General features: G+C 70.7%; 55 protein-coding genes and 1 tRNA gene. 24 read left to right on the forward strand and 32 right to left on the reverse strand.

The window, feature by feature from the left end; genetic code table 11:
• Positions 1–3 precede the first annotated feature (3 nt).
• Positions 4–819: an amino acid ABC transporter substrate-binding protein gene (locus tag AB0K73_RS19395; protein WP_360518572.1), complete on the reverse strand. Its 816-nt coding sequence runs from the start codon at positions 817–819 to the stop codon at positions 4–6.
• Positions 820–1019: 200 nt separating this feature from the next.
• Between AB0K73_RS19395 and AB0K73_RS19400 the strand changes: the two genes are divergently transcribed.
• From AB0K73_RS19400 to AB0K73_RS19415, 4 genes are all read left to right on the forward strand, one after another.
• Positions 1020–1475, forward strand: coding sequence for a DUF6069 family protein (locus AB0K73_RS19400; protein ID WP_360518569.1), 456 nt, complete (start codon positions 1020–1022; stop codon positions 1473–1475).
• Positions 1476–1485: 10 nt separating this feature from the next.
• Entirely contained in the window at positions 1486–2631 is a 1146-nt protein-coding gene (locus AB0K73_RS19405) for a histidine kinase (RefSeq protein ID WP_360518566.1), read from the forward strand.
• Complete coding sequence (locus AB0K73_RS19410) at positions 2628–3266, forward strand: response regulator transcription factor (RefSeq protein WP_360518563.1); 639 nt, start codon at positions 2628–2630, stop codon at positions 3264–3266. Before AB0K73_RS19405 ends, AB0K73_RS19410 begins: the two co-directional genes overlap by 4 nt.
• Positions 3267–3417: 151 nt before the next feature.
• Positions 3418–3744, forward strand: a complete 327-nt coding sequence (locus AB0K73_RS19415; RefSeq protein ID WP_360518560.1) for a hypothetical protein — start codon at positions 3418–3420, stop codon at positions 3742–3744.
• A 68-nt stretch (positions 3745–3812) separates the two neighbouring features.
• Here AB0K73_RS19415 and AB0K73_RS19420 read toward each other — a convergent pair whose 3' ends face one another.
• The 3 genes from AB0K73_RS19420 to AB0K73_RS19430 all read right to left on the reverse strand — a co-directional run bounded on the left by AB0K73_RS19420 (position 3813) and on the right by AB0K73_RS19430 (position 6531).
• Entirely contained in the window at positions 3813–4067 is a 255-nt protein-coding gene (locus AB0K73_RS19420; RefSeq protein ID WP_360518557.1) for a hypothetical protein, read from the reverse strand.
• An 83-nt stretch (positions 4068–4150) separates the two neighbouring features.
• The gene (locus AB0K73_RS19425; protein WP_360518554.1) at positions 4151–5359 is read right to left on the reverse strand and encodes an acyl-CoA dehydrogenase family protein; all 1209 of its coding nucleotides are present in this window, start codon (positions 5357–5359) and stop codon (positions 4151–4153) included.
• 14 nt (positions 5360–5373) lie between these two features.
• Complete coding sequence (locus AB0K73_RS19430; RefSeq protein WP_360518551.1) at positions 5374–6531, reverse strand: CoA transferase; 1158 nt, start codon at positions 6529–6531, stop codon at positions 5374–5376.
• Between the two features lie 116 nt (positions 6532–6647).
• Between AB0K73_RS19430 and AB0K73_RS19435 the strand changes: the two genes are divergently transcribed.
• The 3 genes from AB0K73_RS19435 (at position 6648) to AB0K73_RS19445 (ending at position 9631) form a co-directional block, all read left to right on the forward strand.
• Positions 6648–7418, forward strand: coding sequence for a GntR family transcriptional regulator (locus tag AB0K73_RS19435; protein WP_360518548.1), 771 nt, complete (start codon positions 6648–6650; stop codon positions 7416–7418).
• The gene (locus AB0K73_RS19440; RefSeq protein ID WP_360518545.1) at positions 7399–8160 is read left to right on the forward strand and encodes a cache domain-containing protein; all 762 of its coding nucleotides are present in this window, start codon (positions 7399–7401) and stop codon (positions 8158–8160) included. The genes AB0K73_RS19435 and AB0K73_RS19440 overlap by 20 nt, the downstream gene beginning before the upstream one ends.
• Before the next feature lie 106 nt (positions 8161–8266).
• Positions 8267–9631 (forward strand): NAD-dependent succinate-semialdehyde dehydrogenase, encoded by a 1365-nt coding sequence (locus AB0K73_RS19445; RefSeq protein WP_360518542.1) that lies wholly within the window; start codon positions 8267–8269, stop codon positions 9629–9631.
• 63 nt (positions 9632–9694) lie between these two features.
• Here the strand turns inward: AB0K73_RS19445 and AB0K73_RS19450 are convergent, their stop codons facing one another.
• The 3 genes from AB0K73_RS19450 to AB0K73_RS19460 form a co-directional block, all read right to left on the reverse strand.
• Complete coding sequence (locus AB0K73_RS19450) at positions 9695–10837, reverse strand: FAD-dependent oxidoreductase (RefSeq protein ID WP_360518539.1); 1143 nt, start codon at positions 10835–10837, stop codon at positions 9695–9697.
• A 122-nt stretch (positions 10838–10959) separates the two neighbouring features.
• Complete coding sequence (locus AB0K73_RS19455; protein ID WP_360518536.1) at positions 10960–12594, reverse strand: response regulator transcription factor; 1635 nt, start codon at positions 12592–12594, stop codon at positions 10960–10962.
• 99 nt (positions 12595–12693) lie between these two features.
• Positions 12694–13752, reverse strand: coding sequence for a metallophosphoesterase family protein (locus AB0K73_RS19460; RefSeq protein WP_360518533.1), 1059 nt, complete (start codon positions 13750–13752; stop codon positions 12694–12696).
• Between the two features lie 222 nt (positions 13753–13974).
• On the opposite strand from AB0K73_RS19460, the gene AB0K73_RS19465 reads away from it, so the two are divergent.
• Positions 13975–15498 carry an amino acid permease gene (locus AB0K73_RS19465; protein WP_360518530.1) on the forward strand — a complete coding sequence of 508 codons (1524 nt, stop codon included), beginning with the start codon at positions 13975–13977 and terminating at the stop codon, positions 15496–15498.
• Here AB0K73_RS19465 and AB0K73_RS19470 read toward each other — a convergent pair.
• Together AB0K73_RS19470 and AB0K73_RS19475 are read right to left on the reverse strand one after the other, a co-directional pair.
• Positions 15495–15836, reverse strand: a complete 342-nt coding sequence (locus AB0K73_RS19470; protein WP_360518527.1) for a hypothetical protein — start codon at positions 15834–15836, stop codon at positions 15495–15497. The two genes, AB0K73_RS19465 and AB0K73_RS19470, sit on opposite strands and share 4 nt — an antisense overlap.
• A 120-nt stretch (positions 15837–15956) precedes the next feature.
• Positions 15957–17579: a response regulator transcription factor gene (locus AB0K73_RS19475; protein ID WP_360518524.1), complete on the reverse strand. Its 1623-nt coding sequence runs from the start codon at positions 17577–17579 to the stop codon at positions 15957–15959.
• Between the two features lie 242 nt (positions 17580–17821).
• Here AB0K73_RS19475 and AB0K73_RS19480 point away from each other — a divergent pair, with 242 nt between their 5' ends.
• Positions 17822–19063: an alkaline phosphatase PhoX gene (locus AB0K73_RS19480; RefSeq protein ID WP_360518521.1), complete on the forward strand. Its 1242-nt coding sequence runs from the start codon at positions 17822–17824 to the stop codon at positions 19061–19063.
• Positions 19064–19146: 83 nt separating this feature from the next.
• Here AB0K73_RS19480 and AB0K73_RS19485 read toward each other — a convergent pair whose 3' ends face one another.
• Entirely contained in the window at positions 19147–19503 is a 357-nt protein-coding gene (locus AB0K73_RS19485) for a DUF1801 domain-containing protein (RefSeq protein WP_360518518.1), read from the reverse strand.
• A gap of 38 nt (positions 19504–19541) precedes the next feature.
• On the opposite strand from AB0K73_RS19485, the gene AB0K73_RS19490 reads away from it, so the two are divergent.
• Positions 19542–19811, forward strand: a complete 270-nt coding sequence (locus tag AB0K73_RS19490; RefSeq protein WP_360518515.1) for an acylphosphatase — start codon at positions 19542–19544, stop codon at positions 19809–19811.
• 106 nt (positions 19812–19917) lie between these two features.
• Here AB0K73_RS19490 and rplA read toward each other — a convergent pair whose 3' ends face one another.
• The 5 genes from rplA to AB0K73_RS19515 all read right to left on the reverse strand — a co-directional run bounded on the left by rplA (position 19918) and on the right by AB0K73_RS19515 (position 22676).
• Positions 19918–20607 (reverse strand): 50S ribosomal protein L1, encoded by a 690-nt coding sequence (gene rplA, locus AB0K73_RS19495; RefSeq protein WP_360518512.1) that lies wholly within the window; start codon positions 20605–20607, stop codon positions 19918–19920.
• Between the two features lie 98 nt (positions 20608–20705).
• Positions 20706–21134 carry a 50S ribosomal protein L11 gene (rplK, locus tag AB0K73_RS19500; protein ID WP_360518509.1) on the reverse strand — a complete coding sequence of 143 codons (429 nt, stop codon included), beginning with the start codon at positions 21132–21134 and terminating at the stop codon, positions 20706–20708.
• A gap of 159 nt (positions 21135–21293) precedes the next feature.
• The gene (gene nusG, locus AB0K73_RS19505) at positions 21294–22220 is read right to left on the reverse strand and encodes a transcription termination/antitermination protein NusG (RefSeq protein WP_360518506.1); all 927 of its coding nucleotides are present in this window, start codon (positions 22218–22220) and stop codon (positions 21294–21296) included.
• A 67-nt stretch (positions 22221–22287) separates the two neighbouring features.
• Positions 22288–22563 carry a preprotein translocase subunit SecE gene (gene secE / locus AB0K73_RS19510; RefSeq protein ID WP_360518503.1) on the reverse strand — a complete coding sequence of 92 codons (276 nt, stop codon included), beginning with the start codon at positions 22561–22563 and terminating at the stop codon, positions 22288–22290.
• Between the two features lie 40 nt (positions 22564–22603).
• Positions 22604–22676 (reverse strand) — tRNA-Trp (locus AB0K73_RS19515).
• Between the two features lie 231 nt (positions 22677–22907).
• Here AB0K73_RS19515 and AB0K73_RS19520 point away from each other — a divergent pair.
• Complete coding sequence (locus tag AB0K73_RS19520) at positions 22908–24125, forward strand: pyridoxal phosphate-dependent aminotransferase (protein ID WP_360518500.1); 1218 nt, start codon at positions 22908–22910, stop codon at positions 24123–24125.
• A 168-nt stretch (positions 24126–24293) separates the two neighbouring features.
• Here the strand turns inward: AB0K73_RS19520 and AB0K73_RS19525 are convergent, their stop codons facing one another.
• Complete coding sequence (locus tag AB0K73_RS19525) at positions 24294–25733, reverse strand: amidohydrolase family protein (RefSeq protein ID WP_360518497.1); 1440 nt, start codon at positions 25731–25733, stop codon at positions 24294–24296.
• Between the two features lie 219 nt (positions 25734–25952).
• On the opposite strand from AB0K73_RS19525, the gene AB0K73_RS19530 reads away from it, so the two are divergent.
• On the forward strand, positions 25953–26165 hold the full coding sequence (locus AB0K73_RS19530) for a dodecin (RefSeq protein ID WP_360518494.1): 213 nt from the start codon (positions 25953–25955) through the stop codon (positions 26163–26165).
• Positions 26166–26255: 90 nt separating this feature from the next.
• Here AB0K73_RS19530 and AB0K73_RS19535 read toward each other — a convergent pair whose 3' ends face one another.
• Together AB0K73_RS19535 and AB0K73_RS19540 are read right to left on the reverse strand one after the other, a co-directional pair.
• A complete protein-coding gene (locus AB0K73_RS19535; protein WP_360518491.1) occupies positions 26256–26429 on the reverse strand; it encodes a CsbD family protein in 174 nt (57 codons plus the stop codon).
• Between the two features lie 102 nt (positions 26430–26531).
• On the reverse strand, positions 26532–27428 hold the full coding sequence (locus AB0K73_RS19540) for a LysR family transcriptional regulator ArgP (protein ID WP_360518488.1): 897 nt from the start codon (positions 27426–27428) through the stop codon (positions 26532–26534).
• A gap of 70 nt (positions 27429–27498) precedes the next feature.
• Here AB0K73_RS19540 and AB0K73_RS19545 point away from each other — a divergent pair, with 70 nt between their 5' ends.
• From AB0K73_RS19545 to AB0K73_RS19585, 9 genes are all read left to right on the forward strand, one after another.
• Positions 27499–28182 (forward strand): LysE/ArgO family amino acid transporter, encoded by a 684-nt coding sequence (locus AB0K73_RS19545; protein ID WP_360518485.1) that lies wholly within the window; start codon positions 27499–27501, stop codon positions 28180–28182.
• Positions 28183–28325: 143 nt separating this feature from the next.
• A complete protein-coding gene (locus AB0K73_RS19550) occupies positions 28326–28721 on the forward strand; it encodes a YciI family protein (RefSeq protein ID WP_360518482.1) in 396 nt (131 codons plus the stop codon).
• Positions 28718–30094: a DUF6596 domain-containing protein gene (locus tag AB0K73_RS19555; protein WP_360518479.1), complete on the forward strand. Its 1377-nt coding sequence runs from the start codon at positions 28718–28720 to the stop codon at positions 30092–30094. Before AB0K73_RS19550 ends, AB0K73_RS19555 begins: the two co-directional genes overlap by 4 nt.
• A gap of 97 nt (positions 30095–30191) precedes the next feature.
• The gene (locus AB0K73_RS19560; protein WP_360518476.1) at positions 30192–31094 is read left to right on the forward strand and encodes an ABC transporter ATP-binding protein; all 903 of its coding nucleotides are present in this window, start codon (positions 30192–30194) and stop codon (positions 31092–31094) included.
• Positions 31095–31126: 32 nt separating this feature from the next.
• Complete coding sequence (locus AB0K73_RS19565) at positions 31127–31894, forward strand: ABC transporter permease (RefSeq protein ID WP_360518734.1); 768 nt, start codon at positions 31127–31129, stop codon at positions 31892–31894.
• Positions 31895–31919: 25 nt separating this feature from the next.
• Positions 31920–33131 (forward strand): histidine kinase, encoded by a 1212-nt coding sequence (locus AB0K73_RS19570; protein ID WP_360518474.1) that lies wholly within the window; start codon positions 31920–31922, stop codon positions 33129–33131.
• Positions 33128–33754 carry a response regulator transcription factor gene (locus tag AB0K73_RS19575; RefSeq protein ID WP_360518471.1) on the forward strand — a complete coding sequence of 209 codons (627 nt, stop codon included), beginning with the start codon at positions 33128–33130 and terminating at the stop codon, positions 33752–33754. Before AB0K73_RS19570 ends, AB0K73_RS19575 begins: the two co-directional genes overlap by 4 nt.
• A gap of 53 nt (positions 33755–33807) precedes the next feature.
• Positions 33808–35433, forward strand: a complete 1626-nt coding sequence (locus AB0K73_RS19580) for a phosphatase PAP2 family protein (protein WP_360518468.1) — start codon at positions 33808–33810, stop codon at positions 35431–35433.
• A complete protein-coding gene (locus tag AB0K73_RS19585; RefSeq protein WP_360518465.1) occupies positions 35430–37148 on the forward strand; it encodes a long-chain-fatty-acid--CoA ligase in 1719 nt (572 codons plus the stop codon). The genes AB0K73_RS19580 and AB0K73_RS19585 overlap by 4 nt, the downstream gene beginning before the upstream one ends.
• An 18-nt stretch (positions 37149–37166) precedes the next feature.
• Here the strand turns inward: AB0K73_RS19585 and AB0K73_RS19590 are convergent, their stop codons facing one another.
• The 10 genes from AB0K73_RS19590 to gabT form a co-directional block, all read right to left on the reverse strand.
• Positions 37167–38387: a UDP-N-acetylmuramate dehydrogenase gene (locus AB0K73_RS19590; protein WP_360518462.1), complete on the reverse strand. Its 1221-nt coding sequence runs from the start codon at positions 38385–38387 to the stop codon at positions 37167–37169.
• 1 nt (position 38388) lies between these two features.
• A complete protein-coding gene (locus tag AB0K73_RS19595) occupies positions 38389–38829 on the reverse strand; it encodes a MaoC family dehydratase (RefSeq protein WP_360518459.1) in 441 nt (146 codons plus the stop codon).
• Complete coding sequence (locus AB0K73_RS19600; RefSeq protein WP_360518456.1) at positions 38829–39275, reverse strand: MaoC family dehydratase N-terminal domain-containing protein; 447 nt, start codon at positions 39273–39275, stop codon at positions 38829–38831. The genes AB0K73_RS19595 and AB0K73_RS19600 overlap by 1 nt, the downstream gene beginning before the upstream one ends.
• A 42-nt stretch (positions 39276–39317) precedes the next feature.
• On the reverse strand, positions 39318–40004 hold the full coding sequence (locus tag AB0K73_RS19605; RefSeq protein ID WP_360518453.1) for a DUF937 domain-containing protein: 687 nt from the start codon (positions 40002–40004) through the stop codon (positions 39318–39320).
• Between the two features lie 407 nt (positions 40005–40411).
• Entirely contained in the window at positions 40412–41983 is a 1572-nt protein-coding gene (locus tag AB0K73_RS19610; RefSeq protein ID WP_360518450.1) for an APC family permease, read from the reverse strand.
• Between the two features lie 10 nt (positions 41984–41993).
• A complete protein-coding gene (locus AB0K73_RS19615) occupies positions 41994–42863 on the reverse strand; it encodes a universal stress protein (RefSeq protein WP_360518447.1) in 870 nt (289 codons plus the stop codon).
• Positions 42860–44281: an NAD(P)/FAD-dependent oxidoreductase gene (locus AB0K73_RS19620; RefSeq protein ID WP_360518444.1), complete on the reverse strand. Its 1422-nt coding sequence runs from the start codon at positions 44279–44281 to the stop codon at positions 42860–42862. Before AB0K73_RS19620 ends, AB0K73_RS19615 begins: the two co-directional genes overlap by 4 nt.
• A 10-nt stretch (positions 44282–44291) precedes the next feature.
• On the reverse strand, positions 44292–45761 hold the full coding sequence (locus tag AB0K73_RS19625) for an NAD-dependent succinate-semialdehyde dehydrogenase (RefSeq protein WP_360518441.1): 1470 nt from the start codon (positions 45759–45761) through the stop codon (positions 44292–44294).
• Between the two features lie 55 nt (positions 45762–45816).
• Positions 45817–47148, reverse strand: coding sequence for a Glu/Leu/Phe/Val dehydrogenase (locus AB0K73_RS19630; RefSeq protein ID WP_360518437.1), 1332 nt, complete (start codon positions 47146–47148; stop codon positions 45817–45819).
• A complete protein-coding gene (gene gabT, locus AB0K73_RS19635) occupies positions 47145–48503 on the reverse strand; it encodes a 4-aminobutyrate--2-oxoglutarate transaminase (protein WP_360518434.1) in 1359 nt (452 codons plus the stop codon). The genes AB0K73_RS19630 and gabT overlap by 4 nt, the downstream gene beginning before the upstream one ends.
• A gap of 261 nt (positions 48504–48764) precedes the next feature.
• Between gabT and AB0K73_RS19640 the strand changes: the two genes are divergently transcribed.
• The 3 genes from AB0K73_RS19640 (at position 48765) to AB0K73_RS19650 (ending at position 51390) form a co-directional block, all read left to right on the forward strand.
• Positions 48765–50309 (forward strand): PucR family transcriptional regulator ligand-binding domain-containing protein, encoded by a 1545-nt coding sequence (locus tag AB0K73_RS19640; RefSeq protein ID WP_360518431.1) that lies wholly within the window; start codon positions 48765–48767, stop codon positions 50307–50309.
• A 74-nt stretch (positions 50310–50383) separates the two neighbouring features.
• Complete coding sequence (locus AB0K73_RS19645; RefSeq protein WP_360518428.1) at positions 50384–50578, forward strand: DUF1918 domain-containing protein; 195 nt, start codon at positions 50384–50386, stop codon at positions 50576–50578.
• 41 nt (positions 50579–50619) lie between these two features.
• Positions 50620–51390, forward strand: coding sequence for an SGNH/GDSL hydrolase family protein (locus tag AB0K73_RS19650; protein WP_360518425.1), 771 nt, complete (start codon positions 50620–50622; stop codon positions 51388–51390).
• A 27-nt stretch (positions 51391–51417) separates the two neighbouring features.
• On the opposite strand, the gene AB0K73_RS19655 is transcribed toward AB0K73_RS19650, so the two are convergent.
• The 4 genes from AB0K73_RS19655 to pstS form a co-directional block, all read right to left on the reverse strand.
• On the reverse strand, positions 51418–51915 hold the full coding sequence (locus tag AB0K73_RS19655) for an FBP domain-containing protein (protein ID WP_360518422.1): 498 nt from the start codon (positions 51913–51915) through the stop codon (positions 51418–51420).
• A gap of 30 nt (positions 51916–51945) precedes the next feature.
• On the reverse strand, positions 51946–52686 hold the full coding sequence (locus AB0K73_RS19660) for a hypothetical protein (protein WP_360518419.1): 741 nt from the start codon (positions 52684–52686) through the stop codon (positions 51946–51948).
• A gap of 43 nt (positions 52687–52729) precedes the next feature.
• Positions 52730–53704, reverse strand: a complete 975-nt coding sequence (locus AB0K73_RS19665; RefSeq protein ID WP_360518416.1) for a bile acid:sodium symporter family protein — start codon at positions 53702–53704, stop codon at positions 52730–52732.
• Between the two features lie 66 nt (positions 53705–53770).
• A complete protein-coding gene (pstS, locus tag AB0K73_RS19670; protein ID WP_360518413.1) occupies positions 53771–54844 on the reverse strand; it encodes a phosphate ABC transporter substrate-binding protein PstS in 1074 nt (357 codons plus the stop codon).
• Positions 54845–54892: the final 48 nt, after the last annotated feature.

Below are 54892 nucleotides of genomic sequence, written 5' to 3' on the forward strand. Positions count from 1 at the left end.
CGCCTACTCCGAGACGTCGGCCCCGAAGTACATCTCGCCCAGCTCGGCGAGCACGCCCTCGTCCCGCAGCTCGGCGAGCGCCTCGTCGATCGCGGCGACGAGCGCCTCCTTCTTCTTGGTGAGCGTGAAGGCGCTGAGCGACGGGTCATCGGTCTCGGCGGCGATCTCGAGGCCGGACGCACCGTTCGTCTTCGCGTAGTCGAGGAACGTGAGCTCGTCGTTGATGGTCGCATCGACGCGGCCCTGCTCGAGGAGCGCCACGGCCTGCGCCCATCCCTCGACGGCCTCCACGTTCGCCCCGGAGGACTGCGCGAGCTCGTACCAGTTGCTCGTGAGCGACTGCGCGGTGGTCTTGCCGGCGAGGTCGTCGAAGCTCGTGACCGACGTGTCGCCCTCCTTCACCACGATGACGCCGGGTGACACCGTGTAGGGCTCGCTGAAGAGGTACTGCTCCTCGCGCTCGGGGTTGATCGACACCTGGTTCGCGATCACGTCGAAGCGACCCGCGTCGAGGCCCGCGAAGATCGCGTCCCACTGGGTCTCCTGGAATTCGATCTCGAGCCCGAGCTTCTCGGCCACGGCCTCGGCGATCTCCACGTCGTAGCCGACCAGGTCGCCAGATCCGTCTTCGTGGTAGCTGAACGGGCGGTAGGTGCCCTCCGTCGCGACCGTGAGCGTGCCGGCGCTCACGAGGCCGTAGTCGTCGCCACCGGCCGCGGCCTCCGTGCCGTCGTCGGTGGCTCCGCTCGAGCAGGCCGCGAGCGCGAGGACGGCGGCGGATGCGGCGGCGAGGCCGAGCAGGGTGCGGGCGCGTGACATGGGTGATGCTCCGTTCGTGACGTGGGCGGGGTACCGGTTGGTTCGTTCGGATCGGCCGGCGCGACGAGTCCATCACGTGGCCGATCGTCGAATGAAACCTCGTGACGTCGCGTTGCATTTCCCGACTGTGACATTCGTCCTGCCGATGACGGGACATCGCCCACTGGGTCGGCGGCGACCCGCTCCGTAGCGTCGAGGACATGGACATCACGGCAGACACCCGCATGAATACACCGGATGCCGCGGCATCCCCCGCGGCGGCGCGCCGCAGCCTGCTCATCCGCTCGCTCACGCTCGTGGTCGCCGCTGCGGCCGGGCTCGCGGTCTGGACCGTCAGCGTGCCGCTGCTCGGACTGGACCTCACCGTCGGCCCTGCGACGTCCGCGCAGACGGTCACGCCGGCCTCGGTCGTCGTTGCGGCGATCGTTCCCGGCGTCGTCGCGTGGGCTCTGCTCGCACTGCTCGAACGATTCCGGCACGGGCGACGCGTGTGGCTCGTCGTAGGCTGGGTCGTGCTCGTCCTGTCGCTCGCCGGGCCGCTCTCGATGGGCGCGGAGGCCGGCACGCTGGCGAGCCTGACCGTGATGCACGTCGTGGTCGGTGCGATCCTGATCGCCGGCCTCACGCGGGCGAGGATTGACCGCTCCCTGAAGTGAACGGGGTTCGATGATGGTCGCCGACCGCGCGAGCGAGCGCCTCGATCGCATCCCCGTGCTGTCGGCGCTCGCCCGACGGCCGAGTCCGTGGTTCGCGCTCGCCTGGGCGCCCCTGCTCCTCCTCGGACCGGTGATCGACGCCGTCGCGACGACGGATCTCCCGCGCGTGATCGCGCTCGCCGTGCTCGGTTCGTGGTTCGCGGTGACGGTATGGCTGCCGTACCTGGGGGCGGGCCGACCGCGCTGGCGATCGGAGCTCGCATTCGCCGGGTTCCTCGCGCTCGCGGCGGCCTACGTCGGGATCTGGCACACCGACGAGGAGTTCGTCTTCCCGCTCATCGCGATCGCGGCTGCCGTGGCGATTCGCCGGCACTGGGCGCTCGGCATGGTGGGCGCGGCAGCCATCTCGGGAGCGACCTCCACGGGCTTCGAGCGAAACTCCCTCGATGCCGCGTTGTTCCTCGGCTTCTCGACCTACTTCGCCGGAGTCGGCACGTTCCTCGTGCGGTACCTGGTGGATGTGGTCGGCGAGCTGCGCCGCACGCGCGAGCAGCTCGCCGACGCCGCCGTGGCCGCGGAGCGGTTGCGGTTCTCCCGTGACCTGCACGACCTGCTCGGGCACACGCTCTCGGTCATCGTGGTCAAGGCCGAGGCGATCCGCCGTCTCGTCGGCTCGGATCCCGACGCCGCCGCCACCCATGCACACGACGTCGAGACGATCGGCCGGCGGGCCCTCGCCGACATGCGGGACGCGGTCACCGGCTATCGGTCGATGCGGCTCGCCGACGCGCTCTCGGCGGCCCGTACCGCGCTGGGCGCCGCCGACATCGAGCTGGAGGTCGCGGTGCCGCCGGATGCGCTCGACACGCAGGCGGATGCGCTGCTCGGCTGGGTCGTACGGGAGGGGACGACCAACGTGCTGCGCCACTCCGGTGCGCGACGGTGCCGGATCGTGGTCACGGCCGGACGTGGCCTCGCCCGCATCGAGATCACCGACGACGGCCGCGGAGCGGCAACACCCGAGGGCGATGGGCTCGCGGGCCTCAGGGAACGACTGCAGTCCCTCGGCGGCGAGGTCTCGGCGACGTCGACCGACGAGGGCTTCCGGCTGGCCGCCGCCGTCCCGGATCGCCCGAGTGAGCGGGGAGGCCGATGACCGAGTCGACGACCCCACCGCCGACCGCACCGACGACGATCCTCATCGCGGAGGACCAGGGCATGATGCGTTCGGCCCTCGCGAGCCTGCTCGAGCTGGAGGACGATCTCACCGTCGTCGCCGAGGTCGCCCGCGGCGACGAGATCATCCCCGCCGCCCGCCGCGCCCGTCCCGACGTCGCGCTCCTCGACATCGAACTGCCGGGGCGGAGCGGACTCGACGTCATTCCCGACCTTCGGGCGGCCGTGCCGTCCTGCTCCGTGGTCGTCGTCACGACCTTCGGCCGGCCCGGCTACCTGCAGCGCGCGCTCCGGGCGGGCGCGCGCGGCTTCCTCGTCAAGGACGACCCGGTGGAGCAGCTTGCCGCAGCGATCCGCCGGGTGCGGGCGGGTGAGGTCGTGATCGATCCCGGTATGGCGGGCCAGGCGCTCGGGCTCCCGCCCGATCCGCTCACGGATCGCGAGCGCGAGGTGCTCGCGGCATCCGTGGACGGATCGCCCATCGCCGACATCGCCGCACGCCTGCATCTCTCGCCCAGCACGGTGCGCAACCACCTCTCCTCGGCGATCGGCAAGACGGCTGCACGCAACCGACAGGAGGCGCTCGCCATCGCCCGCGACAACGGCTGGCTGTGATCGAGGCCGGCACATGCCCCGCGCGGAATACCGACCCGAATCTCCTCGCGCAACCCCTCGCCTCCACCCGCTCCGCACCGCTACTCTGGCGGCGACGTGGGAGTTCCCTCCCGCGTCGCGGTGGCCCAAACGCCAAACCCGAAGGAAACCCATGATCGCATTGTCCTGGCTCCTCATCATCGCCCTCGCCGGCGGAGCGCTCGCGCTCGTCGACGGTGTACTCCGCCTCCGCGGACGCGGCAGGTCGATCATCGGCATTATCGAGATCATCGTCGCCGCACTGTTCCTGCTGTCGCTGTTCCTGCCCGGCATCCCGTTCGGCTCGATCGTGCTCGGCATCGTGCTGATGATCGTGCTCGTGGTCGCGCTCGTCGTGGGCGGGCGCAGGGGTCGCGGCCTCGCGATCGGCGCACTCGTGGTGCTCGCCATCTGGTTCATCCTCGTGAACCGCTGGCTCGTCATCCCCGGCGTCAACTGATTTGAAGCAGACCGCGGGCCGGCTGTCCTGTTCGGACAGCCGGCCCGCGTCATGCGCGGCGCGTCAGGTCAACGCCCGTATTCCGAACTCCAGGCGAGCGCGTCGACGGCGTCGCCTCCGATCTCGGGATGCTTCGCGCGGAACTCGGCCGAGCCGGCGCTGAAGTCGGCCTCGAGCCGACGGGCGGCCTTGGCGAGTGCGGGCCCGGCTTCGCTTCCGAATCGTGCGATCACGCGTGCATCGTCACGCACCGGACTGGGAGTCGAGCCCCATCCGGTCCATTCGACGACGGCGCGGGTGAGACGAGGCTCCATTGCCTTCATCACTTCTCCTTCTGTTGGAACGGTGCCACAGTACTCCGCCGGAGCGAGGTTGTGTCCGGGCCTTCGGGGATTTCACGGCGGCGTCAGAACGCGTTCAACCCCGTGAGCTCCCGTCCGAGCACGAGCTGGTGGATCTCGTCGGTGCCCTCGTACGTGCGTACCGACTCGAGGTTCGCGGCGTGCCGCATGACGGGGAAGGCGTTCGTGATGCCGTCGCCGCCGAGGATCGCCCGCGCCTGGTGCGCGATCTCCAGGGCCTCCCGCACGCTGTTCAGCTTGCCGACCGAGACCTGTGCGGGGGTGAGGGCGCCGCGCTCCTTGAGCCGGCCGAGGTGCAGTGCGAGCAGGATGCCCTTCTCGACCTCCAGGAACATGTCGGCGAGCTTGGCCTGGATGAGCTGGTTCGCGCCGATCGGCTTGCCGAACACCTCGCGCTCGGTCGAACGCGCGAGCGCCGCCTCGAGGCACGATCGGGCCGCGCCCATGGCGCCCCACACGATGCCGTACCGGGCCTCGTTGAGGCATCCGAACGGCCCCGAGAGTCCGGATGCCCCGGGCAGCATCGCGTCGCCGGGCACGCGCACCCCGTCGAGCTCGATGTCGCACTGCACCGAGGCGCGCATCGAGAGCTTGCCGTCGATGGCCGTGGCCGTGAACCCGGGCGTGGACGTCGGCACGAGGAACCCGCGCACGGCCTTGGCGCCAGCTCCGAAGGAACCGCCCTGGTCCAGAACGCGCGCCCAGACGACCGCCACGTCGGCGAGGGTCGCAAGGCCGATCCAGCGCTTGGCGCCGTCGAGCACCCACTCGTCGCCCTCACGGCGGGCGGTGGTCGTCATCGCGGCGGGGTCGCTGCCGCCCTGCGGCTCGGTGAGGGCGAAGCATCCGATGAGCTCGCCCGTCGCCATGCCGGGGAGCCACTGCTGCTTCTGCTCCTCGGAGCCGTACTTGTGGATCGCACTCATCGCGAGCGACCCCTGCACCGAGACGAACGTGCGCCAGCCGCTGTCGGCGGCCTCGAGTTCGAGGCAGACGAGCCCGTACGAGACGGCGCCGGCCCCCGCGCATCCGTAGCCCGTGAGGTGCATGCCGAGGAGTCCGAGCTCGCCGAGCTCGCGCACCAGCTCGCGGCGGAAGTGCTTCTGCTCGAAGTCCTCCTCGATCACCGGCATGATGCGCTGCTGCGCGAAGCGCCGGGCGCGCTGCTGCCACTCGCGCTCCTCGTCAGCGAGCAGTGCATCGAAGTCGAACACGGCGTCGATGCGGGGCGCGGTGACGGTGACGTCGGTCATCGGGGTCCTTTCGGTCATGCTCGTGGGAGCCAGTCGGCGCCGTCGTGCTCGCCGAGGGCGGGCGGCGCAGTGCGGTAGTCGGGCGGCGAGGCGGTGAGCCCGATCGGGTTCGCCATCGAGCGGTGCGGGGCGGCCGAACCGTGCGCCTCTGGGGCGAGGGCGACCGGATCGAGGCCGAGCGCCTCGGCGAACGCGATGGCCTCGGCCACGTCGTTCACGATCCCAGAGGGCACGCCTTCGCGTGTCAGGGCGTCGACCCAGTGGGCAGCGGATGCCCCGGCGAGCGCCTGCTCGATGACCTCGTGCAGCTCGACACGATGCGCGACGCGCTCGGCGTTGCCGCGGAACCGCTCGTCGGCGGCAAGGCCCGGGACGCCCAGTACCTCGGCGAGGGCGCGGAACTGCTTCTCGTTGCCGACCGCGATGACGAGCTCTCGATCGGCGGCCTGGAACACGGCATATGGCGCGATGCTGGGATGCTTGTTGCCCATGCGCCGGGGCGGCGTATCGGTGGCGAGCGTCGAGGAGGCCTGGTTGGTGAGCGCCGAGAGCAGGCTCTGCAGGAGATTGACCTCGACGAGCTGCCCCTCCCCGGTGCGGTCGCGCTCCCGCAGCGCGAGCAGGATGCCGGCCACCGCGTTCTGGCCGGTGAGCACGTCGACGAGCGCCACGCCCGCCTTCGACGCCTCGCCGTCAGGATGGCCAGTGATGCTCATGAGTCCGCCGACCGCCTGCACGAGCAGATCGTATCCGGCGAGCGCCGCGCCCTGTCCAGCGCCGAATCCCGTGATCGAGCAGTACACGACGCCGGGGTTCGCGGCGCGAACCGTCTCGTGGTCGAGCCCGAACCTCGCCATCACGCCCGGGCGGAAGTTCTCGACGACGACGTCGGCGGATGTCGCGAGCCGACGTGCCTCGACGAGGCCCGCGGCATCCGTGAGATCGAGGCGCACCGAACGCTTGTTGCGGTTGACGGCGCCGAAGTAGGTGGCGCGACCCGTGGCATCGACGGGCGGAACCCAGTGTCGTGTGTCGTCGCCCGACGGCGGCTCGATCTTGACGACGTCGGCGCCGAAGTCGGCGAGCAGCATGGTGGCGTAGGGTCCGGCGAGCACGCGCGAGAAGTCCGCGACGCGCACGCCCGAGAGCGGTGGTGTGGGTCGCTCGTGCATCGGATCCGCCTTCGCCGGACGGCGACCGCCGGTGGTCGCCGTGAATTCCTCCTATCCTGAATGATTTTTTCGCGCGGCGCCACTCGGGGCCCGATTCGCCGGGGTAGCCTGAACCCATGGAGCCGAGGGTGGGACCGGGTGCGCGCGAGGCCGTGTTCGCCCAGCTCGCCGACGCCGGGCGCGCTGAGCAGGTCGCGCAGCGCCTGACCGACGGCATCGTGCTCGGCGTGCTGCACCCCGGAGAGCGGCTGCCCAGCGAGCCCGAGCTCGCCCGCCGGTTCGGCGTGGCGCTCATCACCGTGCGCGAGGGACTCGGGATCCTCCGCGAGGCCGGACTCGTCGAGACCCGCCGCGGGCGCGACGGCGGCAGCTTCGTCGTCGAGGGCGACGCCCCGCACCGCCCCCTCATCACGTCCCGTCTGCGGGCGCTCGCCCAGGTCGAGCTCAGCGACATGGCGGTGTACTTCGGCGCGATCTTCGGAGCCGCCGCCGAACGAGCGGCCGAACGCGCCGCCGAAGGCGACGGCGAGCGCCTGACCGCGTGGCTCGCCGCCGCGGACTTCGGTACCGCGGCATCCGCTCGAACCAATCAGGGCGGGTTCTTCCTCGAGGTGGCCGTGCTCAGCCAGTCGGCGCGACTCGTGCGGGAGCAGATCCGGCTGCAGGCCGAGTTCGGCCCGCTGCTGCTGCTCGGCCTCGACGACGAGGCGGTGCGCACCGAGGCGACGGCGCGAAATCGCGCGATCACCCGCGCCGTCACCACGCATCGACCCGCGAAGGCCCGCGAGGCCGCCGGCACGCTCGTGCGCGTGCTCTCCGAGCACCTCCTGGCCGCGAAGGCCCGGATCGAACGGGGAGGCGCGCTCGATGAGCCGATCAGCGCGTGACGTCGCGGTGGCCGTCGGGGGCGTCTTCGCGGGCGTGTTCGACCAGCTGTCCGCGTGGCGGGCGCCGATCGAGCATCTCATCGCGAACTCCCCCGAGGTGCGGCCCGCCGAGCTCGACGGCGCCGTCGCCGACCTCGTGCTCCCCCGCCTCACCGAGCCCGACCCGCTCCTCGTCGGCGCCGGCTTCATCGCCGACGGCGAGATCGTGCGCGGCCGCGACGTGCACTTCGCGTGGTGGCTCGGACCGCTCGACGCGAACCCCGTGCTCGGCTCGACGACCGAGCCGACACGCCTCGATCTCACGACGCGGGGCTACACGGAGTACCTCCGCGACTTCCGCGCGCTCGAGTGGTACGCGATCCCGGCGAGCACCCGGCACGCGCACGTCACGGGCCCCTACGTCGATCACCTCTGCACGTGCGACTACATCCTCACACTCACCATGCCCGTGCACGCCGGTGGCGCGTCGGACGATGCGTCGGGCATCGCCCGCATGGTCGGTGTCGTCGGCGCAGATGTCTCGGTGCGCGGCCTCGAGCGGGAGCTCCTCGGGGCGCTCCTCGACGTGCCCGAACCGCTCGCGCTCGTGAACGAGGCGGGCCGCGTCGTCGTCTCCACGGAGCCCACGCTCCAGGTCGGGCAACTCGCGGGCGCGTGGGAGCACGCGGAGGCGTGCCCGGGCACCCCGTTCCGCGTGCTCGTCGCGCCGGCGGCCGGGCTCGTGGCATCCGGGTCGAATTGAATCATTTGCTGTTATATCTTTGACGGAACGAGCGTATGCACCGCGGCAGACGCCCTTCGACAGGCTCAGGCAACGATGGCGCGGTGCACCCGAGAAGGAGAACCCCATGAGCTATGCCGTGACCAATCCTGCGACCGGTGAGGTCCTCAAGACCTACCCGACGATCACCGATGCGGAGCTCGAGGCGGCCATCGCCGCGGCCGACGAGGCGTTCCGCACGTGGTCGAAGTCGACGACCGTCGAGGAGCGCGCCGCCCTCATCCGCCGGGTGGGCGAACTGCACGTCGACCGCCGCCAGGAGCTCGCCGAGATCATCGTGCGCGAGATGGGCAAGCCCATCGAGCAGGCGCTCGCCGAGGCCGACTTCGCCGGCGATATCTACTCGTACTACGCCGACAACGCCGCCGAGTTCCTGAAGGACGAGCCGGTGAAGCTGCTCGCCGGCGACGGCTCGGCCGTGGTGCGGCGCAGCCCGCTCGGCGTGCTGCTCGGCATCATGCCGTGGAACTTCCCGTACTACCAGGTCGCGCGCTTCGCCGGGCCGAACCTCATCATCGGCAACACGATCCTGCTCAAGCACGCCGAGCAGTGCCCCGAGTCGGCCGAGGCGATGCAGCGGATCTTCCGCGACGCGGGCTTCCCCGAGGGCGCGTACGTCAACATCTACGCGTCGCACGACCAGATCGAGACCGTCATCGCCGACCCGCGTGTGCAGGGCGTCTCGCTCACGGGCTCCGAGCGCGCCGGCGCCGCCGTCGCCGAGGTCGCCGGCCGTCACCTCAAGAAGGTCGTGCTCGAGCTCGGCGGATCCGACCCGTTCATCCTGCTCTCGACCGACGACCTCGACACCGCCGTGCAGAACGCCGTCGATGCTCGTCTCGACAACAGCGGCCAGTCGTGCAACGCCGCCAAGCGCTTCATCGTGGTGGACGACCTCTACGAGCCGTTCCTCGAGAAGTTCACCGCCAAGATCGCCGAGGTCGAGGCATCCGACCCCACCTCGAGCGATTCGGCGCTCGGGCCGTTGTCGTCGCTGAAGGCCGCCGAAGGTCTCGAGCAGCAGGTGCAGCGCGCGGTCGAGCACGGCGCCAAGCTCGTGCACGGCGGCACGCGCGAGGGTGCGTTCTTCCAGACCACGGTGCTGACGGATGTCTCGAGCGACAATCCCGCGTCGAAGGAGGAGTTCTTCGGCCCCGTCGCGCAGGTGTACCGCGCTGCCGACGAGCGCGACGCCGTGCGGATCGCGAACGACATCCCGTTCGGCCTCGGGTCGTACCTCTACACGACCGATCCCGAGCAGGCCGACCGCGTCGCGAACGAGATCGAGGCCGGCATGGTCTTCGTGAACGTCGTGCTGGCGGACGGCGCGGAGCTGCCCTTCGGCGGCATCAAGCGCTCGGGATCGGGTCGCGAGCTCGGCCGCTTCGGCGCCGACGAGTTCGTGAACAAGAAGCTGATCCGCGTCGGCTGACGCTCATTGTAGGAACCAGGAGCGGGCGACCCGGAACAGGTCGCCCGCTCCTGTTTCTCGCGTTCACGCGGTCATCCGCTGCGGTTCCCGTCGTCGCGGGGCCGTTGCCGCCTGCGGGCCGCTGCGCGCCGCGATGTACCTCGCAAGGTAGGCCGCGTCACGGCTCACACCGGGCAGGCTCGCCGACATGATGGCGTACATCAGCTCCTGCCCGAGCACGTAGAGACCGGGAACGGGGGTGACGACGCCGCGATGCTGGATGAGCCGCCCATCGTCGTCGAACGCCGGAACGTCCATCCAATCGAGCTCCTCACGGTACCCCGTGCACCAGATCACGTTCGTCACGTCGAGCACGTCGCCGTCGCCGACGACCGGCCGACCGTCGTGGGTCCCCGTCATGCGGGTGACGCGCGTCACGCCGGCGGCCTCCAGGTCCGCCGTCTTGGTGCGCATCAGCGGCGTACCCTTCGCGCCCGCCTTGGGCAGCACCTTGCGTCCGAGCGGCGTACCGAGCGTGAGGACGTGCAAGCCCGCGAACCGCACGACGGGGAGCACGAATCGGGCGGCCGCCCGACCGTGACGCACCGGCAACTCACCTGACGGGGTCCCGGCGAGGATCGTCGGGCGCGTACCGCTCAGCTCCAGGGCGATCTCCGCGCCCGAATTCCCGACCCCGACGACGAGCACGCCCCCCGGCTGCAATTGCCCGGGGTTCCGGTACTCGCTCGAGTGGAGTTGGAGGACGGATGTCCCGAGCCCGCGCGCAAGGTCCGGCACGTTCGGTGCGCCGCATCCGCCCGTGGCCACGACCACGTTCTCCGAGATCCAGCGGCGTTCGCCCGCCGAGACGACGAAGTGATCGTCGTCGCGCCACAGTCGATCCACGCGGACACCGGTGATCACCGGCAATCCGAACCTGGCGGCGTACGCCTCGAGATACTCGGCCAGTTCGTCCTTCGTCGGGAAGCCGAGTCGATCGCCGGGGAACGGCATCCCCGGGAGGCCGTCGTACTTGGCCGGAGTGAACAGTCGGAGCGAGTCCCAACGCACCCGCCACGCGTCGCCGACGCGGTCGTGGGCGTCGAGGATCGCGATGTCTCGACCTTGTCTCGTCAGGTGGTACCCGATCGCGAGCCCGGCCTGTCCACCACCGATCACGACGGTGTCCAGCACTCGACCCGACCCGTGCTCTGCGCTGTCGTTCATGATCCGACCTCCTCGACCGCGATGTTCATCGTGCCGAGGCTACGAATCAGGCCACTGATGCCGCGTCGGATGAACCACCCATCCTTTCGGGCGTGGCGTGGGGCGTTCTGTGCAGGCGGCGGTCAGCCGGCCAGGTCGTGCTGGTACGCGAATGCGGTCGCCGCCGACCGGGACGAGACGCCGAGCTTGGCGTAGATGTTGCTGAGGTGCCGGGCGACCGTCTTCTCGCTGAGGTAGAGGTCCAACGCGATACGCCGGTTGGTCTTGCCCGCCGCCACCAGCCGCAGCACTTCGATTTCGCGCGGCGTGAGGCCGCCGACCGGACCGGGCGCGTGCGACGCCATCAGCGCCTCGGTGGCAGCGAGCGCGATCCGGGCGCCGAGATCCGCGAACGAGGTGAGGGCTGCGTCGAGCTCCATGGCCGCAGACACCTCATCTCCCGACGCGCGGCAGGCTCTCGCCGCGATGACCCGGCATCGTGCTGCCTCGTAGGGCACGTCGAGCTCGCGCCATCGGGCCCATGCACGCCGCGCGGTCAACAGGGCGGCCGGGGCGTCACCCTCCTCCAGTAGGACCGCCGCCTCCCACTGATCGACGATGGCCCGGATCATCGGCATCGTGCACACCTCCTGCACGGCCTTCAGCTCCTCGACGATCGCCCTCGCCGCGCGAACATCGCCGGCGGCGAGTTCGATCTCGACGGCGGCCGCGAGCATCCATCGCCGTTCCGACGGATCAGCTCGGTCGACGGCACCGCGGACCAGTGACTGGGCGAGCTTCGTCCGGCCCTGCGCGAGGCGAAGCAGCGCAAGTCCGGGCTGTGGTTCCCAGCCGGTCTGCGCGGCACGTTCGTACGACGCTTCCGCGAGCTCGAGCTGCCCGCGCAGCCGATGCACCTCTCCGCCCTGGTACCAGGCACTGAACAGCCCGTCGCGGTCACCGCGTCCCGACCGTTCCTGCGCCGACCCCGCTGCGACGAGCGCATCGCCCCAGGCCCCGTGCAGGATGAAGAGTGCCGCGCGCTGGGCCTGGCACTGTCCGCTGAAGGCGACCATGTCGGGTTGCGCCTCGCACCAGTGGTCGAGCGCGCGCGTCCATTCGTGGGCGCGACGCAGGTCGAAGGCGAGCCTGCAGCACTGCAGCATCGCGCAATAGACGATGCCGGACGGTATCGGCGAGACCTCCCCGGCCGTGACGGCGACCATCACCTCGTCGAGCAGCATCAGCCCGGACTCGGGGTCTCCCACCATGATCATCGCCTGGCCCTGACCGAGGTGCGACAGCGCGATCAGGTCGGGGTCGCCGAACCGACGCGCGAACTCGGCCGCCTGCTCGAACGCCGCCGCGGCCTTCGTTCCATCGCCGGCGTACAACGCACCGAGCCCCTCGGGAATCAGGAGGAAGCCCTGGCTCACGCCCGCTGCCGGATCCGTCTCCACGAGGCGCTGCGCGCGGGCGAACCAGCCCGTGCTGCGCGCCCGATCGCCGAGGTCCATGAGCTGCATTCCGAGCCACGCCGCGCATCGCGTCGCCCCCGCCGTGTCGCCAGCGCCGAGGAAGGCTTCATGTGCACGGGTCAGCGCGTCGACGCCGTCCTGGGCGTTCCCGACGAGGAACGCGGATGTGGCGAGGCGCTCGAGGTCTTCCGGCGTGGTCGTGGACTCATGTTCGGCGCGGCCGAGTTCCGCGATGGCCTCGCTCCATCGATGTTCCTGATATGCAACTCGGCCCCGATCGAGGGCGGTCGGCGCGTTCATGACGCCTCCAAGAACCGGCGGGCCGGGCGACGCCGGTGTCGCACTCGGCCCTGGGCTCAGGCTAGCCCCGTTGGACCGGTGCGACAACGGCGAAGCCGCTCAGGAGGCGGTGTACGGCACGCGCTCCCAGCTCAGCACGCCCTCGCCGCCGGCGGAGTTCGACCGCACCGAGACCCGCAGCCACTCGTTCGAGGTCGCGGCGCCTTCGACGGTCACCCGGCGGACGTTGTCGAGCTCGTCCTGCCCGTAGATCGCGAGCCAGGGCGAGCCGGCGGCCAGGGGCGCGTCGTCGTTGAAGACGTGGCTGTCACCGTTGAACAGGTAGACCTCGCCGTCGAACGCGCGGGAGCCCTTCGCGATCGCCTCGACGATCGGGCGGAAGCCGCTCACCAACTCGGGATGCTCGGCAGCGCCGGCTCCGAGGAGGAACGGGTCGAACATGTCCGCCTGGGTCATGATGACGACCGCGCGGGCATTGGTCACCGTCGCGTCGGCGAAGGTGCGTTCCAGCTGTTCGATGTCGGCCGCGGTGCGGGCTGCGACCTCCTCCAGCTGGGCTGCCGCGGGTTCGGTGAGGCCGAGGCCGGTCCAGGGCTGCAGCGAGTTGTTGGACCCCTGCACGTTCAGCACCGAGAAGGCCACCCGCTGCACGCCGAACGTGACGTTCTCGGGCAGGGCCGCGTCGGGCACGGTGACCGGCATGTTCGCGCCGAGTGTCTTGCCGGGATGCGCGAAGAACACCGAACGCAGGGCGTCGAGACGCTCCAGCGGATCATAGGAGCCGTTGTTCGTGCGGTGGCAGTCCACCCACTCGTTGTCGCCGGGCGTGTAGACCAGCGGCGCCTCGAAGCGATCGAACTGCGCCTTGATCGCGGCGAAGTACTCGTCGGTGCACTGGGCGGAGCCCGCCTTGATGTCGCCGACGTGCGACACGAACCGGAGGTCCTCCTGCTCGTTCAGTTCCGAGACCATCGCCGGGAACCGCGAGTACTGGGCCGAGCCGTAGGGCACGTCGCCGATCACGGCGAAGCTGAAGGCCTCATCCTGCGGGGCATCCGACCGCTCCGAAGCGGCCTGGGCGGGGGCTGTGGTCGACATGGCGAGGGCCAGCGCGACGGCGGCGGCTCCCGCGAGAGACAGGGTTCTGGACGATGACATTGGGGCTCCACAACTGGTCGGGATGCGTCGGGCGACGCAACATTAGGCGCGCCAGGCGACGACCTCGGGAAGGCGAGGTTGCCCCGCGATGAACGGTCGGCTCGCGACATCCGGAATGCAAATCATCCGGTGCTATAGCTTTAGAGCCGAAGGTATGGCAAGCTGGCGCAACCGGCGTCCGGGGTGGCGGACGCGATCAATGAAGATCACGGAAAGGCGAAGATGTCCGCACCCGCGAAGCCGGCCGAACTCGGCGACGGCGAGCACCTCAAGGTCCTCGGTTACGAGGACTCCTTCAACCGCTCGATGAGCCTGTGGGCGAACTTCGCCCTCGGCTTCACCTACCTCTCGCCGCTCGTCGGCGTGTACTCGCTGTTCGCCCTCGCCCTCACCGTGGGCGGCCCACCCTCGATCTGGTGGATCGTCATCGTCGGCGCCGGGCAACTGCTCGTCTCGCTGGTCTTCGGCGAGGTCGTCTCGCAGTACCCGATCCACGGCGGCATCTATCCGTGGGCGCGACGGCTCTGGGGTCGGCGCTACGCGTGGATGGCCGCCTGGGTCTACATCTGGGCCATGATCGTCACCATCACGGCCGTCGCCGAATACGGCTCGGGATTCACGGCGAGCCTGTTCGGCATCGAGCACACCGCCGACACCACGCTGTGGATCACGCTCGGACTGCTCGTGGTCGCCCTCGCCATCAACATGACCGGGACGAAGTGGCTCGCCCGGGTGGCACGCATCGGCCTGGCCGCCGAACTCATCGGCGTCATCGGGCTCGGCCTCTACCTGCTGGTGTTCCAGCGCAAGCAGGAGTTCGGCGTGTTCTTCGACACCATGGGCGTCGAAGGCGATGGCAGCTACCTCACGGCATTCGTCGGCGCCGCACTCGCCGGGCTCTTCCTCTTCTACGGGTTCGAGGCCTGCGGCGACGTCGCCGAGGAGGTCGCGAACCCGGCGCGTCGTATCCCGAAGGCGATGATCATGACGATCCTCGTCGGCGGCGTCTCGGCGCTGTTCTCCTTCGGAGGCTATGTGCTCGCGGCGCCCGATCTCGGCGCGATCGTGGCGGGCGACGACGCCGACCCGATCCCGGCGATCCTCGAGTCGACGCTCGGCCCGGTGGGAGCGAAGCTCTTCCTCGTGGTGGCCGTCACCGCGTTCCTCTCCTGCGTGCTGAGCCTGCAGGCTGCGGCCAGCCGGCTGCTCTTCTCGTTCGCCCGCGATCGGATGCTGCCCGGCCACCGCTGGCTCTCGAAGGTCTCGGAGAAGAGCAAGGTCCCGACCAACGCCCTCGTCGTCGCCTGCACGGTGCCCGCACTCATCGCCGTGCTGGTGTGGCTGAACGCCGACCTCCTCTACCCCGTGACGGCGTTCGCGGTGCTCGGCATCTACGTGGCGTTCCAGATGGTCGTGCTCGCGTCGCTGCGGCAGCGCGTGCGCGGGTGGAAGCCTGCCGGGGCGTTCTCGCTCGGCCGCTGGGGCATCGTCGTGAACGTCGCCGCGCTCGCCTACGGCGTGTTCGCGATGATCCTCCTCGCGACGCCCGGCACCTCGGGCGACGTCGTCACCGACTGGATCGTGCTCATCGGCCTCGGCGTCGTGCTCGCGACCGGCGTGGCGTACCTGCTCCTCGCGAAGCCCGACCACAACTCCGACGCCCCGGCCGGCGACGCCATCGACGTCGCCGAACGCCTGCGGGCGCACCGGGGCGAGGACGCCGCGGCACCCACCGTCGTGGGCTAACGAGCACCCGCGTATCCACGCGCCCCTCGGAGCCTCCGGGTTCCGGGGGGCGCGTCGTCGCGCTGCATCCCGGGGTCGGCGGCGCGCCGCCTGCCCATGCAGAGCACGAGCATGATCGCGCAGGAGACGACGTAGAACGTGTGCAGCGCCCAGATCGGTCCGATGGGGAGGCTGAACACGTAGAGCGAGTACACGACGTTGGCGGCGTTGATCATGACCATGCTCGGAAGGCTGTACGACGAGACATCCCTGGTGCGCAGCGCCTTGCCGAGCATCGGCAGGTTGCTGACCGCGAACACCACGGTCGAGACCGTGCCGGCGATCAGTGGGATGTCCATGCCCAGAACGGTACGGCGCGGCATCCCCTTGGCGCGTCGGCCGAACTCCCCATCTTTCCCGGAGGCCTGGCATGGGTCATTCTGCGCATGGCGGCGACAGGCTGCACCGATGAAGACCGGTCAGACGAGGCCGTTCTCGTAGGCGTAGGCGGTCGCCGCCGCCCGGCTCGAGAGGCCGAGCTTGCCGAAGATGTTGCTGAGGTGGCGCGCCACGGTCTTCTCGCTCAGCGACAGCCTCGCACCGATCGCACGGTTGGTCAGCCCGGTCGACACGAGTCGCAGCACCTCGACCTCGCGGGCCGTGAGGGAGCCCGCCCGGCGCTCCCCCGTGACCTCCTCCAATTCGGCGAGTGCCGGCTGGGCGCCGAGCTCCAGGAAGGTCACGCGGGCCGCGTCGAACTCGCTTCGAGCAGCGGCGGCGTCACCGAGGAACTGGAGGGCGCGGCCCACCAACACGCGGCTCCGCGCCGCCTCATACGGAACGCCGAGGGCGCGCCACGCCTTCAGAGCATCACGCGACGACGCCAGCGCGCTCCTCGGGTCGCCCTCAGCCAGGAGCACCTGGCCCTCCGCGAACGCGACGAGGGCGGCGAACATCCGTGTCGCGACCGGTGCGCCGAGCGTCCGCAACTCGTCCAGCGCCCGACGCGCGTCACCGGGATCGCCCGCCGCCACCTCGATCTCGACGACGGCGGGCAGCAGGTAGCGGCGCGTGAACGGATCGGCGGCCGACGCGCTGCGCCGGATCTCCTCTCGCGCGAGCTCCACCTTCCCCTCAGCGAGGTGCAGCAGCGCGAGACCCGGCTGGGGTTCCCACGACGTCTCTCCGGCGCGCCGATACCCGTCTGCCGCGGAGTGGAAGGCGCCTCGAAGGCGCTGCAGCTCGGCGAACCAGTACGGCGCGCCGAACGCCGCACGGTAATCGCCGGCCCGGAATCCCGCGAGTGCGAGCTCGGCCGCGGCCGAAGCCTCGGCCCATGCTCCACGCAACGTGAGCAACGCCGCACGCAGGGCATGACGTTCGCCGCTGAACGCCACGAGCTCCGGCTGCGCGCGGCACCACTCGTCGAGCACCCTCGTCCACGCGACGACCCGCGTGAGATCGAAGCCGATGTGAGCGTCGCCCACGATGGTGCAGAGGATGAGGCCCGCCGCGACGGACGACACCTCGCCGCCGAGCACCGCGGTGACGGTGTCGTCCTGACAGGCGAATCCACGGGTATCGTCACCGACCTCGATGAGGCTCTTACCCCTCCCGAACGAGGCGAGCGCCCAGAGGTCCCGGTCGTGGAACCGCTCGGCGATCGCGAGGACCTCCTCGAATCGCGCTCGCGCACCGAGCGGGTCGCCACCTGCGAGTTGCGCGACCGCCGGCGCGAGTTGCACGAGACCCGACACCGCACTCGGCTCGGAGATCATGTTCGCCAGCCGAAGGCCTCGAGGCAGCCACTCCAGGTTGTGCGACAGGTCGCCGAGCTCGAACTGGAAGATGGCAAGCCATGCAGCCGTGCGGGCCGCGCCCTCGACGTCGCCGCTCGCAAGTGCGACGCCGTGCGCTCGGGTCAGTGCTCCCGCCGCCGCACCCGCCTCACCCCGAAGGAATGCCGCGGTCGCCAGCAGCTCGAGATCCGCGGTGTCAAGGTCGCCGGCGGAGTCCGCACGGGCGAGTTCCTCGTACGCCGCCGCCCAGCGTCGATCCGCCGCAGCCGCGCGGCCTGCGTCGAGTGCGCTGGACGAGGTCATCGTGCTCCTGACGGCAGCCGTCCCCACCCAGGGCAGGTCGGCACCGGGATGGTGCGTGAACGGTACCGCCGAGCCGACAGGCCCGCAAGCCCCGACCAAGCGCGCGTCCGGCGCGCTCCCCTCCCGTGCAGCGACACGTCCTGTTCACCGAATCATCAACTGCCGCTCACCCGCCGGAACAGTCGCGACACCTTGGCCTGCCTACCGTGAGCACTGTTCCCCCAACCGAACAGGAAGCACGTATGACCATGCGCATCCGTACCATCGCCGGCGCCGCGCTCTGCGCGACCGCCTTCGCCCTGATCCCCGCCCCGGCGGCTACCGCCGCTGACGGCCCGATCGGCTTCGACCCGATCGACGGCACCCCCTACTCGACGGCGACCGCCGACTGGACCGAGCCCTTCGTGATCCCCGAGGGTTTCACGCAGCAGCTCCTCGCCGACGAGACGGTGCTCGACATCTACGCCGGTGCCGACGACCTCACCGACATGAACACCGTCAACGAGACCGGTCCGCAGGCGGGCCGCTACCTCTACCGCACCCACGAGGTGGGCTCGAACGGTTCGCTCTCGGTCGTCGACCTGCAGACGGGCGAGACCGAGGTCATCGCGCAGGACGCCGGATGGCGTCGTCTCGACGGCCTGCGCTGGACCCCGTGGGGCACGGTGCTCTTCGCCGAGGAGACCACCGGCGGCCGCCTCTTCGAGGCCTTCCTCGACCCGAAGGACCCGACGGTCGTCACCCACGTCGAGGAGCGCCGCGAGCTCGGCATCCTCCGCCACGAGGGCATCGAGGCGCTCGCCGACGGCACCGCGTTCGTCATCGACGAGCTCAACGGCGGCTCGATCTTCAAGTTCGAGCCGGCCACGCGCGGCGACCTCTCCGACGGCCAGCTCTACGCGCTGAAGCTCACGGGCCTCACCGACGCCGAGCAACTGTGGAACTCGGGCACCTACCAGCAGAAGGTCGGCGCCTTCGAGTGGGTCGCCCTCGACATGGACCAGGTCGTCATCGACGCGGATGCCGCGGCGAACGCCGTCTCCGCGACCGAGTTCGGCCGCCCTGAGGACGTCGAGGTCATCGGCAACGTGCTCTACGTCGCGAACACCACCGAGGACCGCGTCGTCGCGATCGACCTCGCGAAGAACGAGCTCACCTCGTTCGTCGAGAAGGGCGTCAACGTCCCGGTCGAGAACTCGGGCGCGGGCGTGACCGGCTTCAACAACCCCGACAACCTCGCGCAGGGCCCCGACGGCCGCCTTTGGATCGTCGAGGACAACTTCCTCTCCGATGTGTGGGTCGCGGGCCTCGACACCGACCGGGACGGCGCGGCCGACGAGGTCGAGCAGTTCGCCTCGATCGTGGACACCGGCGCCGAGATCTCGGGCATCTACTTCGGCAAGGACCCGAAGACGCTGTTCCTGAACGTGCAGCACCCCGAGAAGGCGCTGGCCGACGGCACCTGGACGATCACCAAGCGCTGACATGCACGCCGAGCGCTGACGCGCTGAGGCGCTGAGGAGGGGCGGGCGGCCGGAACATCCGGTGCCCGCCCCTTCGCCGTGCGTCAGCGCTTCTTCGCGGCGTCGATCTCGTCACGCCGAAGCAACACGATGCGGTCGACGACCGAGTCGGGCAGCGGATGCTCCGGGGTGAACCGGATGGTGCCCTTCGACCGGGAGAACCCGTCGAGTTCGGCCTCGACGGCACTGATCACGGGCGGGCTGAACGGGTACAGCCCGATGTGGTCCTTCGTCGCCATGACGCTGAGCAGCGGCGAATCGCGGTACCGCAGCGCCGGCATCCCGTAGCTGACGCCCTCGACGGCGTCGGGCACGAGCGAGACCGCCCGCGCCCGGATGCGTTCGATCAGGTCGCGTTCGGCTCCGTCGAGTCCTGCGATGTAATTGCTCAGCTCCCCCATGGGCCCCCATGCTACGCCGGGCGTCCTACGCTGGTGGCATGGTCCGGCGACGGGTGATCGTGCACGGCGAGGTCCAGGGCGTGGGCTTCCGCTACACGGCGCGGCTCGAAGCGGGCCGGATCGGCGTCGCCGGATGGGTGCGGAATCGCCGCGACGGCGCGGTCGAGGCCGAGATCGAGGGCGACGAGGCATCCGTCGGCCAGATGATCGAGTGGCTGGCACAGGGCCCGCCCGGAGCCGTCGTGCGCCGCACCGACGTCACGGAACTCGAGCCCATCGGCGAATCGGAATTCAGGGTCACGGGGTGACGGATGCCGCACACCGACCGATCACGACGACGAAGGGCCCGCCGGCGAACCGGCGGACCCTTCGGATCTCGAGGCGAGCTTCGCGCTCCTCGATCAGTGCTGCGAACTAGATGGCGTTGACGTCCAGCGGGATGCCGGGGCCGAACGTGGTCGACACGGCGCCCTTCTGGATGTAGCGGCCCTTGGAGCTCGCCGGCTTGAGCCGCACGACCTCTTCGAGGGCGGCCTTCGCGTTCTCCTCGAGCTGTTCGGTCGAGAACGAGGACTTGCCGACGACGAAGTGCACGTTGGCGTGCTTGTCGACGCGGAACTCGATCTTGCCGCCCTTGATCTCCTCCACGGCCTTGGCCGGGTTCGGAGTCACGGTGCCGGTCTTCGGGTTCGGCATCAGGCCGCGGGGACCGAGCACCTTGCCGAGACGGCCGACCTGGCCCATGAGCTCGGGCGTGGAGACGGCCGCGTCGAACGACGTGTAGCCGCCGGCGACCTTCTCGATGAGCTCGGCGCCGCCGACCTCGTCGGCGCCCGCCGCGATCGCAGCCTCGGCTGCGGGGCCGGTTGCGAACACGACGACGCGGGCGGTCTTGCCCGTGCCGTGCGGGAGGATGACGGTGCCGCGCACCATCTGGTCGGCCTTACGGGGGTCGACGCCGAGCTTCAGCGCGACCTCGACGGTGGAGTCGAACTTCGCCGAGCCGGTCTCCTTGGCGAGGGCGACGGCCTCGCTCGGGGTGTAGTACTTGCCGGCCTCGATCTTCTCGACCGCGGCCCGGTAGGCCTTGGACTTCTGTGCCATGTTGCTTCTCCTTGAGAGAGTGTGGTCATCTGCGCCTGGCAGGCGCTGCCACGAGTGCGTGAGTTCTGGTGAACGGATGCCGCGGCATCCGTCAGGTCCTATTCGACCGTGATGCCCATCGAACGGGCGGTGCCCGCGATGATCTTCGAGGCGGCGTCGACGTCGTTGGCGTTGAGGTCGACCATCTTGGCCTCGGCGATCTCGCGCACCTGCGCCTGGGTGAGCTTGCCCACCTTGGTGGTGTGCGGGACGCCCGAGCCCTTGGCGACGCCGGCGGCCTTCTTGATGAGCTCCGCGGCGGGCGGGGTCTTGAGGATGAACGTGAACGAACGGTCCTCGTAGACGGTGATCTCGACGGGGACGACGTTGCCGCGCTGCGACTCGGTCGCGGCGTTGTACGCCTTGCAGAACTCCATGATGTTCACGCCGTGCTGACCCAGGGCCGGGCCGATGGGCGGGGCCGGGTTGGCGGCGCCGGCCTTGATCTGAAGCTTGATCAGACCAGTGACCTTCTTCTTCGGTGCCATGATTTCTCTCTTTCTGTTCGAACGCCCACCCCTTGAGCGTGTCGAAGGGCGGGGCACTCTCCCGCAGTTCCGGCGGATCCGGGCCGCGGTGGTCGTTGTGCCTGGCGCAGCACAACCCTCCGATGATACCGGAGAGACGCTGCTTGTCGGCTGTGGAAGTTAGAGCTTGGTGACCTGGTCGAAGCTCAGCTCGACCGGGGTCTCGCGCTCGAAGAGCGAGACGAGCACGGTGAGCTTGCCGCTCTCTGGCTTGATCTCGCTGATCGTGCCGGGCAGGCCGGCGAACGAGCCGTCCTTGATCGTGATGGTCTCGCCGACCTCGAAGTCGACCTCTGCCGGGATGGCGCGAGCCGCACCCGACGCCGCGCCGGCCTTCGCACCCTTGGCGGGAGCGACGTCCTTGATGTCGACGAGGGGCTTCAGCATGTTGAAGGCCTCCTCGAAGCGGAGGGGCGTGGGGTTGTGCGCGTTGCCCACGAAGCCCGTGACACCGGGAGTGTGGCGGATGACCGACCAGCTCTCCTCGTTGAGCTCCATGCGCACGAGCACGTAGCCCGGGATGCGCACGCGGGTGACCATCTTGCGCTGGCCGTTCTTGATCTCGACGACGTCTTCCATCGGGACCTCGACCTGGAAGATGTAGTCGGCCATGGCCATCGATTCGCGGCGCTGCTCGATGTTCGCCTTCACGCGGCGCTCGAAGCCCGCGTAGGAGTGGATGACGTACCACTTGCCGGGGAGGAAGCGCAGCTCACTGCGGAACTCCGCGTACGGGTCGACGACCTCGGCGTCCTCCTCGATCACGGCCTCGAACGCCGCCTCGGCCTCTTCGGGCGAGTCGATGTCGAGGGCGTCGTCGATCACGGCGTCCGCCTCGGGGTCGGATGCCTCGGCCATGGCATCGAGCACGGCATCGAGGTCGATGTCGTTGCCCTCGTCGTCGACGACGTGCACGGCGACGTGCTCGGCCGCCTCCACCGAGTCCTCGTCGTGCTCGAGGGTCGAGCCCTCCTGCACCTCGTCTTCCTCCGACGACTGCTCAGCAGCCGTGGCCCAGTCGACGTCGTCGCGCTCAGTCCTTGACACTTCTTCTCGATTCCTTCTCTTCCGTGCGCCTGTGGCGGCGCTCCGGTCATCGGTGCCGACGGCCCGATCAGACCCCCGGAGTTCCGAAGACGTACAGCACGAGCCAGCTGAACAGCTGGTCGAATCCCCACACGATCGCCATCACGATGATGACGAACACGAGCACCACGACCGTGAAGTTGAACAACTCCCTGCGGGTCGGGGTGACGACCTTCTTCAGTTCGGCGATGACCTGTCGGATGAACAACGCGATCCGCGCGAACGGATTGCGCCTCGCAGCGCGGTCGCGCTTCGCATTGGCGACGACGTCCTCGCTGGGTTCGTCGATGATCTTCCGTGCCACCTCGTACACCTTTCGTGGGCCGCCAGTCGCTGCCGGCTCGCAGGGCGGACAGGACTCGAACCTGCAACCTGCGGTTTTGGAGACCGCTGCTCTACCAATTGAGCCACCGCCCTATGGAACTCGCCGGCACGCCGGTGCTGCTCCACCGCTGTCTGGACAGCACAAGCACACTGCATTCTTCTGGGGAAGGCCCGGAAAATAGGCGCAGACAAGCTTGGCTGACTTCAACAACCTCAGCAAGTGTATGCGACGGCAGGGACAGAGTAAAGCCGAGCGGATGCCGCCGGCAGGCCTCTGCGGAATGCACCTGTGCTGCGGCGGCGGCGGCCAATAGGCTTGAGCGCGTGACCGAACGCGCCCGCCTCTCCGCCCGAATCGCCGCCATCGCCGAGTCCGCGACGCTCAAGGTCGATGCGAAGGCCAAGGCCCTCCAGGCACAGGGTCATCCGGTCATCTCCTATGCGGCCGGCGAGCCCGACTTCCCGACGCCCGAGTACATCGTCGAGGCGGCGCTCGCGGCCACCCGCGACCCGAAGAACTACCGCTACACGCCCGCGGCGGGTCTCCCCGAGTTGCGTGATGCGATCGCCGCGAAGACCCTGCGCGACTCCGGCCTCGAGGTCGGCACGGGCCAGGTCGTGGTGACGAATGGCGGGAAGCAGGCCGTCTACCAGGCGTTCCAGGTGCTGCTCGACCCGGGCGACGAAGTGCTCGTGCCGACGCCGTACTGGACCACGTATCCCGAGGCCATCAAGCTCGCGGGCGGTCGCCAGGTCGACGTCTTCGCCGGCGCCGACCAGGGCTACCTCGTCACGGTTGAGCAACTCGAGGCGGCGCGCACCGAGCGCACGAAGGTGCTGCTGTTCGTGTCGCCGTCGAACCCGACGGGCGCCGTCTATCCGGCCGAGCAGGTGCAGGCGATCGGCGAGTGGGCGCTCGAGCACGGCATCTGGGTGGTCTCCGACGAGATCTACCAGAACCTCACCTACGCCGAGGAGGTCGATGGGGTGCCGCCACGCTCCGTGTCGATCGTCGAGGCGGTGCCTGGGCTCGCGAACCAGGCGATCCTGGTCAACGGCGTCGCGAAGACCTATGCGATGACGGGCTGGCGCCTCGGCTGGATGGTCGGCCCCGCCGACGTCATCGCGGGCGCTGCGAACCTGCAGTCGCACCTCTCGTCGAACGTGGCGAACATCTCGCAGCGCGCCGCGATCGCGGCCCTCACCGGCCCGCAGGACGCGGTGGAGGAGATGCGCCGCGCATTCGACCGTCGTCGGCGCACCATCGTCGAGGAGCTCTCGAAGATCGAGGGTGTCACGGTGCCGGTGCCGCAGGGCGCGTTCTACGTCTACCCCGATGTCACCGGGCTCATCGGCCGCGAGTGGGGCGGCGTCACGCCCACCTCCTCGCTGGAGCTCGCCGACCTCATGCTCGAGCAGGCGCAGGTCGCGGCCGTGCCGGGTGAGGCGTTCGGACCGAGCGGCTACCTGCGCTTCAGCTATGCGCTCGGCGACGCGCCCCTCCTCGAGGGGATCCAGCGCCTTCAGCGCCTCTTCGCGTGATCATCTGATCCGTTTTGCACGTTCCCGAGCCATGTGTGTAGTGATCCTTGACACTTCGTGGCGCCCGGAGGAACATTCATACGTAAGCATTTAGCGACACTGCACTGACGGATCCCACGACGAAGCCGCCACCGAATCTGAGTCCGGTGGCGGCTTCGTCGCTGCGGGTCAGTGCGCGTGTGCGCCTTCACCCTTCTTGTACTGGTACGGGTTGCTCAGCACCTCGGTCTCGGGGATCTCGGGGTACTGGCCGGCCTCCCAGTCGTCTCCGACCTCCTGCTCGAGGTACGACACCGTGTCGTCGAGCTTGCGCCGCGTGCCGGCGAGGTCGCCCGCCGTCAGCTTGTGCTCGTGCTTCACGACCTCGCCGCCGACGAGAACGGTACTCACGTCGCCGCGCTGCGCCTGGTAGACGACCTGGCCCCACGGATTGATGAGCGGAGCCCATGTCGGTGAGTCGTCGTTCTTGAGGAGGATGACGTCGGCGAGCTTGCCCTTCTCGAGGGTGCCGATCTCGTCGCCCTTGCCGAGTGCCTCGGCACCGCCGCGGGTCGCCAGCCGAACGACGTCCTTGGCGCGGAGGGTGACGTGCGTGATGGTCTCGGCCGGCTGGAGCCCGTGCGCGGTGAAGTGCTCCATCGCCCGGTCGGCGTTGATCGTCGCGCGCATCGCGGAGAACAGGTCGGAGCTGACCCATACCGAGGTGTCGACGGAGAGCGACGCCGGGATGCCGTACTTGCGCAGCTTGTGGATCGGCGGGTAGCCCTGTCCGCACGTGTCCTCGGACTCGGTGGCCAGCGAGACATTGCCGCCCGTTGCAGCGATCTTCTGGTACGACTCGTCGTTGAGAGAGGCGGCGTGCACGTAGGTGTAGCCCTCCTTCATGACGCCGGCATCGTACGCATTCGTGATGCCCCAGTCGTTCGTCGCACCCCAGACCCCGGCGTGCGTCGTGACCCGGAGTCCGAGCTCCTCGGCGACGCGATACGCGGCGAGCTCGGGGAAGTTCTCGTCCTGGTTCGGAACGTCGAAGGCGATCTGCGCCCCGAACAGCCGCGAGTCGTCGCGCGCCCGCTCGAGCAGCGACTTGATCGCCGGGTCGGCCGTCCACTCCCACGGCGACTGGTGGATGTTGCCGTAGGCGAAGACGTAGCGGCCGGGCGAGGTCGCAAGCGCCTCGTAGGCGGCCTCGCCGTGTTCGATCGAGCTCAGTCCGTGCGACCAGTCGAGCGTCGTCGTGACCCCTGACTCGATCGCGTCGAGTGCCGAGATGAGATTGCCGGCTGCATAGTCCTGCGGCCGGAACTTGATGCCGTGCTGCAGGTAGTACCAGACGAAGTACTGGGTGAGCGTCCAGTCCGCGCCGTAGGCGCGCATCGCCGTCTGCCACATGTGGCGGTGGGTGTCGACGAAGCCCGGCATCACGATGCCGCCCTTCGCGTCGATCTCGAACGTGCCGTCCGGCACCGTGAGACCGACTCCGACGTCGGCGATCCTGCCATCGACGACGAGGACGTCGCCTTCTCGAAGAACGGTGTCCGCGTCGTCCATCGTGAGCACGATGCCGTTGCGGAACACGATGGGCTGGCCCGGCTGCGGTGCTGTCATGGCTGTGTTCATCCTCCTTGATTCACATCGCCATCCGAGCGTCTCGGGGGCGCGTCGTCGCGCGGCTTGCGGTCCCGGTCGGGTGACTCCTTCATGTTAAGCGTTACTGCACAAGGAGTCCAGTGCCGGTTAGCGTCGGGGTTGCTTCGCCGCGTGGGCGTCGGTGGAGTAACGTCGGCACCAGCGCGTTCGACGGGGATCCGCGCGGAGGAGGTCACGATGAGCAACCACACGTATCGGGTCACCGAGATCGTCGGCACCTCGCCCGACGGCATCGACACCGCGATCAGCAATGGGATCGCCCGTGCGGCGGCGACCATCCGCCACATGGACTGGTTCGAGGTCGTCTCGGTGCGCGGCGAGATCGAGGACGGCGCGGTCGCGCACTACCAGGTCACACTGAAGGTCGGCTTCCGCATCGAAGACGCCTGACCGGCAGGCGCCTGACGGAGTCCGGACACGGGGAACGCCCGTCGTCAGGCCCCCCGGCTCCGAACAACGGGCGTTCGCCTCGTCAGTGGATCAGTGCTTGAACGCGTCCTTGACGTCTTCGGCAGCGTCCTTCAGATCGGCCTTGGCCTGATCGCGCTTGCCTTCACGCTCGAGGCGCTCGTCATCGGTCGCCTTGCCGGCGGCTTCCTTCATCTTGCCGCCGATGTCCTCGGACTTGTTCTCAATGCGGTCGTCGATACCCATCGTCGAACTCCTTCCAGGTAGCGGCGTTCTGCCGCGTCCACGTTCCAGTGAACGCGACGGAGGCGGGAAACGGCAGGGGCTTGCCCCCACGCGCATGACGCGCTACGCGGGTCGGAGCTCCCGCCGGGCCTCAGCGGCCACCTCCTCGGCGATCGCGTCGAGCAGCGGCGATCCCAGATTCCACTGCTGCCAGTAGAGCGGCACGTCGACCGGACGGCCACCGAGTCGGACCAGCTCGCCACGCTCGAGCTCGGCCGCCGACTGGAAGCCCGGCAGCATGCCCCAGCCCAGGCCGAGCTTGACCGCGGTGGCGAACTCGTTCGTCGCGGGCACGAAGTGCCGCACCGGGTCCACGCCATCGACGCCGGCCCTCCGCAGGTACTCATCCTGCAGGTCGTCGCGGCGGTCGAAGTCCACGCGCGGCGCGGCGGCGAGCGCGGCGGGAATCGCACCGTCGGGCAGCCAGCGTGCGACGTAGGCGGGAGTGGCCACGGCCTCGTAGCGCATGACCCCGAGAGGGCGCACGAGGCATCCGGCGACCGGCGCGGCCTGCGAGGTGACGGCACCCATGACGGTGCCCGACTCGAGCAGCGCCGCCGTGAAGTCCTGGTCGTCCCGGTGCAACTCGAACACGACCCGATGCCGTTCGGCGAGCGCGGCGAGCGCGGGCAGGAACCAGGTGCCGAGGGAGTCGGCGTTGACCGCGAGCGGGACCGGGGTCGGCCGGGCGGATGCCGCGTCACCCGTGCCGAACGCGGCGAGGGCGTCGTGCTCGAGCAACGCCAGCTGCCGGGCCAGCCGTACGAGGGCGGCGCCGGCATCAGTGGGGCGGACGGGCTTGGTGCGCACCAGGAGCACGCGCCCAAGCCGCTGTTCGAGCTGCTTCACCCGCTGCGAGACCGCCGAGGGCGTGATGAGGAGCTCGCGAGCAGCCGCGTCGAAGGTGCCGGCATCGACGACGGCAGCGAGGGTGCGGGCGAGATCGAGTGGGATCTCCATGAAGCAATGCTAATGCTGAGTAAGAATCTTGAGCTGGAGTTGATCGCTGCTCACGCCTAGCGTCGTGTTCGTGCCCGTCTCCTCGCTCCTCGCCGGCTTCGGCCTCGGCCTGTCGCTCATCATCGCCATCGGCGCGCAGAACCTCTTCGTGCTGCGGCAGGGCATCCGGCGCGAGCACGTCTTCGCCGTCGCCGCCATCTGCGCGCTGTCCGACCTCGCGCTCATCATCGTGGGTGTCTCGGGCATCGGCGCGGTGCTGCAGGCGGTGCCGTGGCTCGTGGAGGTCATCCGCTGGCTCGGGGCGGCATTCCTCGTGGGCTACGGGGTGCTCGCGGCGCGGCGGGCCATCCGGCCGAGCGGCGACGCGCTCGTCGCCGACGAGGCATCCGCTGATCGCGAGGGCGCGCGGGGCCGGCTCGAGGCCACCACCCCTGCCTCGACCACCACCATCGCCGGCCCCCGCACGACCCTCACCGCGGCCGTGCTCACGTGCCTCGCGCTCACCTGGCTCAACCCGCACGTCTACCTCGACACGGTGTTCCTGCTCGGCTCGGTCGCGAACACGCACGGCGACGGCCGCTGGGCGTTCGCGGTGGGCGCGGGCGTCGCGAGCATCGTGTGGTTCTTCGGCCTGGCGTACGGCGCCCGCCTTCTCGGCGGCGTCCTCGGCAGCCCGCGCGCCTGGCGGATCCTCGACGGTGTCATCGCGGTCGTCATGATCGTGCTCGGCGTCTCCCTCGTGCTCCCGCACTGATCGGGTCCACCGACGGATCGGGTCCACCGACGGATCGGGTCCACCGACGGATCGGGTCCACCGACTGATCGGGTCCACCTGTCGAGAACGCCTTCCCCTGTTCGTCGTGGGTGCATACCGTGTCAACCAGGGAGGAACCCACCATGGAATACCTGCTGATCGTCGCGACCGACCCCGACGCCGAGCCGTTCGTGCCCGAGGAGGACAATGTCGGCGACTGGGTCGACGACCTCGAGGCCCGCGGCATCCGCATCCGGGGCCAGCGGCTGCGCCCGCCGACGGATGCCACGCTGGTCCGCGTGCGCGAGGGCGAACTGCTCGTCACCGACGGCCCGTTCACCGAGTCGAAGGAGTGGATGGCCGGCTACGACATCCTCGAGGTGGAGAGCCTCGACGAGGCGATCGAGATCGCGTCGCGGCATCCGATGGCCCGCTTCGGTCGTATCGAGCTGCGTCCGGCGTGGCCCATGGACGTGCACGAGCCCGGCGCCGAGCGCCACGCGCGCGAACGGGCCGAGGAGACCGCGGCCCTCGGATGACGCACGGCGCCCCCGCGCACCACGACGCCGTCGCCCGCGCCCACCGTGACGAGTGGGCGCGGGTGGTGGCGACGCTCATCCGCCAGACCGGCGACTGGACGCTCGCCGAGGAGTGCGCGGCGGAGGCGTTCGCCCGCGCGGTCGAGCGCTGGCCGACCGAGGGCGTGCCGCGCAACCCCGGTGCGTGGCTCACCACGGTGGCCAAGCGCCTCGCGATCGACCGGTTGCGCCGCCGCGCCAACGAGACCGCGAAGGTGCACGAGGCGGCCGCGCTCGACGAGGTCGAGAGCGGTCGGAACATCGGGCGGCGGGCCGGCGTGCCGCTCCCGGCGCTCGGCGACGGCAGTGACGGCGACGTCGACGGCGATCCCGCCGATGCGGCCGCGAGCTGGGCCGATGCGCCCGACGAGGTCGACGACCGGCTCCGGCTCGTCTTCACCTGCTGCCACCCCGCGCTCGCGCTCGAGGCGCGCGTCGCCCTCACGCTGCGCACGCTCGGCGGGCTCACCACCGCCGAGATCGCGCGGGCGTTCCTCGTGCCGGAGCCGACGATGGCGCAGCGCATCGTGCGTGCGAAGCAGCGCATCCGCAACGCGGGCATTCCGTACCGGGTTCCGGATGCCGCGGCGTTGCCCGAGCGGCTCGGCGGCGTGCTCGCCGTGCTGTACCTCGTGTTCAACGCGGGCTACTCCGCGTCCGGCGGCGCCTCCGGCGGTCATGGCGCCGACGGCGCCGAGCGACGCAACGCCATGGCCGACGAGGCGATCCGGCTCGCGCGGCTCGTCGTGCGCCTCTTGCCCGGCGAGGCCGAGGCCGCGTCGCTGCTGGCGCTCATGCTGCTGCAGGATTCCCGGCGCCGCGCCCGCGTCGACGCCGAGGGCGAGCTGGTGACCCTCGACCGGCAGGACCGATCCCGGTGGGACGCCGCCGAGATCGCGTCGGGGCTCGCGATCCTGAGGAACCTCGAACGCCGGCCCCGCGGCATCCACGGTCCGTACCGCCTGCAGGCGGAGATCGCCGCATGCCATGCCGGCGCTCCAGCCGCGGATGCCACCGACTTCGAGCGCATCGCGGCCCTCTACGACGAGCTCGCCGACCTCGACCCGTCGCCCGTCGTCGCGCTGAATCGCGCGCTCGCGCACGGGTTCGCGGGCCGCCCGCAGACCGGCCTCGACGAACTCGACCGGCTCGCGGCATCCGCTGCCCTCGACCGCTATCACCTGCTGCCGGCCGCGCAGGGCGAACTGCTCGCCAGGCTCGGGCGAGCGGATGCCGCGGCCGCACGCCTGCGGGCCGCGATCGAGCTCGCGCCGACCGACGCCGAGCGCCGCGCGCTGCGACGCCGCATCGAGGAGCTCATCGCCGCGACCTGAGCGGGACCGGGCGGCGCCTGCATCCACCGATCGGTGGAGGGCGGAATCAGCCGATCCACCGCTGCCGCCGGCCGGCGGGCATTGCCACGCTGGAACCATGACAACGAATGACGTGGCCGTGCGGGTGCGCGACCTCCACAAGACATACGGCCGGAAGGCCGCGGTCGACGGCGTGAGCTTCGACATCCACCACGGCGAGACGTTCGCGCTGCTCGGTCCCAACGGGGCCGGCAAGTCCACCGCGATCGAGATCCTCGAGGGGTATCGCCACCGCACGAGCGGCGACGTGCGCGTGCTCGGCGTCGACCCCACGAAGGGCGGTCTCGAGTGGAAGGCCCGGCTCGGCATCGTGCTGCAGTCGACCGGCGAGACCGGACTCCTCACGGTGGCCGAGCAGTTGCGGCACTTCGCGGGCTTCTACCCGAACCCGCGCGACGTCGACGAGGTGATCGCCGCGGTCGGGCTCGAGGCCCAGGCCAAGACCCGTATCGGCAAGCTCTCGGGCGGGCAGCAGCGACGCGTGGACGTCGCGCTCGGCATCATCGGCCGACCCGAGCTGCTGTTCCTCGACGAGCCCACAACCGGGTTCGATCCACAGGCCCGGCAGCAGTTCTGGGGGGTCATCCGTGATCTCAAGGCCGAGGGCACGACCATCCTGCTCACCACGCACTACCTCGACGAAGCCGCGCAGCTCGCCGACCGGGCCGGCGTGATCGCCGCGGGTCGCCTCGTCGCCATCGGCGGCGTCGACGAGCTCGGCGGCGAGCACGCACGGATCCCCCTCGTGCGCTGGAGCGACCCGACCGGGAAGCACGAGTTGCGCACGGAGGAGCCCGGACTGCTCGTCGCCTCCCTCGTGGGGGCGCTCGGACACGAGCCCGAGGGACTCGAGGTGATCCGCCCGAGCCTCGAGGACGTGTACCTCCAGCTCGTGCGCGAGGCAGCGCCGGAGGCGGCGGTTGCGGCATCCGCTTCGGCCGTCGAGGAGGTGGCCGCGTGAGCACCCTGGCCCTCGGCGCTTCGCGCATCGGCATGGAGACGCGGACGTACTTCCGCTCCCCCGACACGCTGTTCTTCACGTTCTTCTTCCCGTTCGTGATGCTCGCGATCTTCTCCGCCGCGTTCAGCGCGCAGGGCGAGGTCGGGCCCCCCGGCTCCGAGATCACCGTCGGCGCCTACTACCTGCCCGGCATGATCGCCGCGGGCATCCTGCTGTCCGGCGTGCAGAACCTCGCGGTCGACATCGCGATGGAGAAGAGCAACGGCACCCTCAAGCGGCTCGGCGGCACGCCGCTCTCGCCCATGGGCTACTTCATCGGCAAGATCGGCCAGGTGTTCGTCACCGGGGTGCTGCAGGCCGGCCTGCTCCTGCTCGCGGGCTGGCTCGTGCTCGGCATCGAGATGCCCACCGAGCCCGAGAAATGGATCACGTTCACGTGGGTCTTCGTGCTCGGCCTCGTGACGAGCGCGCTCGTCGGCATCGCCCTCTCGGCGCTGCCGCGCAGCGGCAAGAGCGCGACCGCGGTGGTGATCCCGACGGTGCTGCTGCTGCAGTTCATGTCGGGCGTCTACCTGCAGTGGGACATGCTTCCGGCCTGGTTGCAGGATGTCGCGGGCCTGTTCCCGCTGAAGTGGATCGCGCAGGGCATGCGATCGGTGTTCCTCCCCGAGGGCTGGGAGGTGCTCGAGCAGCAGGAGTCGTGGAACCTGCCCGGCATCGCGATCGCGCTCGGGATCTGGCTCGTCGTGGGGGTCGTGCTCAGCCGGCTCACGTTCCGCTGGATCCGCCGGGACGCCTGAGACGCGGCGGTGCGAGAGTAGACCCATGCAGAACGTGCGCTGGTGGGATGCCGCCGCGGCCGGGGTCACCCTGGTCATGGGCGGCATCCTCGCGCTCGATCCGCCGTACGGACGCAACGACGTCGGAGCCTGGACGTCGATCGCCGCCATGCTGGTGCTCTACGTGCTGCTCGGCCGGCGCCTCGTGCGGCGACCTCGCACGCCACTCGACCTCGTGCACGCAGCGCTGCTCGCGGCGATCGTCGGCACCGGTGTCGCGTTCGATCCATTCCTGTCGTTCCTGCAGGCCTTCGCCTACCCGCTGGTGTGGGTGGCCGCGGCGGGCGTCCGCACCGCGATCGCCTCGAACGCACTCGTCGCGGTGGGCGTGGGTGCCGGCTACTACCTCGGGACGGGTTCCGGCAACCCGCTGCTCGGAGTGGGCGTCTCGGTGTTCTCGTTCATCTTCAGCCTGGCGCTCGGTCTGTGGTTCGTGCGCGTCGCCGAGTTCGGCGAGGAGCGGGCACGGCTCCTCGCCGATCTCGAGGCCGCGCAGGACGAGCTCGCCGCCATGCACCGCGACGCTGGCGTGACGAGCGAACGCGAACGGCTCGCGCGCGAGATCCACGACACGCTCGCGCAGAGCCTCACCGGTCTCGTCCTGCTCGCCCAGCGGGCGGGTCGCGAGATCGAGGCGACGGATGCCACGGGCGCACCGGATGCCGCGGGCGCACCGTCGCAGGCCGTCGCGCCGCCCCCCGCCGCCGAGACCATCGCGCTCATCGAGCAGACGGCGCGCGAGGCCCTCGGCGAAGCGCGCGGATTCGTCGCCGCGAACGCGCCGATGCGCGTCGAGTCCGACCTCCCCGAGGCGCTCACCCGCCTCGCCGAGCGCTTCTCCCGCGAGACCGGGGTGGAGGTGCGCGCCGAGGTCGACGAGGTGCGCCTCGGACGCGACCTCGAGGTCGTCCTGCTCCGGTGCACCCAGGAGGCGCTCGCCAACGTGCGGAAGCACGCGCACGCCACCTCCGCCGTCGTGCGCGTGGTGGCGCGTGACGGCGCGGTCGAGCTCACGGTCGCCGACGACGGGGTGGGCGTCGGGGCCGGCGGAGCGAGCGAGCGCTCGGGCTTCGGCGTGAGCGGCATGCGCGAGCGTCTCGCCCTCGTCGGCGGCCGGCTCTCGCTCGAACCCGGTGACGGCGGCGGCAGCGTGCTCCGGGCCGTCGTGCCCGCACCCGGACCGGAGGTGAGCGGATGATCCGCGTTCTCGTGGTCGACGACCACCCCATCGTGCGCGGCGGCATCGTGAGCCTCCTCGACACCGCCGACGACATCGAGGTCGTGGGCGAGGCATCCGACGGCGAGGAGGCGGTACGCCGGGTGCTCGACCTCGCGCCCGACCTCGTGCTCATGGACCTGCGGATGCCGAAGCTCGACGGCGCGGGAGCCACCGCACGCATCCTCGACGCGAACCCGCAGACGCGGGTGCTGATCCTCACGACGTACGAGACCGACGATCACATCCTCGGGGCCATCGAGGCCGGGGCATCCGGATACCTGCTGAAGGCCGCGCCGCAGGAGGAGATCCTCGAGGGCGTGCGCTCGGTCGTCGCCGGCGAGACGGTGCTCGCACCGTCGATCGCCGCGAAGCTCGTCTCGCGGGTGCGGTCGAGTGCGGCATCCGCTGCCCCCGCGCTGTCGCCGCGCGAGCTCGAGGTGCTCCGACTCGTGGCCGATGGGCGCTCGAACCCCGAGATCGCGCGCGCGCTCTTCATCGGCGAGGCCACCGTGAAGACGCACCTCCTGCACGCGTTCGAGAAGCTCGACGTGAGCGACCGCACGCGCGCGGTCACCCGGGCGATGGAGCTCGGCCTCCTCTGACCCGCGGGACGCAAGCCCCTGACGGGATGCCGCTCGCGGCATACCCTGAGCGCGTGGCCTTCAGGAACCTCCGCGTCGCCGTGCGTCGCACCCGCATCCTTCCCGCGTGGGTGCAGCGAGCGGATGCCGCGGCCGCGCGTGCGGTCAACCGCCGGCACACCCACCCTCACGTCGACGCCTTCTGGTCGCGGCTCACGGGCTTCGCCGACAACGGCGTGCTCTGGTGGACCCTCGGGGGTGTGCTCGCCGTCACCGACCGCCGCCACGCCGCCGCTCGCGGCCTCGGTTCGCTGCTCGCCGCGAGCGCGCTCACGAACCTCATCGCCAAGCGGGTCTTCGGCGGCGACCGGCCGCTGCTCGCCGACGTGCCGATCGGCCGCCGGCTGCCGAAGCCGCCGGTCACCCCGTCGTTCCCGTCGGGCCATTCGGCGAGCGCGGCCGCGTTCGCCGCGGGCGTCGGGGTCGAGCGCCCGCGCATCGGGGCGAGCCTCGCGCCGCTCGCCCTCGGCGTGGGGTACTCGCGGCTGCACACGGGCGCGCACTGGCTGTCGGACGTGCTGGGCGGGCTCGCCATCGGCGCGAGCGTCGCCGGGCTCGGGGCTCTCGTGGTGCGCCCGGGACACGTGGAGGCGCGCCTCGGCGGGGGTGCGCCGGCGATACGACCGACCGGCAAGGACCGAGCCCTTCCCGCGTCGCCTGACGGCGAGGGCGTGTTCCTCGTCGTGAATCGCTCCTCGGGCACGAGCGTGATCCGCGCCGACCCGCTTCCCGTCGTCGACGAGCGGCTGCCGCGAGCCGAGGTGCATGTGCTCGACGACGACGAGAGCCCGCGCGAGGCGGTGCAGGCGGCCCTGGCGCGGGCCGTCCCGCCGCGCATCCTCGGCGTGTGCGGCGGCGACGGGTCAGTGGCCGCGGTTGCACACGAGGCCATCTCGGCGGACCTGCCGCTCGTCGTCGTGCCCGGCGGCACGTTCAACCACTTCGCGCGCACGGCGGGTGCGGCATCCGTGGATCTCGCCATCGATGCGTTGCAGCGAGGCGAAGGGGTGCGAGCGGATGTCGCGGCTCTGGCGTTCGGCGACGAGGACGTGGTCACCGTGCTGAACTCGGCGTCGGTGGGCGTCTACCCCGACTTCGTCGCGGTGCGGGAGCAGCTGCAGCCACGGCTCGGGAAGTGGATCGCCGCCCTGGTCGCCGCGGCCCGCGTGCTGCGACGCTCCCAGCCCGTGACGGTCGTCGTGAACGGCCGCCGCGCACAGGTGTGGAGCCTCGTCGTGGGTGTCGGCGCCGGCGATCCCGCGACGCTGGCCCCGCTGCAGCGCCGGCGGCTCGACGACGGGCTGCTCGACGTCCGCCTGCTGCATGCCGGCTCGCGGGCGGGTGCGGTTGCCTCCCTGGCGTTCGGGAGGCCGGCCAGCACCGTGTTGCGGGCGTTGCGGCTGCTTCCGCGTCGCACCGAGATGTTCCGTGCCCAGTCGATCGACGTCGTGGTGCGGCCGAGGGAGGGCCAGCCACCCGGATTCGCCCACGACGGCGAGGTCGCGATCGCGGCACCCCGCGAGGCGACGGCCGCCTACTCGGGGCACGGGTACCGCACGCGGATTACGATCGCACCGGGGGCACTCGACGTGTACCGACCGGCGAGCAACGGCAACCATTCCACGAGAGGCGAGCAGTGAATCCGTACGAACACCGACCATGGCTCACCCATTACGCCACCGGCGTGCCGCACGACATCGAGGAGCCGACGCAGACGCTCAGCGACATGATCGACGATGCGGTCGCCCGGTTCGCGCGGCGCCCGGCGCTCGAGTTCTTCGGCGCCGAGACGAGCTACCGCGAGCTCGGCGAGCAGATCGCGAAGGCGGCCGAGGGGTTGCGCCGCCTCGGCGTCGGGCCGGGTGACCGGGTCGCGCTGGTGCTGCCGAACTGTCCACAGCACGTCGTGGCCTTCTACGCCGTGCTGCGACTCGGCGCCGTCGTCGTCGAGCACAACCCGCTCTACACGGCACGTGAGTTACGCCACCAGTTCGAGGATCACGGCGCAACCACCGCGATCGTGTGGGACGCGATGGCCGACACCGTCGCGGACTTCCCGCGCGACATCCGACCGGCGCACCTCATCGCGGTCGACCTGACCCGGGCCCTTCCGTTCGTGAAGCGGATGGCGCTGCGCCTGCCGATCCCGAAGGCCCGTACGTCGCGGGCGGCGCTCACGACGAAGCCGACCGCGCGCGACGTCCTGCAGTGGGACAAGGTGGTCGACGCCCGCCCGATCTCGAAGCGGCATCCACGGCCCGCGCTCGGTGACACCGCGCTGCTGCAGTACACCAGCGGCACCACGGGCACGCCGAAGGGCGCCGTGCTCAGCCACCGCAACCTGATGGCCAACGCCATGCAGGGACGCGCGTGGGTGCCCGGCCTTCGCGACGGCAAGGAGGTGGTGTACGGCGTGCTGCCGCTGTTCCACGCCTACGGCATGACCCTCTGCCTGACCTTCGCCATGAGCATCGGCGCGCGGCTCGTGCTGTTCCCGAAGTTCGACGTCGACCTCGTGTTCCAGGCGGCGAAGCACACGCCGCCCACGTTCCTGCCGGCCGTGCCGCCGATCTACGACCAGCTGGCACGCGCGGCCGAGCATCGCGGCACGGCCCCGCTCCGGGGCATCCGCTATGCGATCTCCGGCGCGATGTCACTGCCGCCAGCCACCGTCGACCGCTGGGAGACCGTGACCGGAGGGCTCCTCGTGGAGGGGTACGGGATGACCGAGTCCTCGCCCGTGGCCCTCGGCAACCCGATGGGACCGACACGTCGCCCCGGAACCGTGGGCGTGCCGTTCCCGAGCACCGAGATGCGCGTCGTCGACCCCGAGCATCCCGACGACGATCGCCCCGCCGGTGAGGAGGGCGAGCTCCTCGTGCGGGGTCCGCAGGTGTTCGAGGGCTACTGGCGACGACCGACCGAGACGGCCGAGACGCTCCTGCCGGGAGGGTGGCTCCGCACCGGCGACATCGTGCGCGTCTCCGACGACGGGTTCGTCACGATCGTCGACCGCATCAAGGAGCTCATCATCACCGGCGGCTTCAACGTGTCGCCGTCGGAGGTGGAGAACGTCCTGCTCGGACATCCCGACGTGCGCGGCGCCGCCGTCATCGGCCTGCCCCGGGCGGGCGGCGGCGAGGATGTCGCGGCCGCGGTCGAGGTGCGCGAGGGCGCCGCGTTCGACCCGGGTGCGTTGCGCGACTTCTGCCGCGAGAGCCTCACTCCGTACAAGGTGCCGCGGCGCGTGGTCGAGGTCGACGAGTTGCCGCGCTCGCTCATCGGCAAGGTGCTCAGGCGCCAGGTGCGCGACGAACTCATCGCCGCACGTGGCGAGACCGGCGGGGACGCCTGACGGCCTCGCGTTCGGGGGCTAGAGCTCGACGCCCACCAGCACCGGCTCGGGGTGCAGCATGATGCCGAACTCGGCGTGCACGCGGCTCTGCACGAACCGCGCGAGCTGGGCCACGTCCTCGGCGGTCGCGCCGCCCCGGTTGGTGAGCGCGAGCGTGTGCTTCGACGACACGGCCGCGCGCGACCCGGGCAGCGTGAAGCCGCGACGGATGCCGCTGTGCTCGATCAGCCACGCGGCCGAGAGCTTCACGAGCGGCTCGGCAGGCGGGGCATCCGTCGCGGCACCGGATGCTCCGAGCGACGCCTGGTGGGCGAGGAACTGGTCGAGCGGCGATTCGTCGAGCACGCCTGCCGCGATCGGCACGACCTCGTCGGGGGCATCCTCCTCGAGGTACCAGCGCGGCGCATCGCCCGGGAGGCTGCGGGCCACCCGCTCGGGGACGATCGGGTTGGTGAAGAACGAGCCGGCGCTCACCGAGTCGGGGTCGGTGGGGTCCAGCACCATGCCCTTGGACGCGCGAAGGGCGAGCACGGCCTCGCGAACGCGGGCGATGGGCACCCGGTCGCCGAGGTTCACGTGCAGCGCGTCGGCGAGCTGTCCGTAGGCGATCGGCTGGCCGAGGGCCTCGCCGAGCACCTCGCGCTCGGCCGCGGTGTCGTGCAGCTCGAGCTCCACCGACACGACGACGCCGCGGAGTCCGCGCTTGAGCACCGACGTGCGGTAGCCGAGCTCGAGGTCGGCGGCGGTCATGCGGCGCGGGACATCCGCCCCCTCCTCGAGGAATTCGACCGCGACGAGCGTCGACTCGAGCTCCTGGCCGTAGGCGCCGATGTTCTGCACTGGCGCGGCCCCCACCGAGCCCGGGATGCCCGAGAGCGCCTCGATGCCGGCGAAGCCGTGCTCGATGGTCCAGGCGACGAAGGCGTCCCAGTCCTCGCCGGCCTGCACGCGGATGCGGGTGGTGCCGGATGCGGGCGCGTCGACCGCATTGGGCGGGAGGTCCCGCGGCGGGAGCACCTCGATGCCCTTCGTCGCCACACGGATCACCGTGCCGTCGAACCCGTCGTCGCCGACCAGCAGGTTGGAGCCGCCGCCGAGGACGAGCCACGGCTCGCGGTCGTCCCACGCTTCCACGGCCAGGTCGACGAGGTCGCGTTGGGTCGTCGCGGTGACGAGTCGGCTGATGGGGCCGCCGACCTTCAGCGTCGTGAGCTCGGAGAACGGGGTGTCGGCGGCCATGTCAGTCGAGGGAGACCCGCACCTGCGCCTTGCCGAGCACCGTGTCGTCGCCGACCTTCACCGTGAGGTCGATGCGGGCCACCCGGGCCTCGGCGTCGAGCTGGCCGACCCGTGCGGCGACTGCGACGTTGGCCCCGGCGTCGGGGTCGACGACGACGGGCCGCGTGAAGCGCACCTGGTAGTCGCGGATGCGGCCGGGGTCGCCGACCCAGTCGACGACCGGCTGCACAGCGAAGCCCATGGTGAGCATGCCGTGCGCCAGCACGCCCGGAAGACCGACCTGCTGCGCCACGTCGTCACGGTAGTGGATGGGATTGAAGTCACCGGATGCCCCGGCATAGCGCACGAGCGAGTCGCGCGTCAGCGGGAACGAGCGCTCGGCGACGACGTCCCCCACGGCGAGGCCGTCGAAGTCGGGGGCGATCTGGTCGGGCGCGGCCATCACTCCTCCCCTCGCACCACGAGCGTCGAGATCGCCGTGACGACGTGCTCGCCCGCGGCATCCGCGACGTTCGACTCGGCCGTCACGATCGAGTGCCCGCCGAGCGTCTTCACGCTCGAGACGGTGAGCGTGGCGGTGAGCAGGTCGCCCGCGACGATCGGCCGCGTGGAGGTGAATCGCTGGTCGCCGTGCACGACACGCGAGAAGTCGATGCCGGTGTCGGGCTCGGCGAGGAGCTGCGCGAGCGTCTGCTCCTGCACGACGACCGCGAACGTGGGCGGTGCGACGACGTCGTTGTAGCCGGCCGCCCGCGCGGCCTCAGGATCGAGGTTGATCGGGTTGGTCGCGAAGACGGCACGAGCGAACTCGCGCACCTTCTCACGCCCGACGAGATACGGCTCGGTTGGCGGGAAGATCCGCCCCTGCAGCTCGGGGTTCACTGGCACCCCGACAGTCTATGCGGGGTGCTGTAGCCGCTCGTCCGCCGGTCAGCGCTTGCCGCCGCCCAGCAGTCCCCCCAGGATGTCGCCGAGGCCGCCGCCGGATCCACCGGATCCGGAACCGCCGCCGCTGCCGCCGCTGCCACCGAGGAGCCCGCCCAGCAGCCCGCCGAGGCCGCCGCCCGAATCGCCGGAACGGGACCCGCCGCCGCCCAGCAGTCCGCCCAGGATGTCGCCGATGCCGCCGCCGCCACCCGAGTCGGACTCCTGCGACCCGGCGCGCTCGGCGCGTTCTGGTGCGGCTTCTTCTGCAGCCTTCTCGCTCTTCTTCTTCGAGAACTTGCTCGCAAGGTACGCGAGCACGATCGGCGCGAGGATCGGCAGGAGCTTGCCGATGAGGTCCCCGGTGCCGGTCTCCTTCTTCTCCTTGGCGTCGAGAGCCTGAACCACCTGGTCGGTGTTGTTACCGAACACGTTCCGAACGATCTTGCGACCGTCCTCCTCGTCGACATCACCGAGGTTCACGCCGCCCTCGACGAGGGCGGGATCGTGACGCGTGACGGCCCGCTCGAGCGATGCCGCTCCGGCGGGGTCAGCGGCGTTGGCGCCCATGCCGGCGACAAGCGCCGGCAGCGCGTCGTCGACCGCCTTGCGTGCGGTCGCCTCATCGACGCCGAGCCTCGCGGCGATGTCGCCGATCGGCAGTTGCGACCTGAGGTCATCGAGTCCAGCCATGCGGATCCCCCATTTCTGCGCCCGCCATCGGACGCCCGGGTTTCACGCTACCCGCGCGGATGGCGCATGCGGAAGGGATGGACACGGCCGAAGGAGCGGCACCGGCACCCGGCCGCCATGATCGCGGCAGGAGCGCATTCGAGACGCATGTTCCCGTTTCGGGGTCCGGCCCACTTCGCCACTCCGGCACGCCGGCACTCCGGCACTTCGGCACCCCGGCACTTGGGCACTTCGGCACCCCGGCACTCGGGCACTTCGGCACTCGGGCACTTCGGCACTTCGGCACCCCGGCACCCCGGCACTCGGGCACTCGGGCACTCGGGCACGACGGCACTCCGACACCGGGTTGTTCGACGAAACACTGCTTCCGGTTCGGGAGCTGACGAGAGCCGAACCGCCGCCGCCCCTCAGTCCTCCGCGGCCGCGCGCGACAGCGTCTCGCCGCGGAAGAACGCCGGGCGCGTGCGCCACTGCCACAGCATGATCACCGCACCGGTGAGCAGCACCACCATGCCGAGCACGAACACGAGGCCCACGCCGAACACCGACGAGCCCGAGCCGTAGTCGGGGTCCATGCTGTCGATGAGCGTCGTGAAGAACAGCACACCGAGGATCACACCGCCCACGAGGGGGAACAGCAGGGTGAAGAAGAAGTTCCGCACCGAGCGCATCCACACCTTGCGGAAGAACCACACCGCCGCGAACGCCGTGATGCCGTAGTAGAAGCAGATCATCATGCCGAGGGCCGTGATGGTGTCCCACAGCACGTTCTCGCTCACGAACCGCATGACTGCGTAGAACACGGATGCCACGACCGCCGAGACGACTGTTGCGTACCCGGGCGTGAAGAACCGCGGGCTCACGGTCGCGAACTTCGACGGCAGGGCGCCGTAGTGCCCCATCGCGAGCAGCGTGCGCGCCGGCGACACGAACGTCGACTGCAGCGACGACGCCGAGCTCGTGAGCACGGCGAGCGACACCAGCACCGCGAGCGGTCCGAGCACCGGACCGGCGAGGTGGAAGAACACGTTGTCCTGGATGTCGGGGTTGCCGAGGCCGAACTCACCGTCACCGACACCGGCGAAGGCGATGAGTGACACCGCGATGAGCAGGTAGAGCACCACGATCGTGACGACGGTCGCGGTCGCCGCGCGGCCGGGTGTCTTCTCCGACCCCCGGGTCTCCTCGTTCATGGTGAGGGTGACGTCCCACCCCCAGAAGATGAAGATCGACAGCGACAGGCCCGCGGCGAACGCCGAGAACGACTCGACGGCGAACGGGTTGAACCACGCGAGGTCGATAGCGGTGGCGTCGAACGCGTTGCCGTTCGCAACCTCCACGAGTGCGGCGACCGAGAAGACCACGAGCACGAGCACCTGGAAGCCCACGAGCCAGTACTGCACCTTCTGCGTCGTCTGCATGTCGCGGTACGAGATCCACGTCGCACCGAGCATGAAGAGCAGGCACACGACGACGTTCACGAACGGGTTCGCCGCGACATCCGCGATCGCCGGATCACCGACGATCTGCGAGATGAGCAGGAACAGGAAGTCGACGGCGATGCCAGCGAGGTTCGAGAGCACGAGGATCGTCGCCGCGACGAGGCCCCACCCGGCCATCCAGCCGACCCACGGCCCGAACGCCCGGGCCGCCCACGTGAACGACGTGCCCGAGTCGGGCATGCGCCGGTTGAGCTCCCGGTAGCCGAACGCCACGAGCAGCATGGGGATGAAGCCGACCAGGATGATCGCCGGCACCTGCACGCCGACCTCGGAGACCGTCGGCCCGAGCGCCGCGGTCAGGGTGTACGCGGGCGCGATGCACGAGATGCCGATGACGATCGCGCCGATGAGACCGACCGACCCCGCCGACAGGCCCTTCTTCGAGAGGCCGTGCTTCGCGCCGTCGACGGCCGACGTGGCCTCGGTCAGCGGGGCTGACGTCTGTGCAGGCTGGGTGGTCTGGGGTTGGTGCGTCATTGCGTCTCTCTCAATGGGTGGTGCGCGGTACCACGATCATGGGTACCGGGAGCTCGCGCAGCATCTTCGCCGCCGTCGAGCCGAGGAACAGGTGGTGCGGCGCAGCGAGCCGGCTGGAGCCGACGAGCACGAGCTCGCCCGCATGCCAGTCGAGGCTCTGCACGGCATCCTCGATGGTGGCGCCCGCGGCGGCCACGGCGGTCGCGTCGATGTTCGCCGGCAGTTCCCGGCGTGCGGCCGCCAGCACCTCATCGGCGTGCACGGTGCCGGTGAGCTCGGCGAGCTCCTCGTCGAGTCCGGCCGGCAGGTCGATGGGCACAAGGGACGCGAGCCGCAGCGGGGCGTGGGTCGATCGGGCCAGGCGAACGGATGCCTCGAGCAGCGCGTCCGCCCCCGGGCGCGTGCCGATCGCCGCGGTGATGCGGGTCACACCCTGTGCGGCGGGCACCTCGCGGGAGCCCGCCGGCGCGAGCGCGACCGGGACATCCGACGAATGCAGCAGCTCGTTCGCGACCGAGCCGATGCGCACACGTCCGAGGAGGCCCCCGCGGGCCGCGCCCACGACGATGAGGGTGGCGCCGAACTCGTGCGCCGCGGCGATGAGCCCCTCGGCGAACGATTCGGCGTAGCGCACGTGCAGCGACTGCGCGACGTCGTCGCCGATGGTGACGGATGCCTCGGACAGCCACGAGCGCGACTGCTCCTTGAGGAACCGTTCGTACCCGGTGTCGGCAGGCACGAGGCTGTTGCGCGCCTCGCTCGGCAGCACCATCACGAGGTCGAGCAGCGCCTCGCTGGCCGTGGCGATGCGGGTGGCGAGGGCGAGCGCGTCGGCGCCGCTCTCGTCGGCCGTGTACCCGACGACGATGCGGCCGCTCACGCGGGTACCTCCCGCGAGACATGCGCGTCCCGCGCCTCGAGCGCCGCGAGGATCTCGTCGGCGACCTCCCGGCCGACGCGGATCGCACCGTCGACGTGCTGGTAGCCCTTGCCGGCCATGTCGCTGCACGAGAAGTGGATGGGCCCGACCGGCGTCCGCAGGTCGGCGCCGTAGCGTGCGAGTCCGCCCATGTCGAAGCTCGCGGCGTAGGCGCCGCGCGTCCACTCCTCGGAGCCCCAGTCGCTCTCGTAGTAGACGACGGGATGCAGCGCCTGCTCGCCGTAGTAGTGCGACAGCGACTCGAGGATCCGCGCCTTGCGCTCCCCGGCCGTGAGCTGGAACACGCCGTCTGCGGCCTCGTCGGCCACGAACGCGACGAGCGTTCCGCGGGTGTCGCCGTGGTTCGTGTTGTCGTAGGCCTCGTGCACGAGCTCGTACGGGCTGAATGCGGTGCCGCTGAGGCCGGCGGCGCGCCAGAACGGCATCGCATAGACGGCGTGCACCTTGATCACGAAGCCCATCGACAGGTGCTGGTGCAGTTGCTGCTGGCGTCGCGGCAGCGGCGGCTCGTACGAGATCCGGCTGATCAGGATCGGCGGCACGGCGAGCACGATGCGCTGCGCGTGCACCTCGAGGTCGTCGGTCACCGCCACGACGCTCCGCCCAGGGGCATCCGCTCGCCCGCCGGACGGAGCAGCCCAACGCACCGTGCGCACCGCCTGGCCGAGTCGCACCGCACCGCCGAGCCGCTCGGCGAGCCGCAGCGGCACCTGCTGGAGTCCGCCGACGACGCGGCGGTCGAGGATGAAGTCGGCGTCGACGAGGTTCGAGAACGAGCCCGCGGATGCCGCCATGAGCAGCGCCTGCAGCGCCGAGAACGCGTGCGCCGGCTTCGTGAGCATGGCACCGGCGATGAACATGCCGATGTTCTCGCGCGCCTCCTCGTCGTCGGTCTGCGTCTCGAGCCAGTGCGCGAACGAGATCTCGTCGAGGTCCTTCGCCTGCGGATGCACCCACGGCCGGTCGGGGTCGATCTCGGCGACGAGCGCGTCGAGCTTCTCGATGAGGCTGACGATCTCGTGCTCGGTGGCCGGCGGCACCGGGAAGATCTCGCCCTCGAACCGCTTCTGCTCGCCATCGGGCCCGATGTAGATGTTCACGCCCTCGCGGTACCGCGGGTAGGTCTCGAGGCCGAGCCCGTCGATCGTCTCGATGAGCGCATCCTGGTCGGGCGAGACCCACTGTCCGCCGATCTCGAGCATCGCGCCGTCGATGTCGTCGGTCCAGAGGCGTCCGCCGACGCGGTCGCGTGCCTCGAGCACCACGACCGTGCGGCCGGCGCCCTTCAGGTGGGTGGCCGCGGTGAGTCCGGATGCCCCGGCGCCCACCACGACGACGTCGCAGTCGATGCGTTCCATGGTTCCTTGCTCAGTCCACCGGGATGAGCGTGTACTTCGTGTCGAGGAACTCGTGGATGCCCTCGAAGCCGCCCTCGCGGCCGATGCCCGACTGCTTCACGCCGCCGAATGGTGCCGCGGCGTTCGACACGAGTCCCGTGTTGAGGCCCATCATGCCGGTGGCGAGGCGGTCGATCATGCGGTGTCCGCGGGCGAGATCGGTCGTGAACACGTAGGAGATGAGCCCGTACTCGGTCGAGTTGGCGAGGCGCACGGCCTCATCCTCGTCGGCGAACGTGGTGATGCCGAGCACCGGTCCGAAGATCTCCTCGCGGAGGAGGCGTGCGTCGGTGCCGACATCGCCGAGCACGGTCGGTGCGTAGAACGAGCCCGCGCCGTCGATCGGCGCACCCCCGGCGAGGACCTTCGCGCCCTTCTCCACGGCGTCCTTCACCAGCTCGTCGGTCGACGCGACCGCGTTGTCATCGATGAGCGGCCCGATCGTCACGCCGTCATCCGTGCCGCGACCCACGCGCATCGCCGAGACCCGCTCGGTGACACGCTTCGCGAATTCGCCGGCCACCGAGTCGTGCACGATGAAGCGGTTCGCGGCCGTGCACGCCTGGCCGATGTTGCGGAACTTCGCGATCATCGCGCCGTCGACCGCCTTGTCGAGGTCGGCGTCCTCGAAGACGACGAACGGGGCGTTGCCGCCGAGCTCCATCGAGGTGCGCAATATCCCCTGGGCGGACTGCTCGATGAGCTTGCGGCCGACCTCGGTCGACCCGGTGAACGACAGCTTGCGCAGGCGCGGGTCGGCGATGATCGGCCCCGACACCTTCGACGAGCTCGTGGTCGTGACCACGTTCACCACGCCCTTCGGCAGCCCGACCTCCTCGAGCAGCTGCACGAACGCGACGGTCGTGAGCGGCGTGAGCGCGGCGGGCTTGACCACGACGGTGCAGCCCGCGGCGAGCGCCGGCGCGATCTTGCGCGTCGCCATCGCGAGCGGGAAGTTCCACGGCGTGATGAAGTACGACGGGCCGACCGGACGCTGGGCGACCACGATGCGGCCGGTGCCCTCGGGGTTCAGGCCGTAGCGACCGGTGATGCGCACGGCCTCCTCGCTGAACCAGCGGAGGAACTCGGCGCCGTAGTTGACCTCGCCGCGCGCCTCCGCGAGCGGCTTGCCCATCTCGAGCGTCATGAGGAGGGCGAACTCCTCGCGACGCTCGATGAGGGTGTCGAACGCACGACGGAGGATCTCGCCGCGCTCACGAGGCGCGGTGGCGGCCCACGCGTCCTGCGCCGCGACGGCGGCGTCGAGGGCACGGATGCCGTCGGCGGGCGACGCGTCGGCGATCGACTTCAGCACCTCACCGGTCGAGGGGTCCCGAACCTCGAACGTCTTCTCACCCTCTGCGGCGACCCATTCGCCGCCGATGAAGAGCCCGTCGGCGACGCGGTCGAGGAGGGTGGTTTCCTGCAGGGTGTCGGTCATGCTGGCTTCCGTTTCGTAGGGTCGGCCGTCGGATGGTGGTCGGCGAGGTGTCGGATCAGGGATAGAGGCCGCGGAGGCGGTGCGCCTCGGCGACACGCTCCACGGCGAGCGCGGTGGCGGCGGTGCGGAGCGAGAGGTCGCGGGTCTCGGCATAGCCGAGGACGTGCTGCCAGGCGCTGAGCATCCGCTCTTCCAGTCTGGACTCGACCTCGTCGGCACGCCACCAGTAGGCCTGATTGGCCTGCACCCACTCGAAGTACGAGACGATCACGCCGCCGGCATTCGCGAGGATGTCGGGCACGACGAGCACGCCGCGCTCGCGCAGGATGCGGTCGGCCGCGGGCGTCGTGGGCCCGTTGGCGCCCTCGACGATGACCTTCGCGCGCACATCGCCCGCATTGCCGTCGTGCAGCACGCCCTCCACGGCGGCCGGGACGAGCAGGTCCACGTCCTGGAGGAGCAGCGAAGCGCCGTCGAGCGCGTCGGCTCCCGCGAATCCGACGACCGAGCCGGTCGCACGCACGTGGTCGGCGAGCGCGTCGACGTCGAGTCCGCCGGCGTGGTGAACGGCGCCGTACTGGTCGCTCACCGCGGTGACCTTCACGCCCGCCTCGGCGAGGAACCGCGCGGCATCCGCTCCGACCTTGCCGAAGCCCTGCACGGCCGCGGTCGAACGCGCGGGGTCGAGCCCCGCGTGCCGGAGCGCGGCGAGCGCGATGTGCGTGACGCCCCGGCTGGTCGCCGAAGCCCGACCCTGCGAACCGCCGAGCGAGATGGGCTTGCCGGTCACGATGCCGGGCACCGTGTAGCCGGAGTTCACCGAGTAGGTGTCCATGATCCAGGCCATGGTCTGCTCGTCGGTGCCGATGTCGGGCGCGGGGATGTCGCGCTCCGGGCCGATGATCGGCAGGATCTCGCTCGTGTAGCGGCGGGTCACGCGCTCGAGCTCGGCCGTGGAGTGCTCGCGGGGGTCGATCGCGATGCCGCCCTTCGCGCCGCCGTACGGCACGTCGAGCAGCGCGCACTTCCAGGTCATCCACATCGCGAGCGCGCGCACCTCGTCGAGGTTCACGTTGGGCGCGTAGCGCAGGCCGCCCTTGGCCGGGCCGCGTGAGAAGTTGTGCTGCACGCGGTAGCCCGTATACAGCCGCTGCGATCCGTCGTCCATTCGCAGCGGCACCGCGACGGTGAGCTCGCGGCGCGCGGTCGCGAGCATCTGGTGCAGGCCGTCGCCGTAGCCGAGCAGCGAGATCGCCTCGGCGAGCTGGGCGCGCGCGTCGGTCAGGGGGGTGGCGATGTGGGCGTCGGATGTCGCAGCAGCGGCAACCGAGCCGGCCGAGGCATCCGACACGGTCGACGTCGTCGTCGCCGTGAGCAGGTCGGTCATGCGGTGCGCAGCCCTTCCGCGACGACGCCGAGGCCATCGATGAGCAGCTCGTCGGAGATGGTGAGCGGTGGCAGGAACCGGATGACATTGCCGTACGTGCCACAGGTGAGCACGAGCACGCCGTTCGCGGCGGCGTGCGCGGCGACCTTCGAGGTGAGCGCCGCGTCGGGGGCGCCCGTCTCGGGGTCGACGAGCTCGATCGCGACCATCGCACCGCGGCCGCGCACGTCGCCGATGCGGGCGTCGGCGGTGCGGAGCGCGTTCAGTCGGCCGAGGAGCACGGCGCCGATCTCGCGGGCGCGCTCGATGAGGCCGTCGGCCTCATACGACTCGATCGACGCGAGCGCCGCGGCGCACGCGAGCGGGTTGCCGCCGTACGTGCCGCCGAGGCCGCCGGCCATGGCGGAGTCCATGATCTCGGCGCGGCCCGTGACGGCCGACAGCGGAAGGCCGCCGGCGATGCCCTTGGCGGTGACGACGAGGTCGGGCACGATGCCCTCGTGCTCGCTCGCGAACCACGCGCCGGTGCGGCCGAAGCCGGTCTGCACCTCGTCGGCGATGAAGACGACGTCGTTGGCGCTGCACCACTCGACGAGCGCGGACAGGAAGCCCTGCGCGGGCACGATGAAGCCGCCCTCGCCCTGGATGGGCTCGATGATGACCGCGGCGAGGTTCTCGGCGCCGACCTGCTTCTCGATCTGGGTGATGGCGCGGGCGGCCGCCTCAGCACCCGTCAGGCCGCCGTCGCGGTAGGGGTACGAGAGGGGTGCGCGGTACACCTCGGGTGCGAACGGACCGAAGCCGCTCTTGTACGGGATGTTCTTCGCGGTGAGGCCCATGGTGAGGTTCGTGCGGCCGTGGTAGGCGTGGTCGAACGCGACGACGGCCTGCTTCTTGGTGAAGCTGCGGGCGATCTTCACGGCGTTCTCGACGGCTTCCGCGCCCGAGTTGAAGAGCGCCGAGCGCTTCGCGTGGTCGCCGGGGGTGAGTGCATTGAGCTTCTCGGCGACGGCGACGTAGGAGTCGTACGGCGCGACCGTGAAGCAGGTGTGCGTGAACGCGTTGAGCTGCGCGGTGACCGCCTCGACCACGCGCGGGTTGGCGTTGCCCACGCCCGTGACGGCGATGCCCGAGCCGAGGTCGATGAGCGAGTTGCCGTCGGCATCGACGATGACGCCTCCGCCCGCGGCGACGACCGAGATCGGGATGGTCGTGCCGACGCCCGACGCGACGGCCGCCGCCTTGCGCGCCATGAGCTCCTGCGAGCGCGGACCGGGAATGGCGGTGACGAGGCGGCGCTCCTGTGTGAGCGTCGGGCCTCCCGTGGCGGTGGCCGGGCTGTCGACGAGGGTCATGGCTGCTCCGATGCATGGTGACGGCGGGTGACGATGCCGCCCATGCTAGGTCGGCCCGAGCGGATGCCGCAGCGCCCCAATGTACACTCAGTGGCAGTCTGTTGGACTTCGCGTACAAACACTCCGCCCCGCGGCATCCGCTTGATAAGCGCACCGCGGGGGTCGCTTTCGGACACCAGCGTCGCCAAATCGCCGACGCGATGGCCGAAAACGACCCCGACGCGGCATCCGCCGGGCTCGACCACCGAGGAGGACCGAACCGTGCAGCCCACCGTGCAGACTCTGCTCGACCGCCCCGAGTTGGCGCTCACACTGCTCACGCCCGCCGACGCGCTGCCCGCCGAGGCGCTCGCCGCACCGGTCACGTGGGCGCACAGCTCCGACCTCGCCGACCCGACGCCGTTCCTCGACGCCGGCAATGTGCTGCTCACGACGGGCACGCAGTTCGAGGCCGATCTCGACCCGGGGTTCGCCGACGCGTACGTGCGGCGCCTCCGCGCGACGGGCATCGCGGCGCTCGGGTTCGGCACCGAGGTGATCCGTGCGGGCACGCCGGCAGCCCTGGTCGACGCATGCTCACGCGATGGACTGCCGCTGTTCGAGGTGCCCTACCGGGTTCCGTTCATCGCCGTCGTGCGCCTCGTGGCCGACGCGCTGGCCGAGGACGCCTACGCCCGGCACACGTGGGCGCTCGCGGCGCAGCGCGCCATCTCGCTCGCGGCGCTCCGGCCCGACGGACTCTCGGCGACGCTCGGCGAGCTCTCCAACCGCATCGGCGCATGGGTGGGACTCATCGATGCGGCGGGGTCGCTCGATCGCGAAGCCCCCGAGGGCGGCCTCGGCCAGCCCGCGCTCGGCGAGGTCGTCGGCGAGGCCCGCTCGATGCTCCGCCGCGGGCAGCGTGCGAGTCGCACGGTCATGGCCGGCGAATCCGTCGGGCAACCCCAGCGGATGACGCTGCAGACGCTCGGCTCGGGCGGCGCGCTGCGCGGGGTCCTCGCGATCGGCGATTCGGCCGAGCTCGACCAGGCGGGTCGCGAGGTGGTCACGTCGGTCATCGCCCTCGCCGGACTCGCACTCGAGCAGAACCGCGACCTCGACCGCGCGCGCGGGCACCTGCGCACGGGCCTGCTGCGGTCGATCCTCACGGGCGACCTGACCCTCGCCGAGCGCGTCGCCGGCGAGATGTGGGGCCCACTCCCGGCCGCGCCGCTGCGCGTGGCCGTGACGGATGACCCTGCCCCGCACCTCGACCGCCTCGCCGAGTTGCTCGAACTGCGCGTCGAGGAGCGTGGCGGCCACCTCTTCTTCGGCCGCGACGAGGACACCGTGGTCATCGTGCTCGAGGACGCGGACGCCGCGCTCGCCGGCGAACTGGCCGCCGAGTTCGAGTTGCCCGTCGGCCTCTCCGACGCCGTGCCGGCCGACGGCATCGCCCGTGCGCACGAACAGGCCCTGCGGGCGCTCGAGCGTGCCCGGGAGACCGGCTCGGGCGTGGTCGCGTTCGACGAGATCAGCCGGCAGGGCGTACTCGCCTTCCTCGCCCGCACCGACGCCAGGGCCGTCGCGCTCGCGACCCTCGAGCCGCTCGCCGATCACGATGCGGCGAACGGCACGTCGCTCCTCGACACCGTGCGCTCCTGGCTCGAGCACGGCGGCCAGTTCGACGCCACCGCCCAGGCCCTCGGGGTGCACCGGCACACGGTGCGCAGTCGCGTCGCGCTTGCCGAGCGGCTGCTCGGGCGAGACCTCTCGGGGTTCCACGCCCGCGCCGATCTGTGGGCGGCGCTCCTCGCGGTCGGCTGACCAGCGGCATCCGCCCGACCCTTCCCCCTCGCGAGCCCCCGGCGTACGCTGGGAACGATCGGGAGGGGGTAACGATGCAAGCGACAATCGGCGAACGCCTCGTCATCCACGGCAAGCAGGTCGGCCAGGCCGACCGGCACGGCGAGATCTTGGAGGTCCGGGGGCCCGACGGCTCACCACCGTACCTCGTGCGCTTCGATGACGGGCACGAGACGCTCCTGTATCCGGGAGCGGACTGCGAGCTCGAGCACCAGCACCAGGCCCAGTGAGACGGCGGATGCCGCGGCATCCGTCGCGCTAGCGTTGAGGGATGTTCCACTCCTACGCGGCGATCGGTGACAGCTTCACCGAGGGAGTCGGCGACGAGCTCCCCGACGGTACCGTGCGTGGCTGGGCGGACTTCGTCGCGCTCGGACTCGCGGCCGCCGCGCACGAGCCCGTGCGCTACGCGAACCTCGCGATCCGTGGCCGCAAGCTCGGCCCGATCGTCGACCAGCAACTCGAGGCCGCGATCGCCCTTCGGCCCGAGGTGATCAGCTTCAACGGCGGCGGCAACGACATGCTGCGCCCACGCATGCCCGAGGAGCGCGTGGCCGGGCGCTTCCGCCAGGCCGTGCATCGGATCCGCGACGAGGGCATCCACGTGGTCATGCTGAGCGGCGCGAATCCCACCGATCACCTGCCCCTCGGCCGGGTCTTCGATGCGCGGGGGGCGCGCCTCACCGCGGCGCTCGTCGACCTCGCGGAGCTTCCCGGCGTCACGTTCGTCGACAACTTCAACGATCGGGGGCTGCGCGACATCCGCTACTGGTCGCCCGACAAGCTGCACCTCAACTCGCTCGGGCACGCGCGCGTCGCGAGCAACGTGCTCACCGCGCTCGGGGTCCCCGTGCCCGAGGAGTGGGGCGTCGCCGAGGTCGCCGCCGCGCCGCCGGGGGTGCGCAGCCGGAACACCGCCGCGTACTACCGCGAGTTCGTGCTGCCGTGGATCGGGCGGCGGCTTACCGGCCGTTCCTCCGGAGACGGGCGGGTCCCCAAGCGTCCGACACTGGAGCCGCTCGCGTCGGATGCCGCGCGCTGACGCGGGATCCTGCTCCTCGCTCCTCGGTTACGACGAGGAGAGCACGTCGGCGACGAACGCCCGCGTACGACGCGCGAGGCCCTCGATGCGCATGATCTCGTGCACGCCCGGCTGCACCTCGGACGGCGCGGCGGGACGGCCGAGGCGCACGGTCTCCTGACAGGCCAGGTCGGCGCACATGTAGGTGCCCACGCTGTCGCCGCGCTCACCCGCCGCCCCGGCGCGGCGAGCCGAGAACAGCACGACCTGGTCGGCGGGCTGCTGGGTGTGGCACAGGTTGCAGATCGCGGCGCGGTGGTGCGACCCGTTCGAGGCGGCCGCCCGGAGCACGACGCCCGCCGGCGACCCGTCGAGCTCGGTCACGAGGTAGCCGCGGCTTGCGATGCGGGGGTCACGCCAGGCGAACGCGTCGAGGTGCGCCCATTCGACGAGCAGGAAGTCGAGCGGCAGCGTGAGCTGGGCGAGTTCCGTCGCACTGGCGTTGCCGAGCGCCTGGCGGATCTCGCTCTCGACCAGTGGCTGCATCCCGTCCCCTCCCGGTGCGTGCCTCCCAGTCTACGAAGCGGGCTCCAACCGCCACTCCAGCTCGATCGATGTCGGCCCCCAGCCGACCACCACGATGTCGCCGAGATGGAATCGACGCGGCCGCGACCCGTCGCGGATGGTGTCGGCGCCGATGCGCTGGGTGAGCTCCGACTCGCGAAACGCGTCGAGCGTCGCGCAGGATTCCTCCCAGTCGAAGAAGTACGGCCGCTGCGACAGCATGCAGACGAGGCCGTCCTCCCGGTACGCCCAGAAGCCGTATCCGAAGAGGCGCCCGAGCGAACGCAGTGCCTCCGGCGCGTACGGGTCGAGCCGGGCGTCGGTCGCCACTTCGTCGGCGGACCTCCGTTCCTCATCGGTCTGCGCCCGCTCGAAGATCTCCAGTCCCTCCGGTGGCGCCAGCGCGTCGCGCACGGGGCCGAGCATGACCATCGCCGCGGCGACGACGGCGGCGGATGTCGCGAGCACCCGGCGCGGCGAGCGCCGCCGCCGTGACGGCGGTCGCCACTCGACCGCCTCGATCGGGTCGAGCGGCCGATCCGCCCAGACCGTCCCGACCGCTCCCGACGGGCGGTCGCTCCCATCCGTCGCCTGGCCCTCGCCGGCGACGGGGCGGTGCGGGCGCGCGAGGTCCTCCTCGAGCTCGACGAGCTCGGCGACGAGCTCGTCCGGCGGATCTCCGGGCGTGCCGTACACGATCCGCCGCAACTCGTCACGGCGACGTTCGCGTGGATCCTCGTGACCGGTTCCCATCTCCGCGCCTCGATCGGCGGCGGGCTGAGCCCGTCGCCGCGACTCAGCGTGTCGGCGGCGTCACCTCCCCTGCGCCATCGGTCGTCGCGGTCGTCGCGGCCGCGACATCCGTCTCGCCGTCCGCGGCGTCCGTCCCTGCCCCAGCGGCCGGGGCGCGCCCACTCGCCGGCCGACGCCCGCGGATGGCGAACCCGAACGCCAGCGCCACGAAGAACATGAGCACCCCGTAGACGGCGGCGGGCAGGCTCATCTCGACGCTGCCGATCACGGTCTGCGCGATCACGATGGCCAGGGTGGCGTTGTGGATCCCGATCTCGAAGGAGCTCGCGGTCGACTGCGCACGATCGATCCGGAACAGGCGCGGCACGACGTCTCCCACCGAGAGGCTGAGCACGCAGAAGAGCACCGTGATGCCCGCGAGCCTGCCGGCGTTCTCGAGGAGGAGCTCGAGGTTCGACACGATCGCGCCGGCGATCACGACGACGAGGATCACGATCGAGGCGATGCGCACGGGCTTGTCCATGCGGTCGGCGAAGCCGGGCTTCCACCAGCGCACGAGCATGCCGAGCACCACGGGGCCGAGCACGATGGCGAACACCTCGACGGCCTTCGCGAGCTGCAGCCCCAGCGAGTCGTCACCTGGCAGGAAGTACGCGATCGCGAGGTTGGTGATGAGCGGGAGCGTGAACACGGCGATCACCGAGTTGATCGCCGTGAGTGAGATGTTGAGCGCCACGTCGCCGCGGAACAGGTGGCTGTAGAGGTTGGCCGTGGTGCCGCCCGGTGACGCCGCGAGCAACAGCATGCCGACGGCGAGCACGGGTGGGAGCCGGAAGAGCAGCACGAGGCCGAAGCAGAGCGCCGGCAGGAGGAGGAGCTGGCAGACGAGGGCGACGATCACCGCCTTCGGATGCTTCGCCACCCGGGCGAAGTCGCCTGGCGTGAGGGTGAGGCCCAGGCCGAACATGATGATGCCGAGGGCGACGGGCAATCCGATGGTGGTCAACGCTGATCCCATGCGCCGAGTGTGGCGCATCCCACGGCCCCGGGCAATGGGCGGGCGGGCGACGAATGCCGCCGCGCCTCAGCGGATGGCGGCGACCGCGGCCTGCACCCGCTCGCGCAGTGCCGCCGAGATCGGAGCCGACCCGGCGTCCTCGGCCGCGGCATCCTGCCCCTCGGGGCTCGCGACCCACTCGAGGTAGCTGCGCACGAGCTCGCCGTCGTTGGGTTCGCGGTACTCGCGGCAGGCGATGAGGTAACTCACGAGCACGAGCGGGTACACGCCGGGCTCGCTGGTGCCGCGGTCGATGTCGATCACGAGATCGTCGTCGGGCCGGCCGGGCTCCATCGGCGACACGTCGACGACGGCGGAGGCCGATTCGGCATCGGGCGCGACGGCCTCCTCGCCGACGATGAGGCTCGCGATGTCGAGTCCCTCGGCACGCGAGGCGTCGATGTACCCGATGACGTTCACGCCGTCGCGGATGACGCCCACGATGCCGGAGTTGCCCTGCGCCGCCTCGCCCTCGTACGGGAAGGCGTCGTCGGGTTCGTCGGGCCACTGCTCTGGCGCAGCCTCGGCGAGGTACTCCGTGAAGTTCTCGGTGGTGCCCGAGTCGTCCGACCGGTGCACCGGCGTGATCCGTTCGTCGGGCAGCGTCACCTCGGGGTTCAGGCGAACGAGGTCGGGGTCGTTCCAGCGCTCGATCTCGCCCGTGAAGATGCGGGCGACGGATGCCGCGTCGAGCTGCAGCCGGTCGACGCCCTCGACGTTGAACGCGAGCGCGATGGGCGAGAGGTACACGGGCAGGTTGATCGCCCCGGATCCCTCGGCACATCGTTCGAGTGGGCCCTCGGTCTCGTCGATCGTGAGCGGCGTGTCACTGCCGGCGTAGTCGACGGCTCCGACGATGAACTGCTCACGGCCGGCGCCCGAGCCGGCAGGGTCGTAGTTGACGGTGACCCCGGCGTTGGCGCGTTGGAACCCGGCGATCCAGGCGTCCTGCGCGGCGCCCTGCGCCGAGGAACCGGCACCGTCGAGCACCCCCGACAGGTCGCTCTCACGGTCGCCCTGCTCGTTCACGGCGCATCCGCCGAGCAGGGCGACGGTCGCTGCCAGACCCGTCATGGTCAGGCCGAACCGGTGCGCACGCATGCCCGCCATGGTAGCGAACGGCGTTCGGCGGATGCCGCGGATGCGACG

The organism is Agromyces sp. NPDC052230 (assembly GCF_040679595.1).
Classification (GTDB): domain Bacteria; phylum Actinomycetota; class Actinomycetes; order Actinomycetales; family Microbacteriaceae; genus Agromyces.

What these genes read in the sequence shown, in the direction of transcription:
- AB0K73_RS19395 (WP_360518572.1), bottom strand. Translation starts at nt 819, where the DNA reads ATGTCACGCGCCCGCACCCTGCTCGGCCTCGCCGCCGCATCCGCCGCC.
- AB0K73_RS19400 (WP_360518569.1), top strand. Translation starts at nt 1,020, where the DNA reads ATGGACATCACGGCAGACACCCGCATGAATACACCGGATGCCGCGGCA.
- AB0K73_RS19405 (WP_360518566.1), top strand. Translation starts at nt 1,486, where the DNA reads ATGATGGTCGCCGACCGCGCGAGCGAGCGCCTCGATCGCATCCCCGTG.
- AB0K73_RS19410 (WP_360518563.1), top strand. Translation starts at nt 2,628, where the DNA reads ATGACCGAGTCGACGACCCCACCGCCGACCGCACCGACGACGATCCTC.
- AB0K73_RS19415 (WP_360518560.1), top strand. Translation starts at nt 3,418, where the DNA reads ATGATCGCATTGTCCTGGCTCCTCATCATCGCCCTCGCCGGCGGAGCG.
- AB0K73_RS19420 (WP_360518557.1), bottom strand. Translation starts at nt 4,067, where the DNA reads ATGAAGGCAATGGAGCCTCGTCTCACCCGCGCCGTCGTCGAATGGACC.
- AB0K73_RS19425 (WP_360518554.1), bottom strand. Translation starts at nt 5,359, where the DNA reads ATGACCGACGTCACCGTCACCGCGCCCCGCATCGACGCCGTGTTCGAC.
- AB0K73_RS19430 (WP_360518551.1), bottom strand. Translation starts at nt 6,531, where the DNA reads ATGCACGAGCGACCCACACCACCGCTCTCGGGCGTGCGCGTCGCGGAC.
- AB0K73_RS19435 (WP_360518548.1), top strand. Translation starts at nt 6,648, where the DNA reads ATGGAGCCGAGGGTGGGACCGGGTGCGCGCGAGGCCGTGTTCGCCCAG.
- AB0K73_RS19440 (WP_360518545.1), top strand. Translation starts at nt 7,399, where the DNA reads ATGAGCCGATCAGCGCGTGACGTCGCGGTGGCCGTCGGGGGCGTCTTC.
- AB0K73_RS19445 (WP_360518542.1), top strand. Translation starts at nt 8,267, where the DNA reads ATGAGCTATGCCGTGACCAATCCTGCGACCGGTGAGGTCCTCAAGACC.
- AB0K73_RS19450 (WP_360518539.1), bottom strand. Translation starts at nt 10,837, where the DNA reads ATGAACGACAGCGCAGAGCACGGGTCGGGTCGAGTGCTGGACACCGTC.
- AB0K73_RS19455 (WP_360518536.1), bottom strand. Translation starts at nt 12,594, where the DNA reads ATGAACGCGCCGACCGCCCTCGATCGGGGCCGAGTTGCATATCAGGAA.
- AB0K73_RS19460 (WP_360518533.1), bottom strand. Translation starts at nt 13,752, where the DNA reads ATGTCATCGTCCAGAACCCTGTCTCTCGCGGGAGCCGCCGCCGTCGCG.
- AB0K73_RS19465 (WP_360518530.1), top strand. Translation starts at nt 13,975, where the DNA reads ATGTCCGCACCCGCGAAGCCGGCCGAACTCGGCGACGGCGAGCACCTC.
- AB0K73_RS19470 (WP_360518527.1), bottom strand. Translation starts at nt 15,836, where the DNA reads ATGGACATCCCACTGATCGCCGGCACGGTCTCGACCGTGGTGTTCGCG.
- AB0K73_RS19475 (WP_360518524.1), bottom strand. Translation starts at nt 17,579, where the DNA reads ATGACCTCGTCCAGCGCACTCGACGCAGGCCGCGCGGCTGCGGCGGAT.
- AB0K73_RS19480 (WP_360518521.1), top strand. Translation starts at nt 17,822, where the DNA reads ATGACCATGCGCATCCGTACCATCGCCGGCGCCGCGCTCTGCGCGACC.
- AB0K73_RS19485 (WP_360518518.1), bottom strand. Translation starts at nt 19,503, where the DNA reads ATGGGGGAGCTGAGCAATTACATCGCAGGACTCGACGGAGCCGAACGC.
- AB0K73_RS19490 (WP_360518515.1), top strand. Translation starts at nt 19,542, where the DNA reads ATGGTCCGGCGACGGGTGATCGTGCACGGCGAGGTCCAGGGCGTGGGC.
- rplA (WP_360518512.1), bottom strand. Translation starts at nt 20,607, where the DNA reads ATGGCACAGAAGTCCAAGGCCTACCGGGCCGCGGTCGAGAAGATCGAG.
- rplK (WP_360518509.1), bottom strand. Translation starts at nt 21,134, where the DNA reads ATGGCACCGAAGAAGAAGGTCACTGGTCTGATCAAGCTTCAGATCAAG.
- AB0K73_RS19525 (WP_360518497.1), bottom strand. Translation starts at nt 25,733, where the DNA reads ATGACAGCACCGCAGCCGGGCCAGCCCATCGTGTTCCGCAACGGCATC.
- AB0K73_RS19530 (WP_360518494.1), top strand. Translation starts at nt 25,953, where the DNA reads ATGAGCAACCACACGTATCGGGTCACCGAGATCGTCGGCACCTCGCCC.
- AB0K73_RS19535 (WP_360518491.1), bottom strand. Translation starts at nt 26,429, where the DNA reads ATGGGTATCGACGACCGCATTGAGAACAAGTCCGAGGACATCGGCGGC.
- AB0K73_RS19540 (WP_360518488.1), bottom strand. Translation starts at nt 27,428, where the DNA reads ATGGAGATCCCACTCGATCTCGCCCGCACCCTCGCTGCCGTCGTCGAT.
- AB0K73_RS19550 (WP_360518482.1), top strand. Translation starts at nt 28,326, where the DNA reads ATGGAATACCTGCTGATCGTCGCGACCGACCCCGACGCCGAGCCGTTC.
- AB0K73_RS19555 (WP_360518479.1), top strand. Translation starts at nt 28,718, where the DNA reads ATGACGCACGGCGCCCCCGCGCACCACGACGCCGTCGCCCGCGCCCAC.
- AB0K73_RS19560 (WP_360518476.1), top strand. Translation starts at nt 30,192, where the DNA reads ATGACAACGAATGACGTGGCCGTGCGGGTGCGCGACCTCCACAAGACA.
- AB0K73_RS19565 (WP_360518734.1), top strand. Translation starts at nt 31,127, where the DNA reads ATGGAGACGCGGACGTACTTCCGCTCCCCCGACACGCTGTTCTTCACG.
- AB0K73_RS19570 (WP_360518474.1), top strand. Translation starts at nt 31,920, where the DNA reads ATGCAGAACGTGCGCTGGTGGGATGCCGCCGCGGCCGGGGTCACCCTG.
- AB0K73_RS19575 (WP_360518471.1), top strand. Translation starts at nt 33,128, where the DNA reads ATGATCCGCGTTCTCGTGGTCGACGACCACCCCATCGTGCGCGGCGGC.
- AB0K73_RS19590 (WP_360518462.1), bottom strand. Translation starts at nt 38,387, where the DNA reads ATGGCCGCCGACACCCCGTTCTCCGAGCTCACGACGCTGAAGGTCGGC.
- AB0K73_RS19595 (WP_360518459.1), bottom strand. Translation starts at nt 38,829, where the DNA reads ATGGCCGCGCCCGACCAGATCGCCCCCGACTTCGACGGCCTCGCCGTG.
- AB0K73_RS19605 (WP_360518453.1), bottom strand. Translation starts at nt 40,004, where the DNA reads ATGGCTGGACTCGATGACCTCAGGTCGCAACTGCCGATCGGCGACATC.
- AB0K73_RS19610 (WP_360518450.1), bottom strand. Translation starts at nt 41,983, where the DNA reads ATGACGCACCAACCCCAGACCACCCAGCCTGCACAGACGTCAGCCCCG.
- AB0K73_RS19620 (WP_360518444.1), bottom strand. Translation starts at nt 44,281, where the DNA reads ATGGAACGCATCGACTGCGACGTCGTCGTGGTGGGCGCCGGGGCATCC.
- AB0K73_RS19625 (WP_360518441.1), bottom strand. Translation starts at nt 45,761, where the DNA reads ATGACCGACACCCTGCAGGAAACCACCCTCCTCGACCGCGTCGCCGAC.
- AB0K73_RS19630 (WP_360518437.1), bottom strand. Translation starts at nt 47,148, where the DNA reads ATGACCGACCTGCTCACGGCGACGACGACGTCGACCGTGTCGGATGCC.
- gabT (WP_360518434.1), bottom strand. Translation starts at nt 48,503, where the DNA reads ATGACCCTCGTCGACAGCCCGGCCACCGCCACGGGAGGCCCGACGCTC.
- AB0K73_RS19645 (WP_360518428.1), top strand. Translation starts at nt 50,384, where the DNA reads ATGCAAGCGACAATCGGCGAACGCCTCGTCATCCACGGCAAGCAGGTC.
- AB0K73_RS19650 (WP_360518425.1), top strand. Translation starts at nt 50,620, where the DNA reads ATGTTCCACTCCTACGCGGCGATCGGTGACAGCTTCACCGAGGGAGTC.
- AB0K73_RS19655 (WP_360518422.1), bottom strand. Translation starts at nt 51,915, where the DNA reads ATGCAGCCACTGGTCGAGAGCGAGATCCGCCAGGCGCTCGGCAACGCC.
- AB0K73_RS19660 (WP_360518419.1), bottom strand. Translation starts at nt 52,686, where the DNA reads ATGGGAACCGGTCACGAGGATCCACGCGAACGTCGCCGTGACGAGTTG.
- AB0K73_RS19665 (WP_360518416.1), bottom strand. Translation starts at nt 53,704, where the DNA reads ATGGGATCAGCGTTGACCACCATCGGATTGCCCGTCGCCCTCGGCATC.
- pstS (WP_360518413.1), bottom strand. Translation starts at nt 54,844, where the DNA reads ATGCGTGCGCACCGGTTCGGCCTGACCATGACGGGTCTGGCAGCGACC.